At 61.3% G+C, this 55,437-nt stretch carries 55 protein-coding genes (2 of these 55 cut by a window edge); 29 read left to right on the top strand and 26 right to left on the bottom strand.

Translation table 11 applies throughout. The features are described 5' to 3' along the window. Together galU and HGP12_RS07965 are read left to right on the top strand one after the other, a co-directional pair. Nucleotides 1–12: the end of a UTP--glucose-1-phosphate uridylyltransferase GalU gene (gene galU, locus HGP12_RS07970; protein WP_168839446.1), read on the top strand. Its footprint begins 894 nt before the window's first position; 12 of the gene's 906 nt are visible here — the last part of the coding sequence; its start codon lies off the left edge, out of view; its stop codon occupies nucleotides 10–12. Between the two features lie 83 nt (nucleotides 13–95). Beyond that, a complete protein-coding gene (locus HGP12_RS07965) occupies nucleotides 96–2,438 on the top strand; it encodes a polysaccharide biosynthesis tyrosine autokinase (RefSeq protein ID WP_168839652.1) in 2,343 nt (780 codons plus the stop codon). 5 nt (nucleotides 2,439–2,443) lie between these two features. On the opposite strand, the gene HGP12_RS07960 is transcribed toward HGP12_RS07965, so the two are convergent. The 5 genes from HGP12_RS07960 to HGP12_RS07940 form a co-directional block, all read right to left on the bottom strand. Further along, nucleotides 2,444–3,331: a DMT family transporter gene (locus HGP12_RS07960; protein WP_168839447.1), complete on the bottom strand. Its 888-nt coding sequence runs from the start codon at nucleotides 3,329–3,331 to the stop codon at nucleotides 2,444–2,446. A gap of 126 nt (nucleotides 3,332–3,457) precedes the next feature. Then, on the bottom strand, nucleotides 3,458–4,018 hold the full coding sequence (locus HGP12_RS07955; protein ID WP_168839448.1) for an NADPH-dependent FMN reductase: 561 nt from the start codon (nucleotides 4,016–4,018) through the stop codon (nucleotides 3,458–3,460). A gap of 175 nt (nucleotides 4,019–4,193) precedes the next feature. Further along, nucleotides 4,194–5,420, bottom strand: coding sequence for an FAD-dependent oxidoreductase (locus tag HGP12_RS07950; protein WP_168839449.1), 1,227 nt, complete (start codon nucleotides 5,418–5,420; stop codon nucleotides 4,194–4,196). A 10-nt stretch (nucleotides 5,421–5,430) separates the two neighbouring features. Further along, the gene (locus tag HGP12_RS07945; RefSeq protein WP_075855758.1) at nucleotides 5,431–5,742 is read right to left on the bottom strand and encodes a MocE family 2Fe-2S type ferredoxin; all 312 of its coding nucleotides are present in this window, start codon (nucleotides 5,740–5,742) and stop codon (nucleotides 5,431–5,433) included. Nucleotides 5,743–5,768: 26 nt separating this feature from the next. Then, the gene (locus HGP12_RS07940; RefSeq protein WP_168878699.1) at nucleotides 5,769–6,854 is read right to left on the bottom strand and encodes a fatty acid desaturase family protein; all 1,086 of its coding nucleotides are present in this window, start codon (nucleotides 6,852–6,854) and stop codon (nucleotides 5,769–5,771) included. A gap of 150 nt (nucleotides 6,855–7,004) precedes the next feature. On the opposite strand from HGP12_RS07940, the gene HGP12_RS07935 reads away from it, so the two are divergent. Further along, entirely contained in the window at nucleotides 7,005–8,033 is a 1,029-nt protein-coding gene (locus HGP12_RS07935; RefSeq protein WP_168839451.1) for a LacI family DNA-binding transcriptional regulator, read from the top strand. 160 nt (nucleotides 8,034–8,193) lie between these two features. Then, on the top strand, nucleotides 8,194–9,006 hold the full coding sequence (locus HGP12_RS07930) for a TIM barrel protein (RefSeq protein WP_168839452.1): 813 nt from the start codon (nucleotides 8,194–8,196) through the stop codon (nucleotides 9,004–9,006). Nucleotides 9,007–9,059: 53 nt separating this feature from the next. Here HGP12_RS07930 and nikR read toward each other — a convergent pair whose 3' ends face one another. The 3 genes from nikR to cbiE form a co-directional block, all read right to left on the bottom strand. Further along, on the bottom strand, nucleotides 9,060–9,497 hold the full coding sequence (gene nikR / locus HGP12_RS07925; RefSeq protein ID WP_168839453.1) for a nickel-responsive transcriptional regulator NikR: 438 nt from the start codon (nucleotides 9,495–9,497) through the stop codon (nucleotides 9,060–9,062). A gap of 76 nt (nucleotides 9,498–9,573) precedes the next feature. Then, nucleotides 9,574–10,332, bottom strand: coding sequence for a precorrin-4 C(11)-methyltransferase (cobM, locus tag HGP12_RS07920; protein WP_168839454.1), 759 nt, complete (start codon nucleotides 10,330–10,332; stop codon nucleotides 9,574–9,576). A gap of 19 nt (nucleotides 10,333–10,351) precedes the next feature. Then, nucleotides 10,352–11,593: a precorrin-6y C5,15-methyltransferase (decarboxylating) subunit CbiE gene (cbiE, locus tag HGP12_RS07915; RefSeq protein ID WP_168839455.1), complete on the bottom strand. Its 1,242-nt coding sequence runs from the start codon at nucleotides 11,591–11,593 to the stop codon at nucleotides 10,352–10,354. Between cbiE and HGP12_RS07910 the strand changes: the two genes are divergently transcribed. After that, entirely contained in the window at nucleotides 11,577–12,347 is a 771-nt protein-coding gene (locus HGP12_RS07910; protein ID WP_168839456.1) for a cobalt-precorrin-6A reductase, read from the top strand. The genes cbiE and HGP12_RS07910 overlap by 17 nt on opposite strands. Here HGP12_RS07910 and HGP12_RS07905 read toward each other — a convergent pair. The 6 genes from HGP12_RS07905 to HGP12_RS07880 form a co-directional block, all read right to left on the bottom strand. Beyond that, a complete protein-coding gene (locus HGP12_RS07905; protein WP_168839457.1) occupies nucleotides 12,311–13,075 on the bottom strand; it encodes a precorrin-3B C(17)-methyltransferase in 765 nt (254 codons plus the stop codon). The two genes, HGP12_RS07910 and HGP12_RS07905, sit on opposite strands and share 37 nt — an antisense overlap. Next, the gene (locus HGP12_RS07900; RefSeq protein WP_168839458.1) at nucleotides 13,072–13,809 is read right to left on the bottom strand and encodes a precorrin-2 C(20)-methyltransferase; all 738 of its coding nucleotides are present in this window, start codon (nucleotides 13,807–13,809) and stop codon (nucleotides 13,072–13,074) included. Before HGP12_RS07900 ends, HGP12_RS07905 begins: the two co-directional genes overlap by 4 nt. Beyond that, nucleotides 13,806–14,438 (bottom strand): precorrin-8X methylmutase, encoded by a 633-nt coding sequence (locus tag HGP12_RS07895; protein ID WP_168839459.1) that lies wholly within the window; start codon nucleotides 14,436–14,438, stop codon nucleotides 13,806–13,808. The genes HGP12_RS07900 and HGP12_RS07895 overlap by 4 nt, the downstream gene beginning before the upstream one ends. Nucleotides 14,439–14,440: 2 nt before the next feature. Further along, nucleotides 14,441–15,865, bottom strand: coding sequence for a precorrin-3B synthase (cobG, locus tag HGP12_RS07890; protein ID WP_246703283.1), 1,425 nt, complete (start codon nucleotides 15,863–15,865; stop codon nucleotides 14,441–14,443). A gap of 69 nt (nucleotides 15,866–15,934) precedes the next feature. Continuing rightward, nucleotides 15,935–16,711, bottom strand: a complete 777-nt coding sequence (cobF, locus tag HGP12_RS07885; protein ID WP_168839461.1) for a precorrin-6A synthase (deacetylating) — start codon at nucleotides 16,709–16,711, stop codon at nucleotides 15,935–15,937. Between the two features lie 63 nt (nucleotides 16,712–16,774). Then, on the bottom strand, nucleotides 16,775–17,611 hold the full coding sequence (locus HGP12_RS07880; protein WP_168839462.1) for a helix-turn-helix domain-containing protein: 837 nt from the start codon (nucleotides 17,609–17,611) through the stop codon (nucleotides 16,775–16,777). Between the two features lie 120 nt (nucleotides 17,612–17,731). Here HGP12_RS07880 and HGP12_RS07875 point away from each other — a divergent pair, with 120 nt between their 5' ends. Next, nucleotides 17,732–18,928 carry an MFS transporter gene (locus HGP12_RS07875; RefSeq protein WP_168839463.1) on the top strand — a complete coding sequence of 399 codons (1,197 nt, stop codon included), beginning with the start codon at nucleotides 17,732–17,734 and terminating at the stop codon, nucleotides 18,926–18,928. A 65-nt stretch (nucleotides 18,929–18,993) separates the two neighbouring features. On the opposite strand, the gene HGP12_RS07870 is transcribed toward HGP12_RS07875, so the two are convergent. Together HGP12_RS07870 and alr are read right to left on the bottom strand one after the other, a co-directional pair. Next, nucleotides 18,994–20,244, bottom strand: coding sequence for a D-amino acid dehydrogenase (locus HGP12_RS07870; RefSeq protein ID WP_168839464.1), 1,251 nt, complete (start codon nucleotides 20,242–20,244; stop codon nucleotides 18,994–18,996). A gap of 33 nt (nucleotides 20,245–20,277) precedes the next feature. Then, nucleotides 20,278–21,411 (bottom strand): alanine racemase, encoded by a 1,134-nt coding sequence (alr, locus tag HGP12_RS07865; protein ID WP_168839465.1) that lies wholly within the window; start codon nucleotides 21,409–21,411, stop codon nucleotides 20,278–20,280. A gap of 124 nt (nucleotides 21,412–21,535) precedes the next feature. Here alr and HGP12_RS07860 point away from each other — a divergent pair, with 124 nt between their 5' ends. Continuing rightward, complete coding sequence (locus tag HGP12_RS07860; protein WP_168839466.1) at nucleotides 21,536–22,000, top strand: Lrp/AsnC family transcriptional regulator; 465 nt, start codon at nucleotides 21,536–21,538, stop codon at nucleotides 21,998–22,000. Nucleotides 22,001–22,039: 39 nt separating this feature from the next. On the opposite strand, the gene HGP12_RS07855 is transcribed toward HGP12_RS07860, so the two are convergent. Next, nucleotides 22,040–23,821 (bottom strand): PAS domain S-box protein, encoded by a 1,782-nt coding sequence (locus HGP12_RS07855; protein ID WP_168839653.1) that lies wholly within the window; start codon nucleotides 23,819–23,821, stop codon nucleotides 22,040–22,042. Nucleotides 23,822–24,091: 270 nt separating this feature from the next. Then, a complete protein-coding gene (locus HGP12_RS07850; protein WP_168839467.1) occupies nucleotides 24,092–24,976 on the bottom strand; it encodes a LysR substrate-binding domain-containing protein in 885 nt (294 codons plus the stop codon). Between the two features lie 238 nt (nucleotides 24,977–25,214). Here HGP12_RS07850 and HGP12_RS07845 point away from each other — a divergent pair, with 238 nt between their 5' ends. Continuing rightward, the gene (locus HGP12_RS07845) at nucleotides 25,215–26,534 is read left to right on the top strand and encodes an MFS transporter (RefSeq protein WP_168839654.1); all 1,320 of its coding nucleotides are present in this window, start codon (nucleotides 25,215–25,217) and stop codon (nucleotides 26,532–26,534) included. A gap of 64 nt (nucleotides 26,535–26,598) precedes the next feature. Here HGP12_RS07845 and HGP12_RS07840 read toward each other — a convergent pair whose 3' ends face one another. Further along, the gene (locus HGP12_RS07840; protein ID WP_168839468.1) at nucleotides 26,599–27,648 is read right to left on the bottom strand and encodes an ornithine cyclodeaminase; all 1,050 of its coding nucleotides are present in this window, start codon (nucleotides 27,646–27,648) and stop codon (nucleotides 26,599–26,601) included. Between the two features lie 141 nt (nucleotides 27,649–27,789). On the opposite strand from HGP12_RS07840, the gene HGP12_RS07835 reads away from it, so the two are divergent. Together HGP12_RS07835 and HGP12_RS07830 are read left to right on the top strand one after the other, a co-directional pair. Continuing rightward, complete coding sequence (locus HGP12_RS07835) at nucleotides 27,790–28,227, top strand: Lrp/AsnC family transcriptional regulator (RefSeq protein WP_168839469.1); 438 nt, start codon at nucleotides 27,790–27,792, stop codon at nucleotides 28,225–28,227. 175 nt (nucleotides 28,228–28,402) lie between these two features. After that, a complete protein-coding gene (locus tag HGP12_RS07830) occupies nucleotides 28,403–28,750 on the top strand; it encodes a hypothetical protein (RefSeq protein ID WP_168839470.1) in 348 nt (115 codons plus the stop codon). A gap of 81 nt (nucleotides 28,751–28,831) precedes the next feature. Here the strand turns inward: HGP12_RS07830 and hutC are convergent, their stop codons facing one another. Further along, nucleotides 28,832–29,587, bottom strand: coding sequence for a histidine utilization repressor (gene hutC / locus HGP12_RS07825; RefSeq protein WP_168839471.1), 756 nt, complete (start codon nucleotides 29,585–29,587; stop codon nucleotides 28,832–28,834). Between the two features lie 195 nt (nucleotides 29,588–29,782). Between hutC and HGP12_RS07820 the strand changes: the two genes are divergently transcribed. The 6 genes from HGP12_RS07820 (at nucleotide 29,783) to solA (ending at nucleotide 35,615) form a co-directional block, all read left to right on the top strand. Beyond that, nucleotides 29,783–30,622 (top strand): transporter substrate-binding domain-containing protein, encoded by an 840-nt coding sequence (locus HGP12_RS07820; RefSeq protein WP_168839472.1) that lies wholly within the window; start codon nucleotides 29,783–29,785, stop codon nucleotides 30,620–30,622. Between the two features lie 101 nt (nucleotides 30,623–30,723). Further along, nucleotides 30,724–31,449, top strand: a complete 726-nt coding sequence (locus HGP12_RS07815) for an ABC transporter permease (RefSeq protein WP_168839473.1) — start codon at nucleotides 30,724–30,726, stop codon at nucleotides 31,447–31,449. A 10-nt stretch (nucleotides 31,450–31,459) separates the two neighbouring features. Further along, entirely contained in the window at nucleotides 31,460–32,164 is a 705-nt protein-coding gene (locus HGP12_RS07810; protein WP_168839474.1) for an ABC transporter permease, read from the top strand. A 22-nt stretch (nucleotides 32,165–32,186) separates the two neighbouring features. Beyond that, nucleotides 32,187–32,978, top strand: coding sequence for an ABC transporter ATP-binding protein (locus HGP12_RS07805; RefSeq protein WP_168839475.1), 792 nt, complete (start codon nucleotides 32,187–32,189; stop codon nucleotides 32,976–32,978). Next, the gene (hutH, locus tag HGP12_RS07800) at nucleotides 32,959–34,452 is read left to right on the top strand and encodes a histidine ammonia-lyase (RefSeq protein WP_168839476.1); all 1,494 of its coding nucleotides are present in this window, start codon (nucleotides 32,959–32,961) and stop codon (nucleotides 34,450–34,452) included. The genes HGP12_RS07805 and hutH overlap by 20 nt, the downstream gene beginning before the upstream one ends. 14 nt (nucleotides 34,453–34,466) lie before the next feature. Further along, a complete protein-coding gene (solA, locus tag HGP12_RS07795; RefSeq protein WP_168839477.1) occupies nucleotides 34,467–35,615 on the top strand; it encodes an N-methyl-L-tryptophan oxidase in 1,149 nt (382 codons plus the stop codon). A 21-nt stretch (nucleotides 35,616–35,636) separates the two neighbouring features. On the opposite strand, the gene HGP12_RS07790 is transcribed toward solA, so the two are convergent. Beyond that, complete coding sequence (locus tag HGP12_RS07790; protein WP_168839478.1) at nucleotides 35,637–36,131, bottom strand: cytochrome b; 495 nt, start codon at nucleotides 36,129–36,131, stop codon at nucleotides 35,637–35,639. Nucleotides 36,132–36,304: 173 nt separating this feature from the next. Then, entirely contained in the window at nucleotides 36,305–37,720 is a 1,416-nt protein-coding gene (locus HGP12_RS07785) for an aldehyde dehydrogenase family protein (protein ID WP_168839479.1), read from the bottom strand. Between the two features lie 94 nt (nucleotides 37,721–37,814). Here HGP12_RS07785 and HGP12_RS07780 point away from each other — a divergent pair, with 94 nt between their 5' ends. Continuing rightward, complete coding sequence (locus tag HGP12_RS07780) at nucleotides 37,815–38,711, top strand: LysR family transcriptional regulator (protein ID WP_168878698.1); 897 nt, start codon at nucleotides 37,815–37,817, stop codon at nucleotides 38,709–38,711. A gap of 79 nt (nucleotides 38,712–38,790) precedes the next feature. Here HGP12_RS07780 and HGP12_RS07775 read toward each other — a convergent pair whose 3' ends face one another. Continuing rightward, nucleotides 38,791–39,549 carry an alpha/beta fold hydrolase gene (locus HGP12_RS07775; protein ID WP_168839481.1) on the bottom strand — a complete coding sequence of 253 codons (759 nt, stop codon included), beginning with the start codon at nucleotides 39,547–39,549 and terminating at the stop codon, nucleotides 38,791–38,793. Nucleotides 39,550–39,597: 48 nt separating this feature from the next. After that, nucleotides 39,598–41,370 (bottom strand): cytochrome c biogenesis protein DipZ, encoded by a 1,773-nt coding sequence (locus HGP12_RS07770; protein ID WP_168839482.1) that lies wholly within the window; start codon nucleotides 41,368–41,370, stop codon nucleotides 39,598–39,600. Between the two features lie 360 nt (nucleotides 41,371–41,730). Here HGP12_RS07770 and HGP12_RS07765 point away from each other — a divergent pair, with 360 nt between their 5' ends. The 8 genes from HGP12_RS07765 to HGP12_RS07730 all read left to right on the top strand — a co-directional run bounded on the left by HGP12_RS07765 (nucleotide 41,731) and on the right by HGP12_RS07730 (nucleotide 48,794). Then, on the top strand, nucleotides 41,731–42,780 hold the full coding sequence (locus HGP12_RS07765; protein WP_168839483.1) for an alpha/beta fold hydrolase: 1,050 nt from the start codon (nucleotides 41,731–41,733) through the stop codon (nucleotides 42,778–42,780). A gap of 112 nt (nucleotides 42,781–42,892) precedes the next feature. Then, complete coding sequence (locus tag HGP12_RS07760) at nucleotides 42,893–43,633, top strand: response regulator (protein ID WP_168839484.1); 741 nt, start codon at nucleotides 42,893–42,895, stop codon at nucleotides 43,631–43,633. After that, nucleotides 43,630–44,952 (top strand): HAMP domain-containing sensor histidine kinase, encoded by a 1,323-nt coding sequence (locus HGP12_RS07755; protein WP_168839485.1) that lies wholly within the window; start codon nucleotides 43,630–43,632, stop codon nucleotides 44,950–44,952. Before HGP12_RS07760 ends, HGP12_RS07755 begins: the two co-directional genes overlap by 4 nt. 185 nt (nucleotides 44,953–45,137) lie before the next feature. Beyond that, on the top strand, nucleotides 45,138–45,554 hold the full coding sequence (locus HGP12_RS07750) for an organic hydroperoxide resistance protein (protein WP_168839486.1): 417 nt from the start codon (nucleotides 45,138–45,140) through the stop codon (nucleotides 45,552–45,554). 313 nt (nucleotides 45,555–45,867) lie between these two features. After that, nucleotides 45,868–46,599 (top strand): septum site-determining protein MinC, encoded by a 732-nt coding sequence (minC, locus tag HGP12_RS07745; protein ID WP_168839487.1) that lies wholly within the window; start codon nucleotides 45,868–45,870, stop codon nucleotides 46,597–46,599. A gap of 29 nt (nucleotides 46,600–46,628) precedes the next feature. Further along, nucleotides 46,629–47,444, top strand: coding sequence for a septum site-determining protein MinD (minD, locus tag HGP12_RS07740; protein WP_168839488.1), 816 nt, complete (start codon nucleotides 46,629–46,631; stop codon nucleotides 47,442–47,444). Further along, a complete protein-coding gene (minE, locus tag HGP12_RS07735) occupies nucleotides 47,441–47,701 on the top strand; it encodes a cell division topological specificity factor MinE (protein ID WP_112344625.1) in 261 nt (86 codons plus the stop codon). Before minD ends, minE begins: the two co-directional genes overlap by 4 nt. A 313-nt stretch (nucleotides 47,702–48,014) precedes the next feature. Beyond that, complete coding sequence (locus tag HGP12_RS07730) at nucleotides 48,015–48,794, top strand: polysaccharide deacetylase family protein (protein WP_205926372.1); 780 nt, start codon at nucleotides 48,015–48,017, stop codon at nucleotides 48,792–48,794. 15 nt (nucleotides 48,795–48,809) lie between these two features. Here HGP12_RS07730 and HGP12_RS07725 read toward each other — a convergent pair whose 3' ends face one another. After that, nucleotides 48,810–49,418: a TetR/AcrR family transcriptional regulator gene (locus HGP12_RS07725; RefSeq protein ID WP_168839489.1), complete on the bottom strand. Its 609-nt coding sequence runs from the start codon at nucleotides 49,416–49,418 to the stop codon at nucleotides 48,810–48,812. Between the two features lie 111 nt (nucleotides 49,419–49,529). Between HGP12_RS07725 and HGP12_RS07720 the strand changes: the two genes are divergently transcribed. The 3 genes from HGP12_RS07720 to HGP12_RS07710 all read left to right on the top strand — a co-directional run bounded on the left by HGP12_RS07720 (nucleotide 49,530) and on the right by HGP12_RS07710 (nucleotide 54,027). Beyond that, nucleotides 49,530–50,219, top strand: coding sequence for a PspA/IM30 family protein (locus HGP12_RS07720; protein ID WP_168839490.1), 690 nt, complete (start codon nucleotides 49,530–49,532; stop codon nucleotides 50,217–50,219). Nucleotides 50,220–50,256: 37 nt separating this feature from the next. After that, on the top strand, nucleotides 50,257–50,538 hold the full coding sequence (locus HGP12_RS07715) for a YiaA/YiaB family inner membrane protein (protein ID WP_168839491.1): 282 nt from the start codon (nucleotides 50,257–50,259) through the stop codon (nucleotides 50,536–50,538). Between the two features lie 93 nt (nucleotides 50,539–50,631). After that, entirely contained in the window at nucleotides 50,632–54,027 is a 3,396-nt protein-coding gene (locus HGP12_RS07710) for an acyl-[ACP]--phospholipid O-acyltransferase (RefSeq protein ID WP_168839492.1), read from the top strand. 97 nt (nucleotides 54,028–54,124) lie between these two features. Here HGP12_RS07710 and HGP12_RS34755 read toward each other — a convergent pair whose 3' ends face one another. Beyond that, nucleotides 54,125–54,238: a hypothetical protein gene (locus HGP12_RS34755; protein WP_409526819.1), complete on the bottom strand. Its 114-nt coding sequence runs from the start codon at nucleotides 54,236–54,238 to the stop codon at nucleotides 54,125–54,127. A gap of 636 nt (nucleotides 54,239–54,874) precedes the next feature. Here HGP12_RS34755 and HGP12_RS07705 point away from each other — a divergent pair. After that, on the top strand, nucleotides 54,875–55,437 hold the 5' portion of the coding sequence (locus HGP12_RS07705) for a sensor domain-containing diguanylate cyclase (protein ID WP_168839493.1). 1,246 nt of this gene lie beyond the right edge of the window; the window shows 563 of its 1,809 coding nt (coding positions 1–563); its start codon is at nucleotides 54,875–54,877; its stop codon lies off the right edge, out of view.

Genomic DNA, 55,437 nt, shown 5'->3' with positions numbered 1-55,437 from the left:
ACCGCCGCTTAAGCCTGTTTACATCATGGCCTGCGGCCGAGAAGGCCGCAGGCTTGGCTTATTTTCATTCAGGCTTCTCCGACAAGGTGGTCGCCATGCATCAGAAGAACTTCACTTTCCACAGCGCTCTTCCGCAAGCGGAATCGCAGGATGGCTTCATCGATCTCGATCGGTTGATGGCTGTCATTGGCCGCCGCATCCGCACCATCATTTTTACTGTGGCCGCTTTCGTCATTCTGGCTGTCGCCTACCTGCTGACCGCCACCTCGAGCTACACCTCGATGACGCAGATATTGCTCGACGAGAACATGACGAAATATGCCGAGGATCAGCCGCCGGCGGCCAGCAGCCAGCAGGCGGACATGGAAATCGCGAGCGCGGTCGAAATCCTGAAATCGAATGAGATGGCGCTGCGTGTCGTCGATACGGCCGGTCTTGCCGACAATAATACGCTGCTCAATCCGCCGATGTCGCCAGCCGCGCTGCTCAAATCCGGCGTCAGCCTGATCGTCAGCGTCTTTACGCCGGCCCGTCCGCCGATGACGCCCGAACAGCAACGCGAGGCCCAGCGCCAGAAAGTCGCGGCTGTCCTGCAGGAGAGTCTTAAGGTCGAGCGCGTGACGCGAAGCTCGGTCGTCGCCGTCTCCTTCAGCTCGACCGACAAGCGGCTCGCCGCCAGCGTCACGAGCGCCTATGCGAACGCCTATCTGACCGATCAATTGAACGCCAATTTCGATGCGACCGAACGCGCATCCGTCTGGCTGCAGGAACGTCTGAACGACCTGCGCCAGCGCGCGCAGGAGGCTTCGCTCGAAGTCGAGAAATACAAGGCCGACAATGGCCTGACCTCGACCGGCGGCGAACTGATGTCGGAACAGCAGATCTCCGATTTAAACAAGCAGCTGATCATCGCCCAGGCCGACACGGCCAGCGCAGCCGCGCGTTATAATCAATATAAGTCGATCATCGACCAGGGTCCCGACAACGCCGTCAAGAATGCCACCATCTCGTCGAGTTCGACAGACAATTCGGTGTTGCAGGATCTAAAGACGCGCTACCTCGCTGTCGAAAAACGCGAGCAGGACGTCACGCAGAATTTCGGCGCCGACCATCCGCAGGCCGTTGCGCTTCACACCGAACGGAAGGACATCACGCGGCAGATCTACCAGGAACTTCAGCAGCTCACGGCCAGCTACAAGAACGAGTATGATGTAGCGCAATCGCGGGCGGCATCGCTGCGCGAAAGCATCGAAAATGTCGTCGGCAAGAATTCCGAAGCCAACAAGTCGCTAGTTCATCTGAACGAGCTGAACCAGAAGGCGACGGCGCTGAAAGGCCTTTATGAATCCTACCTTGGCCGTTTCGAGCAGGCGAGCCAGCAGCGATCCTTCCCGATCGCCAAGGCGCGCGTCATCTCGGTTGCCGGCGTGCCGACAGCGCCGTCGAGCCCGAAGAAGACGCTTGTGATGGCGCTTTCCGTAATCCTCGGCCTGATGGTTGGCTGCGGCGTGGCCGCATTCCAGGAGTTCCGTGATCGGTTCTTCCGCGTCGAAGCCGACGTGCGCTCCGCGCTTGGATTGAAGTTCCTTGGCTATCTGCCATTGCTCGGCCAACAGGTGAGCGGCAAGAAGAAGCGGCGCAAGGGGAATATCGGTCAGGAGCCTGCGGCCGCCGAGGAGACGGAACAGGGCGTTACCTTCGAGCGGATGATGCGCATCTCGGTCGAGGCGCCGCGCTCGATCTTCGCTGAGACGTTGAGGAACGCCAAGCTTGCCAGTGATGTCATGCTGCAAGGTCGAGCCGATCGCGTGATCGGCGTCGTCTCGGCGCTGCCGGGCGAAGGCAAGTCGACGACGGCTGCCAATTTCGCCGCACTGCTCGCCAGCAGCGGCAAGCGTACGCTGCTGATCGACGCCGACTTGCGCAATCCTGGCCTCAGCCGCACGCTGAAATCGCCGCCGCAAGCCGGGCTCATCGAAGCCGTGCTCGGCGAAGTTCCCTGGACGAATGCCGTGAAGGTCGATCCACGCACCAAGCTTGCCATCCTGCCGGTGGTGGTGCGCGATCAGCTGTTGCACACCAGCGAGTTGCTCTCGTCGCAGGGCATGCAGCAGCTTATGGAAAACGCGCGCAAGATGTTCGACTATATCGTCGTCGATCTGGCGCCGCTCGGTCCGATCATCGATGCGAAGGCCTTCGCACCGCAGGTCGATGCGTTCCTGCTCGTCACCGAGTGGGGGGCGACGCCAACCAATCTGGTCCGCGACGTTCTTGAGCAGGAGCCGCAGATCAACTCACGTATTCTCGGCGTCATCCTGAACAAGACCGACATGTCGGAACTGCCGCGCTACAGCGATTTCGGCGGAACGGAGCGCTATCGGCAGAAATATGTGAGCTACTACACGGAACCGCAACCGCGAGCCCAGGTGGATGCGTAATTCACTTATACCTTGCCGGCCTTGAGCCGTGCCCTTGCCAGGGCATGTTCGCGCCAGATCGTGAATATGCCTGCCGCCACGACGATGAGTGCGCCCAGGATCATGGGCGCGCTCAATTTTTCGCCGAATATGGCGACGCCGATAATGGCGGAGAAGACGAGCTGCAGATAGGTCAGCGGTTGGATCACCACGGCGTCGAGCAGGTCGTAGGCGCGAATGAGGAAATAGTGGCTCGACACGCCCGTCAGGCAGAGTATGCCCATGAAGATCCAGTCATGCGGTGCCAGCGTCGTCCAGAAGAATGGCCCGATGCAGCTCATCGCGACGGCCCCGACGACACCCGTATAGAAAAAGCTGGTCATGGCGCCGTCCTCGCGGCTGACATAGCGGGTGAGGACGACATAGAGCGAAAACAAAAGCGCGCCGAATAGCGGCACCAGGAAATGCGTGTCGAAGACGCCGCTTTCCGGCTTCAGGATCAAGAGGACGCCGACGAAGCCGAAGCAGATTGCCAGCCAGCGCCGCCAGCCGACCTTCTCGCCGAGGATCGGTATGGAGAGCAGGGCCACCATCAGCGGGCCGGATGAAAAGATTGCCTGAGAGTGAGCCAGTCCGACGATGACGAAGGATGAGATGGCGACGACGATCTGTGCCGCGAGCAGCAGGCCGCGGGCGATCTGCAGCACGGGCCGCTTGGTCCTGACGTTGCGTCGCAAGCCGCCCGGTGCGCGGGAAGCCATCGCAATGGCGAAAAGCATGAAAGCCCAATAGCGGATCATCGCCACCAGAAGCGGCGGATAGGCGCTGACGAGGTGCTTGGATATGCCGTCCTGTATGGCGAAGATGCTGATGGCCAACAGCGTGAAGACGTAACCGGCTCTATTGGATTTCATGATTTTCGAAGGAAGAAGATGTGCAGGCCCCGGAGGCGCCGGGACCCGGCGCCGCAGTCACATTAGGCTATTCGCCGTTTCAATCATAGGATCATATTGCCTTCCAGTCCTGCCGGATAGCAGCCATCACCCCTTTTTGCGATCCGCGACAAAGGCGCTGAAACCTTCGATGAAAGCCGTAAGATTGTGTTTCACCTTCTCGTCGACGATTCGACCCTCTTCGTCAAAGACGCCGCCGGCGCGCGACACCATCAAACGGCCGCCGAACCATGCATCGGCACCGAGCGTGCGCAGGACCGTTAGCCAGGCGTTCTGGCTGAGGATGGTGCCGAAATTGCCGGGCGAGGCTCCTAGAACTGCGACCGGCTTGCCGCCGAAAACCTGGGCAATGTCGGTGGAGGGGCGGCTCATCCAGTCGATGGCGTTCTTGAACACGCCGGGAAGCGAGTTGTTGTATTCCGGCGTGAACAGGATCAGCCCATCGGCCGATATGGCCAGCTCCTTGAGCTCCTGCACTTTTTCCGGAATGCCGTCCGCAGCCTCAAGATCGGCGTTATAGAGCGGCACGCCATGGATGGTGCGGGCGATCAGTTCAACGCCGCTTGGCGTCAGTTCGACGGCTGCGTGGAGCAGGGCCGTGTTGAAAGAGCCTTTGCGCAGGCTGCCCGATATGCCGAGTATCTTCATCGCTTTCCCCATTTGGCGTGATGGGACGACATTTATGGTTCGCCGCCATTCGTCAATAGTCTACCACATAATTCCTTGAATCGGATTCGATATAAGGGAGAAATTATGCAGCATTTCAAAGCGTTACGGCGCCATTGCCGCGTCTTGAAAGACGCGCGCCGCTGTAAGGGCGATCTTATGCCGCAAGCAATGACTTCAGCTTGACGCAGCTTGCCGCCAGGGCATCATGATCCGGATGCGTGCGGGCGGCGATCAGCATTTCGGCGAGACGGATATCGCGCGCGATGGCATTGCCGCGTCCGATCCCACTTGCGGCGAGCAGCCGTCCGTCTGCGCCGAGATGGAAGAGAATGAACGCCCCGTCATCGAGGTCGCGCCGCACATGGATGACCGCCTCATCCGCCAGTCCGGCGATCTGCAACGTCAGATCATACTGGTCGGACCAGAACCAGGGCACCGCGGATATTTCCGCGCCTTCTCCCATCATGTTGGCAGCGGCGAGATTGGCCTGCTCCTGCGCATTGCGCCAGGATTCGAGGCGAACACGTCGTCCGCCGTATAGCGCCAACGGAAACGAGCAGCAGTCGCCTGCCGCATAGATGTCGGTAACGGAGGTCTCCAGCCGCTCGTTGACGGCAATACCATTGTCGATCGCAAGGCCCGCTTCGGCTGCAAGCGTGACGTTCGGTAAGGCGCCGATACCGACGAGCAGCAGATCGGCGGAGATTATTTCGCCGTTGCCGAGCCTGACGATCGCCTTGTCAGCCTGTTCCTGCACGGCTTCGATGACCTGGCCGCAGCGAATATCCGCGCCTTCCTGGCAATGTCGTTCGGTAAGCGCCTTAGCGATCGCCTCCGGCACGCCCCGCTTCAATACGCGCGGCAGGCCTTCGATGACGGTGACGCCGGCACCGCGCATGCGCGCCGTTGCCGCCAGCTCAAGGCCGATAAAGCCGCCGCCGATGACGGCAATGTGCCGGCCGGGGTGAAGAGCGGCATGCAAGGCTATCGCATCGGCATGGGTGCGCAACACGCGGATGCGTTGCGACGCGCCGTCGACACCGGGGAAGCTGCGCGCGGAGGCTCCGGTTGCGAGCAGCAGCTTGTCGTAGCCGAGCGTTTCTCCATCCGCGAGCCTGATCGTCTTTGTGGCGGGATCGATCGCTATAACCGTCGTATCGAGCCTCAGGTCGATCGATTGCTCACGATAACGCTCCGAAGCGGCGACGAACTTGGGCTCGGGCGCCTCATCCGATCCGCCTTTCGAAAGGGGCGGGCGTTCATATGGCGCAAGCGGCTCTGTGCCGATCAGGGTGATGTTGCCGTCAAATCCCTTTTCACGAAACGCGAAGGCGGCACGCGCACCGCATTCTCCGGCCCCGACGATGACGAAATGCGCCACGATAGCCTCCTCAGAGCCCGATGAAGACGGTGCCGTTTTCGACCTTGACCGGATAGGTCTGCAAGTTGACGCAGACCGGTGCACCCTTGGCTTCGCCGGTGCGATAGTCGAAGCGGCCATTGTGCTTGGGACATTCGATGATGTTGTCCATCACCAGGCCATCCGCGAGATGGATCTTCTCATGCGTGCACAGGCCGTCGGTGGCGAAATAATCGTCTTCGGGGCTGCGATAGACGGCGAAGGTTCGCCCGTCATGGTCGAAGCGGATGACGTCCTCTTCGTCGATCGCGTCAGCGGCGCAGACTTCGATCCAGTTGCTCATGTTGTCCTCCCTTTGCATGTCCGGTTTTATTGAGCGGCGGCGGCCGGCAGCTCGCCGTGGAACTCTTCGCGATAAGGCCGCGCCGTCGGCGGCAGCTCGCGCCTCAGGAAATAATCCTCGTTGCGCAATTGCCGCAGGAATGCCGGTATCATCTCGCGATAGCCGGACCATATGGATGGGTTGGCGGCCGGCAGGTCGTGCTTGATCATGGCATGCAGCTTCGGCAGCGAGTGGTAGGGGACCATCGGGAACATGTGATGTTCGACGTGGTAGTTCATGTTCCAGTAGATGAAGCGGCTGACCGGGTTCATCATCACAGTACGGCTGTTCAGCCTGTGGTCGATGACGTTGTCGGCAAGGCCGCCATGCTGCAGCAGGCCGGTCAGGACATGGTGCCAGGCGCCGTAGAGCCGGGGAAGGCCGATCAGCATCAGCGGCAGGATCGAGCCCATGGCGATCGCCATTGCAATGGCCGCGACATAAATGGCAAGCCAGATGCGGGCGATACGAATGGCCTTCGGCTGCTCCATCTCGGGAATGAAGGTCTTTTCCGCAGCGCTGACGACGCCAGCGGCGTTGCGCAGCATGTCGACCATCGCGTACCAGGCATCGAGAATGCCGAAGAAATTCAGCACGAGACGGAAGAGATCCGGCGGCCGCATGACGGCAATCTCCGGGTCGCGGCCGACGATGACGGTATCGGTGTGGTGGCGCGCATGGCTCCAGCGCCAGGTCACTGGGTTGCGCATGATCATGAAGCAGGCGATCTGATAGACCGCATCGTTCATCCAGCGTGTCTTGAAGGCAGTGCCGTGGCCGCATTCGTGCCAGCGGCTGTCGGAGGCCGAGCCGTAGAGCACGCCATAGGCCAGGAAGAAGGGGATGCAGATCCAGGATCCCCAGAAATAGATGCCCAACCCGGCGAAGACAACCATGCTGGCGAGCCAGATGATGGTGTCGCGGATACCAGGCGCATCCGAGCGCTGCATCAGCGCCTTCATGTCCTTGCGCGTGATATCCGTATGATACCATTCGGCGGCAGCAAGCCCCGTTTCCACCGCCAGCCTGCCGCTTGCGCCGAGCAGATCGTAATCCCGCTTGATTGTCGTCATTCCTGCCTCCCGCGATGCGCAACGGCGCCTCGCCTTCCATGCCGGAAACGATAGATCGACTTTTCGCTTGCCTCAATGCGGGAATGATGGAATCTATCAAAACACATCAAACTCTGATGTCATGAATGATGACATATCTCAGGAGCAGCCATGCGTCGCCCCACCATATCGGATATTGCCAAGGCGTCCGGCGTCAGCGTCGCGACGATCGATCGCGTGCTGAACGGCCGCCATCGCGTGCGGGAGGAGACGGCAAGGCGGGTCTACGAGGCGGCGCAGGAAATCGGCTATCATGCTGTCGGCCTCCTGCGGCAGCGCGTCTCCGAGGACCTGCCGCAATATCGATTGGGCTTCGTCCTGCAGAAGCCGGTACAAGCCTTCTATCAGGCCTTCGCCAAGGAGATCGTCGTGGCCGCGCAGGCGGTCACATCGGCCCGGATCAACGCTCAGGTCGACTTCGTGACGGCATCGACGCCGACGGCGATCGTCGAGAAGTTGAAGGCAATGGCTGCCCGCAGCCAGGCCGTTGCACTGGTCGCGCCGGACTATCCCGCCGTCACGACGGCTATCGAAGAGCTCAAGGAAAAAGGCGTTCCGGTCTTTTCCCTGCTGTCCGATTTCTCCACCACGGCACGCCAGGGCTATATCGGCGTCGACAACCGCAAAGTCGGGCGTACGGCCGCCTGGGTGATAGCCCGCTCGGCGCGCCGTCCCGGCAAGGTCGCCTGCTTCGTCGGCAGCCATCGGTTCCTCGGGCACGAGCTGCGCGAAATCGGCTTTCGGTCTTACTTCCGCGAAAACGCGCCGGAATGCGAGGTGCTGGACACGCTCATCAATCTCGACACGCCGGAGATCACCCATGAGGCGACGCTCGATCTCCTGCAAAAGCATCCCGACCTCATCGGCTTCTACGTTTGCGGTGGCGGCATGGAGGGTGCTATTTCAGCCATTCGCGAAGAGCGATTGTCCGGCAAGTTGATCGCCGTCGTCAACGAGTTGACGCCGGAATCGAAGGCGGCACTGGCCGACGACGTCGTCGCCATGGCGATCGGCACGCCGCTGGCCGCGCTCTGCAAGGAACTGATGAGCCTGATGATCAAGTCCGTCGAGAGCGATGAGGCAGCTGTAGCCGGGCACAGCATTTTGCCCTTTGATATATTCGTCTCGGAAAACATCTAGCATTCATGATGGAATTCCATCATTTCGCCAAGAATTCTATCAGGAATGATGGCTAGGAACGATGGAAGAAAGACATGAATGTCGCTAGTCGTTCGAGAAGCAGGCGCGGCGGATTTGGAATGTCTCTTGCAGCCGGACGCCTTGAGGAGGAGTGCCCATCATGAGTTCCATTCGCTTCGCGCTCAATCATATGTGCGTGCCGTCCCTGAAGCTGGAGGCGTTCTTCGCCGCTGCGAAGGAGCTCGGCATCGATAATGTGGAGATCCGCAACGATCTTGCCGGCAACGCGATCCTGGACGGCACGCCGGCCACGGCCGTGAAGGAGCTTGCCGCGCGCCAGGGAGTGACGATCATCTCCATCAATGCGCTGCAGCGGTTCAACGAATGGAACGACGAGCGCGCCCGGGAGGCGGCGGAGCTGATCGATTATGCGCATGCTTGCGGCGCCAGGGCGCTCGTACTCGTTCCGGTCAATGACGGCAGCGGCCGCGAGCCGGAGGTGCGCCGCGCCAATCTTCGCAAGTCGCTGTCGGCCTTGAAGCCGATGCTGGAAGCGGCCGGCATTATCGGCCTCGTCGAACCGCTCGGCTTCGAGATCTGCTCGCTACGCCTGAAGAGCGAAGCGGCAGCCGCGATCGAGGAGCTCGGCGCGAACGCCACCTTCTGCCTGGTTCACGATACCTTCCACCATCATCTCGCCGGCGAGGCAGCAATTTTTCCGGAGCTGACGGGTCTCGTGCATATTTCCGGCGTCACCGATCCCAACGTTTCGGTTGCCGACATGCGCGATCCGCATCGCGTGCTGGTCGGCGCTCAAGATCGTCTCGACAATATCGGCCAACTGCGGGCGTTGATCGCTGCCGGCTATGTCGGTCCGGCATCCTTTGAGCCTTTTGCCCCGGCAGTCCACGCCCTGAAGGAGCCGGTTGCCGCTCTCAAGGAGAGCATGGCCTATATTGCGGGTCAGCTTTGATCGACGCGGTAGTCCGCGGGCAACTCATGTCCGCGGACAACTGGGCCCACCGCTCAATCATGCGACTGCGTTTCGGGGTGATCCGTGCTGTGCTCCGATGGTATGATGTGCAGGTTGCCGAAGCGTACGCCGCGCTGCGTCACCACGCTGTCGGCAAAGGCCATTATCTCGTCCGCATTGCCCTTCAGCACGGAAACTTCGAGGCAATCATGCGCGTCGATATGGACATGAAGCGTCGAGACTGAAAGATCGTGGTGGTGATGTTGCGCCGTCGTCAGCCGGCGCGACAGGTCGCGGGTTTCGTGTTCATAGACATAGGTCAGCGCCGCATAGCAGCTGGCTTCACGATCAACCGTCGGCTGCGCGCGTGTAACGGCGTCGCGAACGAGATCGCGCAAGGTTTCCGAGCGGCTGGCATAGCCCCGCTGCACGCTGATCTTGTCGATCGTCTCCAGAAGATCGTCATCGATGGTGATGGTAATGCGTTGCATATCCTGATCCTCATTCCCCGCAGCGGTTGGTATCAACTAGAGGAAATTTCGAGGTGCTTTGCAACGGTGTCCGGCTTTATTGCCGGCCGCGGAAACGACGCTGGTAGGTGGGATCGTAAAGCGAGCTTTCGCGAAAATCGCTGGTGCCGAGCGATGGGCCGACGAAGATCAACGCGGTGCGCTCGATCGGTTCGGCCGCGACCTTTGCCTCGATCGTGGCAAGCGTGCCCCGAACGATCCGTTCGTCCGGCCAGGATGCCTTGACGACGATCGCCACCGGACAATCGGCGCCATAAAGGGGCGTCAGCTCCTCGACGACCTGTTGAAGCGCATGGATCGCCAGGTGGATGGCGAGCGTCGCACCGGTCGCGCCGAATTTCTCCAGCGTCTCGTTGTTCGGCATGGGCGACGCCCGGCCGGAGACGCGAGTGAGAACAAGGCTCTGGGCAATGGCCGGGATGGTCAATTCGCGGCCGAGTGCAGAGGCCGCGGCTGCGAAAGCGGGGACGCCAGGGGTCAGCGTATAATCGATGCCATGCTGCTCAAGCCTGCGAATTTGCTCGGCAACCGCGCTCCAGACAGAGAGGTCGCCGGAATGCAGGCGTGCGACATCTTTGCCGGCGGCTGCGGCTTTGAGATATTCCGCCTCGATCTCATCGAGCGACATCGGCGCTGTATCGATGATGCGGGCGCCGGGCGGGCAATATTGCAGCAGTTCCGGCGAAACGATCGAGCCGGCATAGAGGCAGACCGGGCATTTTCCGATCAGATCCCGGCCGCGCACGGTGATCAGGTCCGCCGCTCCGGGGCCTGCGCCAATGAAATGCACTGTCATCGCTCTACCTCATTTTCACTTATGGCTTGATCCAGCACCATTGCGTCACCGGCATGGCCGGCCGCCAGCCGGTCATGCGGCCGACGGGTGCGGCGCGCGCAACGTCGATGCGGATCAGCGAGCCGCCCCTGCGTGCTTGTTCGGCCAGCAGAAGCGCTTCCATCTCGGTTGTAACGGCATTGGCAACCAGCCGGCCACTGCTTTTCAATTGGCCGATGGCGGCATCGAGCACGCCGGCGTCGCTGCCGCCGCCGCCGATGAAGATCGCATCCGGTGCCGGCAGGCTAGAAAGAGCGCTCGGCGCTTCTCCCTCGACGACGGTCAGGCCCGGCACGCCGAAATTTGCGGCATTACGACGGATACGTGCCGCACGCTCAGCCGAAGCCTCGATGGCAATTGCACGCAGCGACGGGTCGGCCAGCATCCATTCGATGCCGATCGAACCCGAGCCGGCGCCGATATCCCAGAGCAGCTCGCCGTGGCGCGGCGCGAGCGCCGATAGCGTGATTGCGCGTATCTCCCGCTTGGTGATCTGGCCGTCATGTTCGAAAAGCTCGTCGGCCAGGCCTGCGCTCAGTGACAAAATCCGTGCGCCGGCTTCCGCCTTGACCTCAACGCCGCAGATATTGAGATCGTTGATGCCGGAAAGAGTGAAATCGGCCGCGCTTTGCCGCGTGAGCTTCTCATGCGGGCCGCCAAGTGCTTCCAGAACAGTAAGCTCCGACTGACCGAAGCCCGACGCTTTCAGCAAAGCGGCCAGTTCGGCCGGACCCCTACTGTCGGATGTCAGCGCCAGGATCTTGCGGCGGGGATGCAGATGCGGCCGAATGAGGTCGATGGGCCGGCCATGGAGCGAGAGAACCGTCGTTTCCTGCAGCGCCCAACCGAGACGCGATGCGGCAAGGCTGAAGGAGGAGGGTGCCGGAATGACGGTCATTTCAGAAGCCGGAATGCGTCGTGAAAGCGTTACCCCCACCCCGTAGAAGAAGGGATCGCCGGAGGCGAGAACTACTGTCGGCTCACTGCGCCGGGCAAGCACCATCTCGACGGATTTTTCGAATGGCGAAAGCCATTGATGGGTTTTGCCTGTTATCAGTGCCCTCGTCAATTCGAGATGGCGTACGCCGCCAAAGACCATTGGCGCTTCAGCGATCAGCCGCTTGGCTTCGTCGCCGAGGCCGGCTGGACCGTCTTCGCCGATGCCGATAAGAATGAGCCAGCGTTGAATCGAAGGTGTCTCAGCCATGGGTAAGGCCCGCATTCTGATCCTGGGCGGTACGACGGAGGCTCGCGCGCTGGCGGCAGCGCTTGCCTCCCGCGCTGATCTCGACCCTGTCCTGTCGCTTGCCGGCAGAACCGCCGATCCGGCGCCGCAACCCGTTCCCGTGCGCAGCGGCGGTTTCGGTGGCGCAGAAGGGCTTGCGCGCTATCTTCGCGATGAAGCGATCGAGCTGGTGGTCGATGCCACCCATCCCTTCGCGGCCCGCATCTCCGCCAATGCCGCGCAAGCGGCTGCTCAATGCGCTGTGACGGCTTTCGCGCTGCGCCGTCCGGCCTGGTTGCCGGTCGAAGGCGATGACTGGCTTTCGGTGCATAGCGTTTCGCAGGCCGTGGCCGCGCTCGGGAATGTGCCCTTGCGCGTTTTCCTGGCGACCGGCCGGCAGGAGGCGCATCAGGCGAACGCGGCGCCGCAACACCATTACTGGGTCCGCAGCGTCGATCCCGTCGAGCCGCCGCTGACCGCGCCGCATGTCAGCTATATCCATAGTCGGGGTCCGTTCCGCCTGGAGGATGAGTTGGAGGTGCTGCGACGGCACGCAATCGAGGTGGTCGTCGCCAAGAACAGCGGTGGTGACGCGACCTACGGGAAGATCGAGGCGGCAAGGCAGCTCGGCATCAAGGTGATCATGGTCGAGCGCGCGGAGACCGCCGGCCTGCCGGTGGTCGAAACAGTGGACGCTGCGCTCGATCGGATCGATCATTTCGTCTCTTCCCTGATGAAGCGCGGCGTATAGACCAAATCCGGACGTCCTTCTCGGGCAATGACGCGCGTCTCGGCCGAGCCGATGATGACGCAGGTTGCCATATCGGCCTGGGAGGCTTCGGCATCCACAAGCCGCGCAACCGTCATGCGCTCGTCGGGCCGGCCAGCGGCGCGACCGAAAATGACCGGGATATCAGCTGGCAGTATGTCACGGATGATTTCGAAGGCCTTGCCGAGCTGCCAGGGCCTCGCCTTGCTGATCGGATTGTAAAGCGCAATCACGAAACCGGCCTCGGCGACGGCGCGAAGCCGGCTCTCGATGAGCGGCCAGGGTTTCAAATTGTCCGACAGAGAAATCGCGCAGAAATCGTGGCCGAGAGGGGCGCCGATGCGGGCTGCGACGGCAAGCATGGCCGTAATACCGGGCACGACGACGAGGTCCACCATGCGCCATTCCACTGGTCCGTGATCGATCGCCTCGCAGACGGCCGCCGCCATGGCAAAAACACCGGGATCACCGCCGGAGACGACGCAGACATTGACGCCGGCTGCGGCGCGCTGCAGCGCTACCTTGGCGCGGTCCAGTTCCTCGCGGTTGTCGGATGCCTGGCGGATCTGATCGCTGCGAAGGGTCAGGCGGTCGAGATAAGGGCCATACCCGTAAAATTCATGGGCATCGGCAACCGCCGCCAATGCCTCCGGCGTCGTCTGCGCGGGGTTGCCGGGGCCGGTTCCGATCACATAGAGACGCCCGCTCATGGCCTGTTTTCCCAGCCGGGAACCAGCACCAGCGAAAAATACGGCGCTTCGGCGTCGTCGCGGCTGGCAAGCGGCGTCATGGCGCCGTTCGTCATCGTGCCGCGCTCGACATAGATGGCCTCGTTCAGGCGGCCGGCGGCATCCAGTGCGCGGCGGATTTTTGGCAGGTTGCGGCCGACCTTCATGATCACGGCAGCCTGCGTGTCGCCCAAGCGCCGGGTAAGCTCGGCCTCCGCCATCGTTCCCGGCAGCACGGAGAGAACGTCGTCTCCCTGCACCATCGGCAATCCGGCCAGAGACCAGCAGCCGGACATGGCCGTCACGCCGGGAATGACTTCGGTCGGGAAGCGATCGGCAAGGCGCACATGCAGGTGCATGTAGGAGCCGTAGAAGAGCGGATCGCCTTCGCTGAGCACGGCAACCGTCTTACCTTCGCGCAGATGCGCCGCCACCATCTCGGCCGAGACGTCATAGAAGGCGGTGATCTGACCGATATAGTCAGGCGCGTCCTTATCGATCTCTGTGGTGACGGGATAGTAGAGCGGCAGGAGCGTCACGTCCGCTCTCAGCAGGTCGCCGACGATGGCCTTGCCGTTGCCGTTTCTGCCCTGTTTGGCAAAGTAGGCGACGACATCGGCGCGCTCCAAAGCCTTGACAGCCTTGACTGTCAGCAGCTCCGGATCGCCGGGGCCGGTGCCGACACCGATCAGGCTTCCATTGGATGGCGCGCTCACAGGCCTGGCCTCGCCAAAGCGTTGATTGCAGCCGCTGTCATGGCGCTGCCGCCGAGCCGGCCGCGCACGATGGCAAAGGGAATGCCGTAGGAGGTTTCTGCAAGCGCGTCCTTCGATTCCGCCGCACCGACGAAGCCGACGGGCATGCCGATGATGGCGGCTGGTTTCGGCGCGCCATCGCGCAGCATTTCCAGAAGGTGGAAGAGGGCGGTCGGCGCGTTGCCGATGGCAACGACTGAGCCGGCAAGCCGTTCGGTCCACAGATGCATGGCGGCGGCCGAGCGCGTGTTGCCGATGGTCTTTGCGATGTCCGCCGTGCGCATATCCTGCAATGTGCAGATCACCTCGTTTGCCGCCGGCAGGCGGGCGCGGGTCACGCCGCGCGCGACCATCTCGGCATCGCAAAAGATCGGCGCACCGGCAGACAGCGCCTGACGCGCCGATGCGACGAAATCGGGGGAGAACATGAAATGCTCTGCCGCTCCCACCAGTCCGCAGGCATGGATCATGCGAACCGCGATATCGGCCTCGGCTTCGGGAAAACGCGTGAGATCGGCTTCGCTGCGGATGATCGCGAAGGAGCGCTCATAGATCGCATCGCCCTTGCGGATATAATCATAGTCAGGCATTTCTATCCCTGTCGTAAAGCCGTCGCGATTGCGTCCCGGCCGAGCCGTTTAAGACACTGCTGTGCCGATTCGCCAGCAGCTTTGTTGTTTCGTACCAGTTCCCCGAGCGTTGCCAGCGCCGATTTCAGGTCTTCCTTGCCGATGTAAGCTACGGGCTCAGCTGATGATGACCCATTTACGACAATAGCATAGCCCGTTGCAGTCCCGACGATGGTGAGCATTGCCGGAGAGGGATGGGCACAGCCTTTTGTGCAGCCGGACAGATGTACCTTGAGCGAGCCGTCAAGCAGATCTGCCCCCACTTCGACCAGATCGGCGGCAGCTTGTCTCGTGGCATAATGGGCGGAAGCGCATGCGCCGGCGCCGGCGCAGGGAATGGCATAATTTGCCAGATCACCTGCTCGCGTTTGAAAGTTGCAATCCGCTGCGGCGGCCAAAACATCTTCGATCCGATCAAGCGGAAGGCCGAGCAGCAAAAGGCTGTGTTCCGGTCCCGTGCGAATTTCACGCACACCCGCCGTCTCCGCGAGGCCAAGAAAGTGGATGAGATCTTGAGCATGAATTTGACCGAAGGCAGGGCGCAGGCCAATTGCGGACTGTACCTTGTCCAGCGGGATGATCCCGACAGGAGAGGTCGGTGGAATGGTCTCGCCGCGCATAAGATCCGGCAGGGCGGGAAATTGCGCGCGCAAGGATGCGATGTCCAGATCCCTGCCGCGGGCACGAAGTCCGATTGCGGCCAATGCGTTGAGCAGTGAGATGACGCTGGTGATCGCGTCTTCGTTGGACAGGATGGCAAGCGGCGTGGCCGTTGCCTGTGTTCCTGCGATGGCGAGCGTCCATAGTTGCCGGCCATCAACGACTTTTAAGGCCTTCAGCCGGATATCCGCCGAGAGCTCGTCGAGGACGAGCCGGCCGCCGCCGTCGACGATAATGGAAAGTTTGGCAGCGAGCAGCGGCTTGGGATGAAGTGCATCGATGGCGCTCCGCAGGCGCTCGGCGAGCCCACGCGCGTCAGCGATCTCCGATGGATCGAGGCCGCTGAGCGGCGGGACTTCGATGGCAACGCCGCTCTCCGGCACGATGCCGGCGCGGTCGATATCGGCGGCCAATCCGGCCATGCTCTCCGGCATCATGCCACGAAGCTGAAGATTGCCGCGCGCGGTGATCTCGATCAGGCCGTTGCCATGCTTCTGCGTGGCTTCGGCCAGGGCGCGAAACTGCTCGACAGTCAAACCCGGTGCCGATGGCCGCAGGCGCACGAGCAGTCCGTCACCCGTCTGCATCGGCGTGCTCAAAGAGGGGCAGGCGCCGCGAACCATGGAGTGCAGGGGCGATGCGACAGGGTGACGATCGGCCTCCTGCGAGAGGCACGCTTGTCCCTTCATCGTCTCTGTATCGGCCGGAACCATAAGGCTGCCCTTCATGAGGGACGTTTCCTTGCACAATCCGGATCGGCGGGCAAACATTTTGGCGCCTGGCATTTGGCCGCGCGCCTAGTCGCGATCGTCGAAATCCTGTCCCTTGCGCATGAGATAAATATCCATGATCCATCCATGCTTGGCGCGGGCCTCGGCGCGAATTGTCAGAATCCGCTCTGAAACATCGGCCAGCCTGCCGGCGATGATAATCTCGTCCTTGGTGCCGAGATAGGCTCCCCAATAGATATAGGCATCGGGATCATCGATCTTGCTGAAGGCCTGCTCGCCATCGAGCATCACGACGGCCGTTTCGGCACGTCCCGGAAAGCTTTCGGCCAGCCGCCGGCCGGTGGTGATCTGCACCGGCTTGCCGACGAGGTTCAGGGGAATGCGATGGCTCGCCGTCAGCGCCTGGATGCTGGTGATGCCGGGAATGATGCTGTAGTCGATGGCGACCTTGCCGCGCGCGACGACGCGCTCGAGGATGCGCAAGGTGCTATCGTAAAGGCCCGGATCGCCCCAGACGAGAAAGGCCGCACTTTGGTTTTCCGTCAGATGCTCCAGGAACAGCCGCTCATAGGTCGAGGAAATCGCGTCATGCCACTCGTCGACGCTCTGCACATAGCTGCGCTCCGCCGTCTGGCGTGAAGGCACGTCGTAATCGACAAAACGCGTGGCTTTATTGGTGACATAGCGCTGGCAGATTTCCCGCCGGATGTCGGCAAGCTCAGTCTTGGCGGCCCCCTTGCTGGGGATGAATATGACATCGGCCGCATTCAGCGCATTGATCGCCTGCACGGTCAGATGTTCGGGATTTCCCGTGCCGATACCGACGATTTGAATATGCCGCATAGACTTGCCCTCGATCTCAAGCGCTGTTTGCCGGAAGCGCCCGATCATTTCAAGGGCAAGCGTTCAGGCGGATTGCCGGTCAAAGGTCCAGCGGCTGGCCATATAGCTGCGCGGCGAGGTGCCGAGCATGCGCCGGAACATGGTGGTAAACGCCGCCACGCTCTCATAGCCGGCTTCAAGCGCGACATTGGTGACCGGCTGGCCTTCGGCAAGCTGCGGCAGGCAGGCAAAGACGCTGGCCTGCTGGCGCCAGGTGGTGAAGCTGATGCCGGTTTCCTTGCGAAACTGCCGTGTGAACGTCCGGCGACTCACCGAAAGCTTCTCGGCCCAATCGTCCAGTCTGGCGTTGGGCGACGGGTTGGACAAATAGTCGCGGCAGAGCGCGGCCATCCGACGGTCGGACGGGAAGGGGAGGCCGAGGGGACGCTCCGGCAGTGTCGCGATTTCCTCGACGAGCAGAGACAGGACCAGCCTCGCTTTTCGGTGACTGACCGGTGCTTCCCGCAGCCGAATGGCCTCCAACAGCAGGCTGCGGGCGAGATCCGTGACTTCGACGACGCGCGGAGCTTCATCCTTCGGCGGCTGGCCGCGCGGTGTCACGTAGACGGATTTCATGCTGACATCGCTCAGGATTTCGATCGAGTGCTCCAGCCCGACCGGGATGAAGAGAGCGTGACCGGGCGGCACCATCCAGCGACCGCGCGCCGTCATGATCAGGGCGACGCCGGCGAAGATGCAAAGCAATTGGGTGCGGCGATGACGGTGCCACGGAACGGTATAGCCCTGCGGCGGTTCGGCACTATGGACGAGCACATCCGCAGGCGAATCCTCCATCCAGCGCATGTTCTGCACATGATCGTTGTCGAGGGTTGCCAGCAACTGTTTCGATAGCTTTTCCATTTTCGCCCAATCGAGAAACTATTGGACCAGAACACGAAAGAAGGACACACGCAAGCCGTGTTAAAGGCGGAAGAAACAATATGGTCGGCTAGGCAGTCGACATAGGCAAGGAATCCTCCCATGGTTGCGGCATTTTCGGGTACGCAGGCCCGATATGAAAAGACGACGATGTCGATCGTCATGGCGGTCAGTACCTGCCATCTGTTGAACGATACGATGCAGTCGCTTTTGACATCGCTCTATCCGATGTTCAGAGAGAATTATGCGCTCGATTTCGTGCAGATCGGGTTGCTGACGATGATGTTCCAGATCACCGCGTCACTGCTTCAGCCGGTGGTCGGCATCGTCACCGACAAATGGCCGATGCCTTATTCGTTGCCTATGGGCATGGTTAGCACGTTTTCAGGTCTCGTGCTGCTCGGCTATGCCGGCAGTTTCAGCGTGCTCCTGATCGCCGCAAGCCTGATCGGCTTCGGCTCGGCCGTCTTCCATCCGGAGGCGTCGCGCGTTGCGCGTCTGGCCTCCGGCGGGCGCCATGGCCTGGCGCAATCGCTCTTCCAGCTTGGCGGCAATGCCGGCTCGGCAATCGGGCCGCTGATTGCCGCATTCTTTGTCCTGCAGCACGGCCAGAAGAGCGTGGCGTGGCTTTCGGTGCTGGCCGTCATCGGCTTCATCGTTCTCAGCTGGGTCGGCAACTGGTTCGTCAATCATCGCCGCCGGCAATCGGCGCGTCCCGCGCCGAGCCGCACTTTGCCGATCGCGCGCAACAAGGCGATGTGGGCGCTTGCCATCCTCATCCTGCTGACGGCGACGAAGAACGTCTACATGGCGAGCATCTCCAGCTATTTCACCTTCTACGTCATCGACAAGTTCCATCTCGATGTCCGCGATGCGCAGCTGATGCTGTTCCTCTTCCTCGGCTCCGTCGCCGTCGGAACGATCATGGGCGGTCCGGTGGGCGACCGCCTGGGCGCACGCTTCGTCATCTGGTTCTCGATCCTCGGCGTCATCCCGTTTGCGCTGATGATGCCCTATGCGAACCTGTTCTGGACCTGTGTCCTGACCGTGATCATCGGCCTCGTGCTGGCCTCGGCTTTCCCGGCGATCGTCGTCTTTGCGCAGGAGCTGATTCCCGGCCGCGTCGGGCTGATCGGCGGCATCTTCTTCGGCTTCGCCTTCGGCGCGGGCGGACTTGGTGCGGCCTGGCTCGGCGATTTCGCCGATGAGCGCGGCATCTCCTTCGTCTACACCCTCTGCTCGTATCTGCCGCTGCTCGGCCTATTCACGATCTTCCTGCCACGAATCTCGCGGCATTGATCGATGTCGGCGAGCGTATCGCTCGCCGATTTTCTGCATGAAAACCTATATGCCGAGTGTTGCCGTCAGGCGTAGCGGCTGATGGCGAGATCGGTTGCGTCGATATCAGGCTTGCGGCCACTGACGAGATCGCTGACGACGCGCGCCGAACCGGAGCTCATCGTCCACCCAAGCGTGCCGTGGCCGGTATTGAGGTACAGGCCCTTGATCTTCGTTGGCCCGATGACTGGCGTGCCGTCCGGCGTCATCGGCCGCAGCCCCGACCAGAAGGAAGCCTTGGCGACATCGCCGCCGGGGAATAGGTCGGTAACGGAATGCTCGAGCGTCTGGCGCCGGGCGAGGCCGAGATCGTTGGTATAGCCGGAGATTTCGGCCATGCCGCCGACGCGGATACGATCGCCAAGCCGGGTGATGGCGATCTTATAGGTCTCGTCCATGACGGTCGATTCCGGCGCCCGTGATGTGTCGGTAATCGGAATCGTCAGCGAATAGCCCTTGACCGGATAGACGGACAGGCTGATGCCGAGCGGCTTCAGCAATAGCGGCGAATAGCTGCCGAGCGCGACGACGATCGCATCGGCGTCCAACCGCCCGCGGTCGGTCATGACGGCGCGCACCTGCCCGCCCTCGACGTCGAGCCCGTTGATCGTCGTGCCGTATTGGAACTTCACGCCGAGCTCGACCGCCTTCGCGCCGAGCGCATTGGTGAACTTGAAGCAGTCGCCGGTCTCGTCCTTCGGCGTCAGCAGGCCGCCGACGATCTTCTCGCGGACATGCCTGAGCGCCGGTTCGACACGGACGCAGCCGTCGCGATCCAGTACCTCATAGGGAATGCCGTCGGCTGCCAGAGCCTTGACGTCCTTGGCTGATGCATCCAGCTGCTGCTGCGTGCGGAACAACTGCAGCGTGCCCTGCATACGTTCGTCATAGGCGATGCCGGTTTCCTGGCGAAGCTGGGCAAGCGAAATGCGGCTGTAATCGGCAAGACGCAGCATCCGGCTTTTGTTGATCGCATAGCGTTCCGAGGTGCAGTTCGACAGCATCTTGACGAGCCATGAGAGCATGGCGCGATCGACCTTCGGACGCAGGATGAGCGGGGCGTGGTGCATGAAGAGCCACTTGATCGCCTTCATGGGAATACCGGGTGCGGCCCAGGGCGAGCAATAGCCGAAGGAGACTTCGCCGGCATTGGCAAAACTCGTTTCCAGCGCCGGACCCTGCTGCCGGTCGACGACCGTAACTTCGTGGCCCGCCTTGGCAAGCTGATAGGCGGATGTCACGCCGATAATGCCGGCACCCAGAACGACGACTTTCATGATGTCCTCAGAGAGAAATGAGAGATAGGAAGGTCAGCGGTATTGACGGTGGAAGCGATGGCCGAGACTGGTCAGGATCTCATAGGAAATCAAGCCGGCATCCCGCGCAAGATCCTCCAGGGTCTGGTGATCTCCGAGAACCTCCACCATGTTTCCGATAGGCAGGGCGCCTTCGGGCAGAGCGCTGATATCGATTGTCGCGCTGTCCATCGACACGCGGCCGACGATCGGCAGGCGGATACCGTCGTAAAAAACCGCGCCGCGATCGCTGAGGCTGCGCGGAAGGCCATCGGCATAGCCGGCGGCGATCGTCGCAAGCCGGGTTTGGGTCTTCGTCACGTGCACGCCGCCATAGCCGACGCGCGCGCCTTCCGAAACCGTTCGGGTCTGCACCACGGCGACATCGAGCCGGACGACGGCTTCCATAGGGTTGGCTGCGCCGCTCGTGGGGGCGCCGCCATAAAGGGCAATGCCCGGCCGCGCCAGCACGCCGTGAAAATCGGCGCTGAGGAAGATGCCGCCGGAATTCGCGAACGAAACGTCGTAGCTCGGGAATTCCGCTGCGACGCGACGCATTTCCGCCAGCTGATCGGCATTTTGGCCGTTGTCGACTTCGTCGGCGGAGGCGAGGTGGCTCATGACGAACAGGATGTCGAGATCGTCCGATGTTTGCAGATGAGCCAAGACGGCGCCTCTGTCTTCCGGCGGGATGCCAAGCCGTGACATGCCGGTATCGAATTGCAGAACCGCCGGCAGCCTACACCGGAGGGCGTGTGCGGTCTCCGCCCATTGCTGCAGCTGATCGAGCGAGTTGACGACCGGCACGATGCCGCCATCGGCGCAGGCTGCCTCGTTACCGGGCAGCAGGCCGTTCAGCACGAAGATTGCCGCATCGTCGGGCAATTGCGGACGCAGTCGCAGTGCCTCTATGAAGTGGGCGACGAAGAAGTGGCGGCAACCGCGTGCATAGAGAGCCTTGGAGATCTGGTTTGCGCCGAGTCCATAGGAATCGGCCTTCACCACCGCGGCTGCGCGCGCCGGTGCAACGATTGCAGATAGTTTGTCGTAGTTCCGGCAGAGGGCTGCCAGATCGATCGTTAGATAACCACAAGCTGTGCCGTCGATCGCCAATTTTGGCGCCCGCAAATCCACTGTGCCGCCGTTCATGTCCGCCCTCGTTTCTCAAGTGCAGATTATTGAAATGATCGTGAAATTGCCTATCAAAGAGCGATTGATTATTGTGTAATTGCGCTGATATTGAAACGAACTGCGAATTTTTGAAAGAATTGATATGTCTGCCCTCGATGCCATCGACCGCAATATTCTCCGCCTGCTTCGGCTCGATGCCCGCCTCAGCAATGCGAGGCTGGCGGGAGAGGTGGGATTGTCGCCGTCGGCCTGCCTCAGACGCATCAAACTGATGGAGCAGGCCGGTGTCATCAGGGGCTATACGGCCCTGGTGGATACCTCCCAGGCGGAAGCCACGATCGCCGTCATCATCAACATTACGCTCGAGCGGCAGACGGAGGATCACCTCGATCGTTTCGAGGCCGCGGTGCGCAAGCATCCTGAGATCAAGGAGTGCTTCCTGATGACGGGTGGGTCCGATTATCTCCTGCGTGTCGAGGTTGCCACAGCAGGCGATTTCGAGCGCATCCACAAGGATATTCTTTCGACCATGCCAGGGGTGCTGCGGATCCATTCGAGCTTCTCGATCCGCAATGTGCTTGCGACGCGGCCGAAAAATCCGCGCTGAACAAGCGGTCTGCTCTGCGCATATTCAGGTCGTTCTCTATCAGGCCTGATCCTGGCCGATGCCTGTCGCGGCATGTACCTCGCAGATCACGCCGCTCGGCTCGTAACTGACATTGACCTGGCCGTTCAGTTCGGCCGCCAACAGGCTTTCGATCAACCTGGAGCCAAACCCCTTGCGCGTGGGCGGTTTGACGGTCGGCCCTCCCGTTTCCTGCCAGCGCAGGCTCAGCCGGTCGGTCTTGCCCGGTTCCAGAGACCAGTGGATGGCGACACGGCCATCAGGCACCGACAGCGCGCCGTATTTGGCGGCATTCGTTGCAAGCTCGTGCATCGCAAGCGATATGGAGACAATGGTTCGCGGCGGCAGTTTGATCGCCGGACCGGAAATTTCGAACCTCTCCTTAGGATAGAGCGACAGTGCCTGGCCGATGACGGTCAAGAGGTCTGCTTCTTCCCATTTGCCATGGATCAGCAGGTCATGCGCGCGTGCCATCGAAGCCAGCCGCGCCTCGAATGTCTCGACGGCCGCCTTGTCGACCTCGTCGCGTCCCAATGTCTGACGTGATATGGCCATGACGGTTGCAAGCACGTTCTTGACGCGATGATTGAGTTCGCCGACTAGCAGCGTCTTAAGGCGTTCGGCTTTCTTCTTCGCGCTGATATCATGGGCCGTCTTCGAAGCCCCCACGATCCGGCCATAGGCGTCATAGATCGGGGAGACGCTGAGCAGGACGTCGACAAGTTCGCCGTTCTTGCAGCGCCGCTTCGTCTCATAGGGCTCGACCTTCTGACCCGCGCGGATCTGGGCGAGGATCGTGGATTCCTCTTCACTGCGGTCGTCCGGAAGGAGCATCGTGACCGATCTGCCGACGGCCTCTTCGGCGGAGTGGCCGTAAAGCCTTTCCGCCCCCGTGTTCCAGCTTGTGATCACCATATTGAGATCGATGCTGAGGATCGCGTCGTCCGACGAGGCGATGATGGCCGCCAGACGCCGTTCCACTTGCTGCACCCGTTTGCGTTCGGTGATATCAGTGACGACCCCGGCGACCCGCTGGATGTGTCCCGAACTGTCCCGCAGGCCGGAGATGGCGTTTGCGACCCATACAAGGCTGCCATCCTTGCGGATATAGCGCTTTTCGATCTCAAAGTTTTCACCGGTCGCCATCATCGTCTCGAACAGGCGCGTGTTCTCAGGTAGGTCGTCCGGATAGGTGATCTCGTCCATCCGCATGCCGAGAAGTTCCGTCTCGGAGTAGCCGACGATCTCGCAGAAGCGCGCGTTCACCTGAACGAAGCGGCCGTCGAGCTCGCATTGCGCCATTCCCGTCGCGGATTGGGAAATGACGGCGCGGATCCGTTCCTCGCTTTCGCGCAATGCCTGTTCGGAGCGAACGCGTTCCGTCGTCTCATTGACGATGCAGAAGACACCCAGCACCCCGCCATCCGCATCGCGAACGGGCGAATAGGAAATGTCGAAATAGACCGTTTCGGGATAGCCGTGACGCTCGATATAGAACAGCCGGTCCTTGGCGGCGACCGTATTGCCATCCTGCAGGACGGAGCGCAGAAGTGGCTCCAGATCGCTCCAAAGCTCCGCCCAGTTTTCCCGCGCGGGACGCCCCAAGGCCCGCGGATGCTTATCGCCTATCGTGGCGGCATAGGCATCGTTGTAAAGGGCAACGAAGTCGCTGCTCCAGAACATGACGATCTGGGCCTGTGACGACAGCATGATATCGACCGCGACTGTGAGGCAGGAAGGCCATGTCGATCGAGGGCCGAGACTGGTCGCTGCCCAATCGAGGCCAGAGATGAGTGCTGCCATTTCGCCGGTATGACTTGCCTCGATGTTCAGGATGGACCCTCCCTTGAGCGATGGCCGGGCCTGCGAGAATTGTCCGGTTCGCTCATGCTTGCAAAGATTCATAGCATACTCCCCATGGCGAAGTGCAGAGAGAAAATTCGGCGATTTCAATGTATTTCAAGTAACATAGGCGGAATCCGCCACGAATGTTTCGCGTCGATATGAAGCGGCGGCAAATTGCCGATCGTGACCCTGGCGACCGTCAATTCGGCGCCGGTTCCGATCGGGACGTCAGGTGTCCGGCCTTGCGTGCATTTCGGCCGTCAGCCATCGCTCGAGCGCCAATGCATCCGGCCTGCCCGCAATATGCGGGGCGATCCAGAGCACCATGCGCCTAGGCCCGGGCAGGAAGCCGAATGGTGCCACCAGCCGCCCCGAGGCCAGCTGATCGAGCACCAGCATCTGCGGAACAACGGCAATACCGAGACCGCAGGCGGCAGCCTGGATCAGCAGGTAGAAATGGTCGAATGCGGACTGGGACCCTAGCTGCAGATCCGACTTACCCGCGATCGCCTGCCAGTCGCTCCAGGCCTGCGGGCGCGTGCGTGTGGACAGGAGCGCCGCATGCTCCATGTCGCTTGGGCAAAGAATGCCGGAGCGGCTCAGATATTCCGGCGAGCAGACCGGACCGATCGCCTCGCCGCCCAATTCGCGGATGATCGCATCCTTCGGCGGTTCGATGATGCTCGAGCGGATCGCGAGGCTGATCTTGTCCCGGACGAAATCGACCTGATCGTAGTTCATGTTGAATTGCAGGGCGATGTGCGGATGGCGTTCGTGGAATTGGCCGATGCGGGGAATGATCCATCCCATCATGATCGATGAGGAGCAGGAAAGCGTCAGCGGGCCGGGGCGAACACGCTCGACGCTCGCCTGCATCAGGCCGAAGGCGCTTGCCAGCCCCTCGGCCAGCCGCAGCCCTTCCGGCGTCGGCTCGGTGGAATGCGCCCGGCGGTTGACGAGAATGACGCCCAAGGTCTGTTCGAGACCACGAATGTGCCGGCTGATTGCGCCATGCGTGACGCAAAGCTCGTCGGCAGCCAGCGTCATCGACCTGTGCCGTGCGGTCGCTTCGAAAGCCTTCAGGGCATTCAACGATGGAAGAGGGCCGCTCATTTTCCAGTCCTGCGATAATATGATGTGACTTTTCCTCACATGATGGGGAGATTAAATCGTTTGCCTGCGGCTTGTCCATACCGCTAGAGATCGAGGTCATTCGAAGGCGCATGCGATCAAAGGCAGGGACTGGAAGGGAAGTCGGAGTTTCCGTTCTGTCAGCGACGCAAGCGGATCGCTGCGGCGCTGGAGTTTCAGGACTGGGGGAGGATTTCTATTGCAGCCTGCTAATCAGGAAATGTCACAGGTCGAGCGTTCGGCCATCGCCAAGGTGTCGAAGCGGCTGGTGCCGTTTATCGCCTTGATGTTCTTCATCAACTTCCTTGACCGTACCGCGATCTCGTTTGCCGGCCCGAACGGCATGACGACGGATCTGGCGCTGACGGCGGCGCAGTTCGGCTTCGCCGCGGGCATCTTCTTCTTCGGTTATATCGTGCTCGAAATCCCGAGCAATCTGGCACTTCACAAATATGGCGCCCGTCGCTGGCTTGCCCGCATCATGGTGAGCTGGGGCATTGTGGCGCTGTTGTTCACCTGGGTGTCGAGCGCGACGGAGCTCTACGCGCTGCGTTTCCTCCTCGGGGTTGCCGAAGCCGGCTTCTTTCCGGGCGCGATCCTTTTCTTAAGCATGTGGGTGCCCGCCAAGCATCGCAACAAGATCCTGGCATTGTTCTATCTCGCCCAGCCGCTGACGACAGTCGTCGGTGCACCTTTTGCGGCGATGCTAATACAGATGCACGGCCTCTTCGGCTTGGAAGGCTGGCGCGTCATGTTCTTCGGCGTTGCGGTTCCCGCCATCGTCATCGGCATCGTTGCATGGTTCTATCTCGCGGATCGACCCGACGATGCCAAATGGCTGACGCAGACGGAGAAGGATTGGCTGAACCGGGAGCTTGCCGGCGAGGAAAAGGCAAAGGCGGCCGCTCATGGCAAGATGACCGGTCTCGCCCTGACGGATGGCCGCGTATGGCTGCTGTCGGTGATCTATTTCGGCCTGATCTATGGCCTCTATGCGCTGGCCTTCTTCCTGCCGACCATCATTGCCGGTTTCGAGACGAAGTTCGGCACCAAGTTCGACGTTTTCGACAAGGGCCTGATCACGGCCATTCCCTATCTGCCGGCAGCCGTTGCCCTGTTGTTCTGGAGCCGCGATGCATCCAGGCGCGGCGTGCGGCCGTGGCATATCGGCATTCCGGCCTTGGTCGGCGCATTCAGCATTCCGGCCGCGCTCTTTATGGGCTCGCCCGAAGCGACGATCGTCATGATCACGCTGACAGCCTGCGCGATTTTTTCCGCCCTGCCGAACTTCTGGGCCATTCCGTCCCGCTTCCTGGCCGGGCCGGCGGCTGCGGCCGGCATCGCCCTGATCAATACGATCGGCAATATTGCCGGCTTTGCGGCGCCCTATATCACTGGCGTCGTCAAGGATGCGACCGGCCTTTACGAACTGCCGATGTTCATCGTCGGGGCGCTGATGCTGTTGTCAGCACTGCTCGCCTTCTCGCTGAACGGCAGGGTCGGGGAGCCGGAACTGGTTGCGTCGGGCAGCAAGGGCTGAAAACATCCGAGACAAGGAATGGATGAATGGATGGCGGTCGCGAATGTGATCGCCATCGAATTTTTCAGGCCGCCCGCAGCAGCATGCCGAACAGGTCGCGCGGGTCGTCCGGATCGGCAATAATATCGAGCTTCTGGAAGTAGTCCGTGCCGGCCAGCTTCTCGCGCACATAGCGCAAGGCGGAGAAATCCTCGATCGCGAAGCCGACGCTGTCGAACAGGGTGATCTGTCGCTCGCTGCTGCGGCCTTGCGCCCGGCCGCTGACAACCTGCCAGAGTTCGGTGATCGGATAATCCCGATCCATCTGCTGGATCTCGCCTTCGATGCGTGTCTGCGGCGGATATTCGACGAAGGTGTCGGCGCGCAGCAGGATGTCGCGGTGAAGCTCGGTCTTGCCAGGGCAGTCGCCGCCGATGGCGTTGATATGCACGCCGGCGCCGACCATATTATCGGTCAAAATGGTCGCGAACTGTTTGTCGGCCGTGCAGGTGGTGATGACGTCGGCGCCTTCGATGGCGGCCTGGGCCGAGGCGCAGGGCACGAGGCGCAGGCCCGTCTCGGCAAGATTGCGTACGGTCTTTTCCGTCGCCTTCGGATCGATGTCGTAGAGGCGGACTTCCTCGATGCCGAGAACCGCCTTCATCGCCAGCGCCTGGAATTCGGCCTGTGCGCCATTGCCGATCAAGGTGAGGCGGCGCGAATTGGCCGGTGCCAAATGGCGGGCCGCCATTGCCGAGGTCGCCGCCGTGCGCAGGGCCGTCAGGAGCGTCATTTCGGTCAATAGCACCGGGTAGCCGGTTGAGACTTCCGCCAATAGACCGAGGGCGGTGACGGTCTGCAATCCCCTTGCCATGTTCTTCGGATGGCCGTTCACATATTTGAAGCTGTAGACCGCCCCGTCGGAGGTCGGCATCAGCTCGATGACGCCGTCATGCGAATGGGAGGCGACACGGGGCGTCTTGTCGAAAAGGTCCCAGCGGCGGAAATCCGCCTCGATGGCGTCGGTGAGTTCGACCAGCATGGTTTCAATGCCGACATGATGGACAAGCCGCATCATATTCTCGACGCTGACGAAGGGAATGAAGGCTTTTTCCGAAGGGAGCGGTGCGGGCATTGTCATGTCCTCAATGCAGTGATTTTCTACAGGGTAACAAGCAGATCGATTGACTGAAATCGCAAAACTGTGTCAGTTCTGGTATTGCTTTGTACGAATTGCCTAGTATTTTTGACGGAAAAGACAAAAGTGGATTACGCAATGGCGCTTGCCAAATATATTCCGGACGATCTCGATCGACGCATCATAGCGCATTTGCGCGCCGATGGCCGCGCTTCGCTCTCCAAGCTGTCGGATGCCTTGGGTGTCGCGCGCGGTACCGTGCAGAACCGGTTGGAGCGGCTGATCGAGACCGGTACGCTTCTCGGCTTCACCGTGCGGGTGCGCGAAGATTATGAGGAGCAGACCGTCCATGCCGTCATGATGATCGAAGTCGTTGGGAAATCGACGACCCAGGTCATCCGCAAGCTGCGCGGTCTGCCGGAGATCTATTCGCTGCATACGACCAACGGAAATTGGGACCTGGTCGCCAATATCCGGGTAAGCAGCCTCTCGGACTTCGATCGGGTCCTGCGCGAGGTGCGCATGATCGACGGCGTTGCCAATAGCGAAACCAGCCTGCTGCTCAGCAGCTTGTGAAGGTGCTGCTGTCGTCAAGGTGCAGCGCGAGGGGTTGAATTCTCTTTTGCCGAAGATCCTGAGCGGTCAGCCGCCGACATGTCGTGACATGGCGTTCGCATGGATGATCCACCCGTGGATGGCGGGATGCGGCGCCGCGCTTGAAAACTCGCTGCATGTGTTGTTATGATTTCGCATGGACCTCGGTTTGCTCGCCTACGCCGTTGCTTGGACCGTCCTCGGTCTGATCGTCGCGACCACGGTCGTCCCGGTCCGGACGAAGTATCCGTTCATGACGCTCGCAAATGTCGACGGCATCGTCCCGTTTGGTCTTCTGGGCTTCCTGTTCGTCATGGCTTACCCTGATGACCGTCGCATCGTCGCCCTGGTGTGCCTATCGATCGCAGCGGCGAGTGAAACGCTTGCATTGGTCCTGCCGAAAAAGTGCCTGCGGGTCGAGCGTGCGATCCTGAAAGTGCTTGCCACGGTTTCAGGCTTGATTTTAGGTGCTCTGTCCGTGGAGCTTATGCACCAGATCTCCTAGGTCCGCTCCTCAAGTCAAAGCGCGGCAATCGATGGCACCGCTCCTTTCGATAGGAAGAAGGACCTATCTTCCATATACAACCTAGCGATCCGAAGACCTGCTGCTTTGGCTTTCCAGCCGATAGCGATTCCCCGGATACACCAGCCGCGCCGTGGAAACGACGCCGCGCGCAGACCATGTGCGCCGGCGGATCGTCAGGCAGGGCTCGGTCTTCAGGATGGTCAGCAGCTTGCATTCCCAGGCTTGCGGCATCACCGCTTCGACCACATGCTCCGAACCGCTCAAGGGTGCGACCGCCGAAAGATAGGCGTTCGGCGTCATGTCGATGAAGTCCTGCTCCAGGTAGTCAGGGGCGGCATCAGGATGGACATGCCGGTCCTCGATCTGGACCGGCACCCCGTTCTCGCTATGCACGATCAGCGAATGAAAAACCGGCGATCCGATGTCGAGTTCCAGCGCATCGGCCACGTCCGGCGATGCCGCTTCCCGGGCCAGCACGATCACCGTTGCCTGATGGAAATGGCCGCGTTCGGCGATTTCCTCGGCGATGTTGCGCACCTCGAACAAGGCGGATGCGCCCTTGCGTTCGGCAACGAAGGAGCCGACGCCCTGGATGCGGACCAGTTCGCCCTCGTTGGCGAGTTCGCGCAGCGCCCGATTGGCCGTCATCTTGCTGACGCCGAGTTCGGTAACGAGTTCGTTCTCTGAGGGGACGCGATATTTGGGTGGCCACTCGCCGCTATGGATGCGATCGAGTATCATCTGCTTGACCCCGGCATAGAGAGGCGCGGCGTCGTTTTCCGCCAGTTCGCGTTTCATCTCGCCGGAGCGCTTCATTGCCTATTCCCTTTGCACCGAGTGAATCTGCCTCGAAAAACAACTTTCCCACTTGCATATCATAAATTATCTCATATGGTACCCTATACAACCTCGCAATCAATCCTAAAAATAAATTGGGAAAGCGGGCAAGCCGGCGAAGATCGGTAGGAAGTGCTGCAAGGCCTGTTTTCAACCTCAGAGGAGCTCTACACGATGAAATTCAGTGCAATTCTCTTGTCAGGCGTCATGGCTGTCGCCGCTTTGGCGGCTCCGGCCGTCGCCAAGGACTGGAAGACGGCGACGATCACCCTGGAAGGTGCCTACGCCCCGTGGAACATGACGAATGCCGACGGTACGCTCGGCGGCTTCGAGCCGGAGCTTGCCAAAGTTCTCTGCGAACGCGCCAAGATCGACTGCAAGCTCGTTGCCTCCGATTGGGACGGCATGATCCCGGCATTGAATGCCGGCAAGTTCGACGTGATCATGGATGCGCTGTCGATCACCGACGAGCGCAAGCAGGTCATCGGCTTCACCGTTCCTTATGCCGCAACGCCCGCCGCTTTTGCGACCGCCAAGGATAGCCCGCTTGCCAATGCCGCAGGTACCGGCGTCACGATCAAGATGACCCCCGGCCAGACCGGCGTCAAGGAAATCGACGTCCTGAAGGAAGCCTTCAAGGGCAAGACGATCGGCATCCAGGCCGCCACGGTCTATGCCAAGTTCGTCTACGACAATTTCGGCTCGATCGCCACGATCCGCGAATACAAGACCGGCGCCGACCGCGATCTCGATTTGCAGAACGGCCGTATCGATCTCGGCTTCGATGATGCCGTCTACTTCGCCAATGCTTTTGCCAGCGCCAACGACTCGCTTGCCTTTACCGGTCCGGAAATCGCCGGCTCCATTTGGGGCGAAGGCGAAGGTCTCGGCATCCGCAAGGCCGATACCGATCTGCGCGACAAGTTCAACGAGGCGATCAAGTCGGCGCTTGCCGACGGCACCATCAAGACCCTGTCGATGAAGTGGTTCAAGGTCGACGTCAGCCCGCAATGACGAATGCGGCCTTCGGGCCGCTATCACCGGTCTCCGGCTTTGCGGCCGGAGACCGTATGATATCCTGACGCATGAAACTGCCACGGACAGGGATTGGATCTATGGCAACCTTGCAATTGTTGGGCTTCGGCTCGAACGGGTGGGGCGCGCTGCTGCTCGTCGCCACTTTGGTGACGCTCGCCGTCACGGCGACGGCCCTCGTCATCGGAGCCGTGCTGGGCGCGATCGTCGCTTTCGCCAAGCTCTCCGGAAGTCTGACGCTGAAGACGCTTGGCAACATCTACACCACTGTTTTTCGCGGCGTTCCGGAACTCCTGATCATCTATCTGATCTATTTCGGCGGCTCGTCGGCGATGACATCGATCGGCAAGTGGCTCGGCTACGAAGGCTTTCTCGGCTTGCCGTCCTTTGCCGCGGGCGCACTTGCCGTCGGCATTATTTCCGGCGCCTATCAGGCGGAGGTTTTCCGCGGTGCCTATCTTGCCATTTCCAAGGGCGAGCTTGAGGCGGCGTCTGCGATCGGCATGCATCGCGGCCTGCGCCTGCGGCGCATCATCATGCCGCAGGTCCTGCGCTTCGCCATTCCGGGTCTCGGCAATGTCTGGCAGCTCAGCCTCAAGGATTCCGCCTTGATCTCCGTGACCGGCCTTGCCGAACTGATGCGCACCAGCCAGGTCGCTGCCGGCTCCACCCGCCAGTATTTCCTCTTCTTCATTGCCGGCGGCATTCTCTACCTGGTCCTGACCAGCCTGTCGGACCGCATCTTCAACGGGGCCGAACGACGCGCCAATCGCAGCATGCCGGCTGCGACTATCGGCCAGGCTTGAGGAGGAAGACATGGACTTCGATTTTCTCTCGAGCACAATGGTCACCCTGCTGAAGGCAGTGCCGATGACGCTGCTGCTCTTCTCCCTGTCGATCCTCTGCGGCGGCCTTCTCGCTCTCGTCATCGTCGCCATGCGCGTTAGCGGCAACCCGATCCTGTCGGGTTTCGCCAAGGGCTATATTTTCGTGTTCCGCGGCTCGCCGCTGCTGATCCAGATGTTCCTGATCTTCTACGGATTGGCGCAATTTTCCATCATCCGCTACTCGTTCCTCTGGCCGTTCCTGCGCGAACCCGTCGTCTGCGCCATCCTGTCGCTGGCGCTCTGCACCGCCGGTTATTCGGCCGAGATCTTCCGTGGCGGCATCCGTGCCGTTTCGCCGAAGGAAATCGAGGCGGCGCGTTCGATCGGCATGTCCGGCTTCCTGCTCGTTCGCCGCATCATCGCGCCGATCGCCTTCCGGCACGCGCTGCCGGCCTATTCGACCGAGATCGTGCTGATGATGAAGTCGACGGCGCTTGCGAGCCTGGTCACCGTCTGGGAGGTCACCGGCGTTGCCCAGCGGCTGATCTCGCAGACCTATCGCACAATGGAAGTCTTCATCTGCGCCGCGATCATCTACCTTGCGCTGAATTTCATCATTCTGCAGGCCATGGCCCTGCTGGAATATTCATTGTCCCGCCATCGCCGCGCGATCCCGCCGGCGCTGAAGGCCTAAAGCTTACTGGAGCAGGCAAATCATGCCAGATGTCACCCGACTTTCCGTCCGCAACATCCGCAAGAGCTTCGGTACCCATGAGGTCTTGCGCGGTATATCGCTCGATGCCCAGGACGGCGATGTGATTTCGCTGCTGGGAGCCTCCGGCTCAGGCAAATCGACATTCCTTCGCTGCATCAATCTCCTCGAGATCGCTACGGACGGCGAGATCTGGGTGGATGGCGAGCAGATCCGCATGATCCACAAGAACGGCAAAAGCTACCCGGCAAGCCACAAGCAGGTGGATCATATCCGCTCCGAGCTCGGCATGGTGTTCCAGAGCTTCAATCTCTGGTCCCACATGACCATCCTGCAGAATGTCATCGAGGGGCCGGTGCATGTGTTGAAGCGCCCGCGTGCCGAGTGCATCGCCGAGGCCGAGGTGCTGCTGGAAAAGGTCGGCATCGCCGACAAGCGCCATGCTTATCCCGCGCATCTGTCCGGCGGCCAGCAGCAGCGCGCGGCGATTGCCCGCGCGCTCGCCATGAAACCGAAGCTGATGCTGTTCGATGAGCCGACTTCAGCACTCGACCCGGAGCTCGTCGGCGAAGTGCTGCGCGTCATGCGCTCGCTCGCCGAAGAGGGTACGACGATGCTTGTTGTCACCCACGAGATGAGCTTTGCCCGCAATGTCTCCAATCGCGTCGTCTTCATGAAGGAAGGGCTCGTCGAAAGCAGCGGTACGCCGGACGAGATGTTCGGCGGTGGCGCGTCGCCGGCCTTCCGCCAGTTCATCGGCCATTTCGGAACCGGCAATGACCATCACCATCGATAAGCCGATTTCCTGGCGCGACGTCGCGCGGGTCGGTGCCGGCGAGCCCTTGTCTCTCTCCGATGCTGCCTGGGAACGGGTTGCCGAGGCAAGCCGCATCGTCGAGCGTATCGTCGAAGCGGGCGTGCGCGCCTATGGCATCAATACCGGCGTCGGCGCCTTGTCCGATACGGTGGTCGATCGCGATTCCCAGAGCCGGCTTTCGCGCAACATCATTCTGAGCCATGCCTGCGGCGTCGGCCCGCTCCTGCCGGCGCGCGAGGTGCGCGCCATCATCGCGGCGCAGATCGCCAATTTCGCCCATGGTCATTCCGGCGTGCGGCCCGAGGTCGTCAGGCATCTGGCCGCGTTTCTCGACCGTGACTGCATTCCGGAGGTCCCATCCAAGGGCTCTGCCGGCTACCTCACGCATAATGCCCACACCGCTCTCGTCCTGATCGGTGAGGGCCGGGCTGTCGTGAAGGGTAAATCCATTGAAGGCGGCGAGGCGCTTGCGGCAATCGGTTTGAGCCCTTTGGTGCTCGGCGCCAAGGAAGGTCTGAGCCTCGTCAACGGCACCGCTTGCGCCACCGGCTTGTCGGCGCTTGCCGTCTCTCGCGCCGAACGCCTTTTGGACTGGGCCGATGCCATTGCCGCCCTGACGCTGGAGGCCGTGGGCTGCCAGATGGCGGCTTTCGATGAAAACGTGCTGGCGCTGCGTCCGTCGGCTGGCATTGCCAAAGTCGGACGCAGATTGCGCAGCCGCCTGCAGGGCAGCGGCCTCGTTGCCGCCGCCCTCGGTCGGCGTACGCAGGATGCCTTGAGCCTGAGATCGGTCCCCCACGCCCATGGCGCGGCCTGGGATGTCTTTGCGCAGACGGCCCGTATCGTCGATCAGGAACTCGCCTCGGTCACGGACAATCCGGCCGTCTCGGGCACGCCCGAGCGGCCGATCGTCTCCTCCGAGGCGCATGCGGTGGCACCCGCTCTCGGGCAGGCAGCCGATGGTCTGGCGATCGCGATCGCGCAGATGTCAGCCATCAGCGAGCGGCGGATGGATCGCCTCGTCAATCCGCTGGTCAGCGGCCTGCCGCCGTTCCTCGCGAGCGACGCCGGCAGCCATTCCGGCTTCATGATCGCGCAGTACACCGCTGCGGCGCTGAGCAACGACAACAGGCGCCTTGCCGCGCCCGCATCGCTGGATGGCGGCCTGACCTCCGGCCTTCAGGAGGATTTTCTCGCCCATCCGACGGCTGCAGCCAGCAAGCTGCTGGCGATCCTCGACAATGCCGAATATATCCTGGCGATCGAGCTGATGGCAGCGGCGCAGGCGCATGATTTCCTCTCTTCCAAGGGAGCGCGAGCACCGGGAACGGAGCGCATCTATGCCGCCGTCCGTTCGCGTGTTCCCCTTTACGATGACAATCGGCCGCTGAACGCGGATATCGAAATCCTGCGCGCCATGGTCTGCGAGGTCGCGCCACCCTCCGAAACGTGAAACTGGAGCATAACATGTCCGCGCAATTCGACGTTGCCGTCGTCGGTCTCGGGGCGATGGGAAGTGCTGGATTGTCCTTTGCCGCCGCTCGCGGCGCAAAGGCGATCGGGATCGAGGCGCATTTCCCCGCCCATGCGACTAGCTCCTCGCATGGCGACAGCCGGCTGATCCGCCTCGGCTACTTCGAGGACCCGTCCTATGTTCCGCTGCTGCAGCGGGCCTATCACAATTGGCGTTCGCTGGAGGCAAGGCTGCGCGCCGAGATCTTGACGGTGACCGGCGTGCTGCAAATCGGCGCACCGGACAGCAAGATCGTCAGCGGCACGCGCGCCTCCTGCGACATGCATGGACTGCCGCATGAAATACTGGACCGGGACGCCATGAAGCGCCGGTTTCCGGCTTTTGCGCTGGAGGAGGGCGAGGTCGGCCTGCTCGATCCCCAGGGCGGCTATATCAGGCCGGAAGCGGCGATCATGGGCTATCTGAAGTTGGCGGCGGAAGATGGTGCGGTTCTGCATTTCGGCGAACGTGTCGTTTCCATCGAGCCAGACGATACGGGCGTCACGGTCGTTTCCTCGACGGGACGATATCGCGCCCGCAAGGCGATCGTCGCCACCGGCGCATGGATTGCCGAGCTGGTGCCGCAATTAAAGAGGCATGCCCAGCCCATCCGGCAGGTGGTCGCCTGGTATCAGCCGAGGGACGGCTTCGTTGCCGAGCCGCGGCGCATGCCCTGCTTCCTTCGGGACGAGGGTGCCGAGGGTTCTTATTTCGGTTTCCCGGCAATCGGCGTCGATGGCGTCAAAATCGGCCGCCACGCACATTTCCGGGAACCGATCGACCCGACCGTGCCCAATCCGCCGGTCAATGACGCCGACACCGATCTGCTCGACAATTTCGCCCGCAAGCGCCTGCCGGAGGCAGCGTCGTTTCGCGTGCGGGCGACGACCTGCCGCTATACCATGCTGCCGAGCGAGGATTTTCTCATCGATCGAGTGCCGGGACAGCCTGACATCGTCGTGTCTTCGGCCTGCTCCGGCCATGGCTTCAAGTTTACGAGCGTGGTGGGCGAAATCCTTGCGGATTTGGCGCTGGAAGGCGGAAGCACATTGCCGACTGGCCTGTTCTCTTTCCAGAAGCACTTTGGCGGCCCAGGAGCATAGGCCGCCAATCTTGCCGGCAATTTAGCCGATCGTCATGCGTCGCAGCACGTCCGACCGGAAATAGAAGTGCTGGAGGAGTGCGCCGAGGATGTGAAGGACGACGACGATCCAGAGCAGGGACTTGATCGGTCCGCCATGGACGAAGGCCGCGGTATCGATCCCCAGATAATAGGCCGCCATTCCCGACAGCGGCATCGCAAAGATCAGCACGTAGAGCAGGACATGTGTCAGCTGCGCAAGATAGTGCAGGAAGGCAGGCTGATCATCCGGTGTGGCGGGGACGTTGGACGAAAATCTGACCGCAAGGCGCACGATGGCCAGCAACAGGACAGCAATGCCGGCATAGGCGTGGATATTGGCGCTGGCAATGTCGGCCGATGAGGGCGTCTGGCCATTGCGGACCAGATGCCGCCACGCATTCATCCCATCCGGAAACAGGAGATTGAAAAAGATAAGCAAGGCCATGAGCCAGTGAAGGATGCGTTGCGGGATGGAATAGGCAGATCTGGCAGGCATTGGATCTCCTTAGATTGAAACTGTTCTAAAGATAGAACGTGATTCTAACGAGAACCTGAACGCCACGGGCGGCTTGTTGGGTTGTCAGGTGGTGGTGGGGCTGGGGAGCCCTTCACCGGTAGTTCAAGGGAATGCCCGGACGACCTATAAAGGTCCCCGGGGGCTCCGTCTTATCAGCTGAGCACCGCACGTGGTTCGAGGAACGATTCCAGGCCATAAATGCCGAATTCACGGCCGATACCCGATTGCTTGAAGCCGCCAAAGGGGGCAAGCGGCTCATGCGGCGCTCCGTTAATGACGACGCGGCCGGCTTCGATGCGCTCGGCGATCCGCTTTGCCCTAACAATATCGGATGAGAAGACATAAGCCTGCAGGCCATAGACCGTATCGTTGGCGATTTCGAGCGCATGTGTTTCATCGCGATAGGGGATGACACAAAGCACAGGCCCGAAAATCTCTTCGCGAGCGATCCGCATATCGTTGTCGACGCCCGAGAAGATCGTCGGACGGACGAACCAGCCGCGATCGAGCCCTTCGGGACGTCCTTCGCCACCGATGATTAGCCGAGCGCCTTCTTCCTGGCCGAGGCGGATATAGGATTGGACGCGATCCCACTGCCTCTGGCTGACCATCGGGCCGATGCTGACTTTCGGATCGCTGGCATCGCCCACCTTGAGCGTCGCAACCGCCCGGGTCAGACGATCATGGATTTCCGCCAGCCGGCTCTCGGGCGCGAGAATGCGGGTGCCGGCGATGCAGGCCTGGCCGCTATTGGCAAAACCGGCGGCCAATATCTGCGGGATGACGGTATTAAGATCGGCATCGTCCAGAACGATGTTCGGGCTCTTGCCGCCAAGCTCAAGCGTCACGCGCTTCAAGGTCGTAGATGCCGCTTGGAGGATCGCCCGTCCCGTCACCGTCGAGCCGGTGAAGCTGATCTTGGCGATATCGCGATGGGCGCTAAGAGCGGCACCCACCACATGGCCGTAACCATTGACGATGTTGAATACACCACCCGGCAAGCCGGCCGCGTGCAGGCATTCGGTGATGAGCTGCGTCTGGATCGCGCTCATCTCGGAGGGCTTGATCACCATGGTCGTCCCAGCCGCGATGGCGGTGGCAAGCTTGCTGCAGATAAAGCCGTAATTGCTGTTCCACGGCGTGATCGCGGCTGCCACGCCGGCGGGTCGCATCTCGATTTCCGCATGGCCGACGCGACGGCGAAACTCATAATTTTCGAGCGTCTTGGCCATGTGGAGAAACGCCGTGGCGGCGTGCGGCACCGAAAAGCCGATAAAGGATGCCGGTGCGCCATATTCCTCGCGCATGGCGTCGGCGAGGTCGGAGGCTCTAGCCGCGACGGCATCGTGCAGGCTTTGCAGCATGGCAATACGCTCGGCCTTCGAGCTTTGCGACATTGCCGGAAATGCCGATTTGGCGGCGTGGACGGCATCGTCGACGTCCTGTCCGTTTCCAAGACGTACCGTACCGATCTGCTCTTCCGTGGCCGGATTGAAAAGAGGGGCCTCCTCCGTGCCGTGGGGCTGAACGAAGCTGCCGTTGATGTAGATGGTGTCGATGGTGCGCATGAGCGTCTCCTTTATCTTCACCAGAGAGGTAAGATGCGCTATCTGATCGGTCTAGCAGGACAAAGCGGAACAGGCTGATGAGGAAAATCGCGCAATGAAGGCTAGCCTGGCGGAGCTCGAAGCGATCGCGGCGGTTGCCCGCCATGGCGGCTTTCGCGCCGCCGCCCGCGAACTCGGCATGTCCTCGTCGGCGCTCAGCCATGCGGTTGCTGCGCTGGAAGAGCGCCTGTCGCTGCGGATTTTCAACAGGACGACGCGCAGCGTAACCTTATCGGAAGCTGGCGAGCGCTTTGTGGCGGATATCGCGCCGGCGCTAGCAGTGATCGACCAGGCGATCGAAAATGCCGGCATGGCTTCCAGTTCGGTATCGGGCACACTGCGGCTCAACATGGCGGCCGGCGCGGCGCGGATGCTGCTGGTTCCTCTCATCCTCGAATATGGGCGGCGCTATCCAAGCGTGGACATCGAGATCGTCACCGACAATGCCTTGGTCGATGTCATCGGCAAGGGCTTCGATGCCGGCATTCGGCTTGTCGAGGCCGTTCCGACGGATATGGTCGCAATACCCATTGTTCCGACGCTGCGCTCCCTCGTCGTCGGCTCCCCTGCCTATTTCGGCAGCAGGCCGCGCCCCCTTGTTCCCGGCGATCTTCTCAAGCATCGCTGCATCCGCGCTCGCATGGCAAGTGGTCGGCTGTATCGCTGGGAATTCGAGCGGCACGGTCAGGCCGCGTTGATCGACGCGCCGGGAAGCCTCACTCTCGATGCTTCCGATCTGATGTTGAGTGCCGCACTCGATGGGGCGGGGCTGGCCTATATCAGTGAAGCGTCCATTGCCGACCACCTAGCGGCGGGCAATCTGATCTCCGTGCTGGAGGATTGGAGCCCGCCTTATCCGGGTCTCAGCCTCTATTTTGCCCGGCGACGCCAGATGCCGGCGCGGCTGCGGGCCTTGATCGATCTGATCCGCGAACAAAACGCTTCCCGCTGATCGTGGGCGAAAGATGCGTGCGTGAAGCCTATAGGAAGCAAGCAGCGGCCCCGTTGACGAGGCCGCCGCCGGTTTGACCTTACTTGCCGGCGTCCTTGGCCGCCTTCTCAATCACGGCGGCAACCTTTTCAGGCTGCGAGGCGAAGACGGCGTGGCTCGCCTTGATTTCGGTCACGTCGCTGCCGGCGCGCTTTGCCATGTCGCGCTCAAGCTCGGGATTGATGGAGCGGTCGTTGGTTGCGACGATGGCCCAGCTCCTCTTCGCCCGCCAGGCAGGATCGCCGACCTTGGCGGTAAAGGCGGCCTTCGAGGCAAAGACCTGCGATTTCGCCATGAAATCGGCCTCGTCCTTCGGGAGGTCGGCTGCAAAGTCCGCGGCGAAGGCTACTGGATCGAGATAAAGATATTGGCCGTCCTTGGTTTCGCGGATGTTCATGCCGCCGGCGGGCTTGGAGCTCGCGAGGCTGATCAGGCTCTCGCCCTTGTCGGGCTGGAACGCGGCGACATAGACGAGGCCTGCGACATCCGGGCGATTGCCCGCTTCGGTGATGACCATGCCGCCATAGCTGTGGCCGACGAGCAGGCTCGGCCCGTTCTGAAGGTCGAGCACCCGGTTAGTGGCGGCGACATCGTCGGCGAGCGAGGTGATCGGCTCCTGCACGACCGTGACCTTGAAGCCATCCTTTTCGAGGATCTCGGCGGTCTTGCGCCATCCCGAACCGTCGGCAAGGGCGCCGTGGACGATGACGATGTTCTTGATCTCGGCTGCCTGCGCCGCAAAGGCAAAGGTGCTTGCAGCGAGGCTGAGGGCGGCGATGGCGAGAAAACGGGTCTTCATGGGGTAACTCCTGTCAGTTAAGGTTCATGCTTGGGGTAAGAGGGAATTTCAGCCGAAGGTGAAGGCGTAGGCCTGGACTCCCGGATCAAGGAAACGGATCTCGAAGTTGTGCGCGGTCACGTCACCGGACTGGCGGACGAGCTGGTAGAGCTTGGTTTCAGTCACGGTGCCGTTTCCGGCGGCATCGGTATCGGAGCCGTGGTCAGCGCCGGGTGCCTTTCCGTCCACGGTCACCTGGAAGCGGATCGGTTTTCCGTCGGCCGCCGGTCCGAGGACGAGATGCAGGTCGCGGGCGCTGAAGCGATAGCTGATGCCGCCGCCTGCCCTGTCGAGCGTTGCCTCTTCCGGGCCGATCGTCCAGGTGCCTACCAGTCCCCATTGGTTGAGGCCGGGATTGGCGATCGAATAGTCGGCCTCGGTATCTGCCTTCATGCCTTCCGGGGAAGCAAAGCCGGTTGCTTGCCTGTAGCCGACATAGGTCTCACCAGAGCGCATATGGCTGAGATCCGGGCTTGCTTCCGCGCCCCTTGCATCCGGAACGACCGGGCCGCTTTGGACCATGTTGCTGCCCGCGTCGCGCAGAAGATCCTGGATCGCCTGTTCGGTCTGGCGATAGTTGCCTTCGCCGAAGTGCTGGTAGCGGACCTGTCCCTTGGCATCGATCAGGTAAAGGGCAGGCCAGTAATTGTTCTCGAAGGCGCGCCAGATGCGGTAGTCGTTGTCGATCGCGACCGGATAGCCGATCTGGAAGTCGGCAATCGCCTTCTTGACGTTGTCGACATTCTTCTCGAAGGCGAATTCGGGAGAATGGACGCCGATGACGACGAGGCCCTGATCCTTGTATTTTTCCGCCCAGGCGCGAACATAGGGGATGGTGCGGATGCAGTTGATGCAGGAATAGGTCCAGAAATCGACGATCACGACCTTGCCGCGAAGCTGGGCTGTGGTCAGCGGCTCCGAGTTCAGCCAGGTGACGGCGCCGTCGAGCGAAGGGGCGGGACCCTCGATGGGCAGGTCGCTATGGAAGGGACGCGTCGCGTCGCTGGCAATCTTCATTGGGTTGTTGCTGCCAACTTCGGTCCCTGGGTTTGCGCTCTTGCTATGCAGCTTCTCCAGCAGGGCTTGCTCGAAGAAGCCGGTGCTTGCATAGGAAAGGCGCGCGAGCAGGCCGGTGTCGAGGCCAAGGGCGATGGCAGTCACGCCGGCCAGGACGGCGACGCCTGCAAGCTGGCGGATACGTTCGCTGACGCCGAGTGACCTCTTCATGCCGGCAAAGATCCTGCCGCCGGCAACGAGTGCAACGGCAAGCGAAGTGGCGGCGCCCGCACCATAAGCAAGCAGCAGGAAAGTCGTCTGCAGATTGGCACCCTTCAAGGCGGCACCTGTCAGCACGAGCCCGAGGATCGGGCCGGCGCAGGGCGCCCAGAGCAGGCCGGTCGCAATGCCGAGCACGAAGGAACTTCTGACGCTCGATGTCGCACGGCCGTTGCCCGCGGCGTTCAGGAGATTATTGCCGAGATCGACGGCCGGCCGGGACAGGACGCTCGCGATGCGCGGCGAGATCAGGCTTAGGCCGAAGAGGCCGAGCAGGACGATTGCCGCAAGGCGTCCATATTCATTGGCGCGGATCGCCCAGGCGCCGCCGATCGCGGCAAGAGTTGCGACAAGGGCAAAGGTGAGCGCCATGCCTGCCAGCATGGGCAGCGTGCTCCTGACGAAAGGCTGTCCCGCACGGGCGAAGACGAAGGGAAGGATGGGCAGGATGCACGGACTTAAGATCGTCAGCGCGCCGCCGAGATAGGCTATGATGAGAAGCGTCATCGTCTTGTTCCTTCAGAAGCGATTGACCGGCTGCTAGCGGCGACGGGCCGCGCCCGGCAGTGACGCCATCTATCGTTCGCGACGTATCTCGAATGTGTCTGGCCAGATGGAGGAATGTACCGAAACGTCGATGTCTTCGGTTTCGATACACTGCGATACAAACTGAAGGGTGCCGATGTGATTTTTATCCGCGCTTCAGAGGCTTCCAGACATTGCTCGATCAAAAGGAGTGGATTGTATCAGACTGTATCTCCGCCTTCGGAAGCTACATAGTCATTCAAAACCATGCGACTGGCGACACATCGGCGATACATGCCGCTGGTTTTCTCAGTCTCACGATCCAATCGACAGGAGAGACAGATGTCTGAGGAAATCAATCACAACCGCCGCCGCTTCTTTGGTATTGCCGCCGTCGCCGTTGCAGCCGCCGAATTCGGCCTGCCGGCGATCGCTGGTGCCGAGGAAAAGGCTTCCGCTTCGACCCTGCCGGCGATCAAGGCCGGAAGCCATACTTCCTTCGACGCGCTGAAGCAGATCAATGCCGGCGTGCTCAATGTCGGTTACGCCGAAGCCGGCCCGGCCAATGGTCCGGTCGTGCTTCTGCTGCACGGCTGGCCCTACGATATCTACAGCTTCGTCGATGTCGCGCCGCTTCTGGCCGGAGCCGGCTACCGGGTCATCATTCCCTATCTTCGTGGCTATGGAACCACCCGCTTCCTGTCGAAGAAGACCCTGCGCAACGGCCAGCAGGCAGCGCTTGCCGCCGACATGATCGCGCTTCTCGATGCGCTGAAGATCGAAAAGGTCGTCGTTGCCGGCTACGACTGGGGCGGCCGCACCGCCGACATCATGGCGGCGCTTTGGCCCGAGCGTTGCAAGGCATTGGTCTCGGTCAGCGGCTATCTCATCGGCAGCCAGGAGGTCAACCGCAAGCCGCTTCCGCCGAAGGCAGAGCTTGCATGGTGGTACCAGTTCTATTTCGCCACCGAGCGCGGCCGCCTCGGCTACCAGGAAAACCGCCATGATTTCGCAAAGCTGATCTGGCACACCGCCTCGCCGCAATGGGCCTTCGACGACGCCACTTTCGATCGCTCAGCTGCCGCTTTCGACAACCCGGACCATGTCGATATCGTCATCCATAATTACCGGTGGCGCCTGGGTCTCGCCAAAGGCGAGGCGAAGTTCGATGCCGATGAAAAGAAGCTTGCCGCAGGCCCGGTCATTTCGATCCCGACCATCACCATGGAGGGCGATGCCAACGGCGCGCCTCATCCGGAGCCATCGGCCTATCGCAGCAAGTTCTCGGGCAAGTATGAACATCGCACCATTACCGGCGGCATCGGCCACAATCTTCCCCAGGAAGCGCCGCAAGCCTTCGCCCAGGCTGTGATAGATGTTGATCGTTTCTAGTTCAGCGGTAGTGTGCGGGAGGGCGCCGGTTTAAGCTGGCGCCTGTTGCCGTTGGCACGACGAAAATGACTATTCGTAGGCTGATGCTTACGATGATGAATGGGAAGTCAAAATGGATCATGTCGACCATGTCCTGGTTGTGGATGACGATCGGGAAATCCGCGAACTGGTGTCGAGCTATCTGAAGAAGAACGGCTTGAGGGCGACGACAGCTGCCGATGGCCGGCAGATGCGCAGCTTTCTCGAGGCCAATTCGGTCGACTTGATTGTGCTCGACGTCATGATGCCGGGCGACGATGGCCTCGTACTGTGTCGCGAGCTTCGCGCCGGAAAGCACAAGGCGACGCCCATTCTGATGCTGACGGCGCGTAGTGACGAAATGGACCGGATCCTCGGCCTGGAGATGGGTGCCGACGATTATCTGGCGAAGCCTTTTGCGGCCCGCGAGCTTCTTGCCCGCATCAAGGCGGTTCTGCGCCGCACCCGCATGCTGCCGCCCAACCTGCAGATCAGTGAAGCCGGCCAGATGCTGGTCTTCGGGGACTGGCGGCTCGATACGGTCGGGCGCCATCTTCTCGACCGGGACGGCACTGAGATCACGCTCAGCGGCGCCGAATACCGCCTGCTGCGCGTCTTCATCGACCACCCGCAACGCGTGCTCAATCGCGATCAGTTGCTGAACCTGACACAAGGCCGCGACGCCGATCTCTTCGACAGATCGATCGACCTGCTCGTCAGCCGTCTTCGCCAGCGATTGGGGGACGATGCGCGTGAGCCGATCTACATCAAGACGGTCCGCAGCGAAGGCTATGTCTTCTCCGTGCCGGTGGAAATAACGGAGCTTCGCCAATGACCATGGTTGACCTCTCAGGTCACCGGCCGTGGTGGCCGAGCACCCTGCGTGCACGTATTTCGCTGATCCTGCTTGCCGGGCTGGCGATCGCCTACGGCCTGTCCTTCAGCGTGCTCTATATCGAGCGTTACATGTCGGCAAAGGCCGTCATGCTTGGCACGCTGGAGAGCGACGTCGCGACCTCGATCGCGGTGCTCGATCGCCTGCCGGCGGATGAGAGGGCAAATTTCGTCGATTGGCTCAGCCGCGGCAATTATAATTTCGAGCTGGGCAATGGTCTGCCAGGCGTGCCCGATACCTCGACCCATGGCGCCGAAATCGCCGCCAAGATAGAGGAGGCGGTCGGTCATCGTTTTCCCATCCGCATGGAATCGATACCCGGGCCAGTCATGCGCCTGCAGGCGCATCTCAATTTGAGCGATGGCAGTCCGCTGACGATCGATGTCACGCCGAAGGGCGTCATGCCGATCGCGGCCTGGCTGCCCTACGTCTTCATCGTCCAGATGCTGCTGATCGTCTTTTGTACCTGGTTTGCCGTCCGCCAGGCGATCAGGCCGCTTGCCGAGTTTGCCGCTGCCGCCGATGCGCTGGATCCCAACAAGAAGAGCCAGGCATTGAGCGATCGGGGACCAAGCGAAGTGGCTCATGCCGCCAAGGCCTTCAACGCCATGCGGGACCGAATTGCGCATTATCTCGAAGAGCGCGTGCAGATTCTCGCCGCCATCTCGCACGACCTGCAGACGCCGATCACGCGCATGCGCCTGCGCGCCGATATTGCTGATGATTCGCCCGAGAAGACCAAGCTGCTGCAGGATCTCGGCGAGATCGAGCGTCTGGTGCAGGATGGGATCGCCTATGCGCGCAGCGCTCATGGCAATGGCGAGAAGAGCACGCGCATCGATCTTGCCTCCTTCATCGAAAGCATCTGCTACGACTATCAGGACACCGGCAAGTCCGTCGAGATTCTCGGCCTTATCCAGGGAACGGCGGCGACGAAGCCGCATGCCCTTCGCCGTATCCTCACAAACTTCATCGACAACGCCATAAAGTTTGCAGGCGCGGCGGAAATCGCCGTGGAACGCAGGGATACCGGCGGGATTGCCATAACCGTGCTCGATCGTGGTCCCGGCATTCCGAACGACCAGATCGAGGCGGCAATGCGGCCCTTCTTCCGGCTGGAACAGTCGCGTAACCGCAACACCGGCGGCACAGGACTTGGGCTTGCGATTGCCCAGCAGCTAGCCCAGACACTCGGCGGTTCCGTCAGGCTCTATAACCGCGAGGGTGGCGGCCTAGCGGCCGAAGTCATCATTTCCTGATGCTCCTTGCGACGATTTTCAGGGCATTTGTAAGCCATTGTATCCGGCCTTTTAGGCCCTACGTTTTGTGACACTTCCGGCGATTCCGGAAACATGCCGGATACGTCGATCCATCAAAAACAACTCCGTCAACAGACGTTGCCCCACGCCACAACAAACCGGGCGACGCAACAAAGGAGTGTTCCATGACCAAGATCGACAAGGTGCTCTACACCGGCAGAACGCACACCATCGGCGGCCGCGATGGTTTCGCGCGCAGCGATGACCATCAGCTTGATGTCAAGCTTTCCCCTCCCGGCAGCGCGCATGCCGGCACCAATCCCGAGCAGCTCTTCGCAGCCGGCTGGTCGGCCTGCTTCATCGGCGCAATGGGCCTTGCTGCGGCCAAGCGCAAGATCAAGCTTCCGGCCGATCTCGCCGTCGATGCTGAAGTGGATCTCGGCACCACGGAAGGCGCCTACTTCCTGCAGGCTCGCCTGACCGTCAGCATACCCGGCATCGAGCCTGAGCTGGCACGCACGCTGGTCGAGGAAGCCCACCAGACCTGCCCCTATTCGAAGGCGACCCGCGGCAACATCAATGTCGAACTGAAGCTCGCCTGAGAATCGCCCGCGCCTTGATATTGCGCGCCGTGCCTGAAGGTGCGGCGCGCCGAATCGTTAATTTTTATTGCATCGGATATCAGCAAGGCAGCTTCAGCTTTGCGACTGGAGGATCACATGCGTCCCATCATTCTTCTCCTTGCAGGAGCTGCGATTTTCGCCGCTCCATGCGTCTACGACCCCAGTTCCAGCGAGCCTTCGGCGCTTGCGAGCATCGCCGTTTTGTGGGGCGGTTCGGGCTCGAATGGGAGCCCACGTTAACCACTTGTTAACCATATCAACGGTACACAAGGTCAACGATTTATTCACATAGATGACCAAAGTGCTAACAGACGCTCGTTCGATCCGTATCAAGGGCCGCTCCTTTCTTGCGGTCATGCTTTCGCCGGATCTTCCGCTGGATCAGTGGTTGATCAGGCTTGACGACCTTGCAGCCCGTTCGGCCGGCTTCTTTCTGGGGCGGCCGGTCGTGCTCGACATCACCGATCTGCCGATCGACAAGGCGCAGCTCAAGGAGCTGATAGCAGAGCTTTCGGCCCGCAATGTCAGCATCATGGGCATCGAGGGCGGTCGTCCGTCGATCGCCGGACCTGGCATGCCGCCGATCCTGAAGGGTGGGCGTCCGGCTGCCGATTTCGAAGTCTCCGAGGCCGAGCCGGTCGTGGAACGGCGCAACAGCGAGCCTAAGGCGCCGCCGCCGGAAATTAGGCCGGTCACGCAGTCGCTGATCATCCGCGAGCCGGTGCGTTCGGGCCAGTCGGTGATCTTTCCCGAGGGCGATGTCACCGTCATCGGTTCGGTGGCGTCGGGAGCTGAGGTCATCGCGGGCGGATCGGTCCACATCTATGGCGCCCTTCGCGGCCGCGCCATGGCGGGTTCGATCGGCAATGCCTCGGCGCGAATCTTTTGCCGCAAGCTCGAGGCCGAGCTTTTGGCGATCGATGGCATCTACAAGATGGCGGAAGACATATCACCCGGCCTCAGGGGGCAGGCCGTTCAGCTTTGGCTGGATGGCGAAACGATCGTGGCCGAAAAACTAATCTGAGCCGAAGCCGGCCAAAACAGGAGAGCGAGATGGGCAAGGTAATCGTCGTCACATCAGGCAAGGGCGGAGTTGGAAAGACAACTTCGACGGCTGCATTGGGGGCGGCTTTGGCACAGAGAGGCGAAAAGGTCGTCGTGGTCGATTTCGATGTCGGCCTGCGCAATCTCGATCTCGTCATGGGTGCGGAACGCCGCGTCGTCTACGACCTCGTCAACGTCATTCATGGCGATGCCAAGCTGCCGCAGGCCCTGATCCGCGACAAGCGGCTGGAGACGCTCTTCCTCCTGCCGGCTTCGCAGACCCGCGACAAGGATAATCTGACGCCCGAGGGTGTCGAGCGCGTCATCAACGAACTCAGGAACTATTTTGACTGGGTCATCTGCGACAGCCCAGCCGGGATCGAGCGCGGCGCAACTCTTGCCATGCGCCATGCCGACGTCGCCGTCGTCGTCACCAATCCGGAAGTTTCCTCGGTGCGCGATTCCGATCGCATCATCGGCCTGCTGGACTCCAAGACGCTAAAGGCGGAGCGCGGCGAGCGCATGGAAAAGCACCTGCTGCTGACCCGCTTCGACCCCGCCCGCGCCGAACGCGGTGACATGCTGAAGGTCGACGACGTGCTGGAGATCCTCTCCATCCCGCTGCTCGGCATCATCCCGGAAAGCACGGACGTCCTGCGCGCTTCCAACCTCGGCTCGCCGGTCACGCTTGCCGATGCACGCTGCGCGCCGTCGCTTGCCTATTTCGACGCCGCGCGCCGTCTTGCCGGCGAGCAGGTGCCGATCACCATCCCTGGCGAAAAGCGGGGTATCTTCGGCAAAATCTTCGCAAGGAGGGCCGCATGAGCATTTTCGGACTGTTCCGCAAGCAGAGATCTGCACCCATGGCGCGCGAGCGCCTGCAGATCCTCCTTGCCCATGAGCGCGCTTCCGTGGGCTCGGATCTCGTATCCGTGCTGCGGGAGGAAATCCTCGCCGTCATCGCCAAGCATGTGCAGGTCGATCGTGACAAGGTGCAGGTGAAGATGGATCGCGACAAGGACGTTTCCATGCTGGAGATCGATGTCGAGATCCCCCGTGATGCGGCCTTGAAGGCGGCCTGACGGAAGCATCGACGCCGCATATGTGTGCGAATGATGGCACATGGTTTTCCCTTGTGGCGGATCTTCGAAATATTTCGAAGTTCGCCCTTGCAAAGGGTGCGATTCGCGACTATTTGCACGCTATCACCTGTATCGATGGCCTGCCGCTGACATTTCCGTGTCGAGACGGTGTTCGCTGTCCGGGTTAAAGAAGCAAGGGCGCTCCCCAGAAATGGGTAGAGCGCCCTTTGCTTTTGTCGTGTTCGCGGCACGGCACTTTTCTTGGCCGATGCGATATGCCAGTTTGCGCCTATCATGCGGGGAGGCGGTTGGCTTGGGCGGATTGGACAATCAACGGAATGCCGTGTTCTCATGGCTGCTTGCCGGCATCTTCCTCGCTGTATGTGCCATCGGTGCCCAGGCGGCCGACAAGACGATTTATCTCACATTCGACGACGGCCCCTTGCCGGGAACGAAGAACATTCTCGCCGTGCTGAGCGAAGAGAAGGTTCCGGCGGCCATGTTCATGGTCGGTCTGCATGTCGAAACCATTCCATCCGGGCGCGATCTGCTTGCCGAGGCCAAGGCCATGTCGCTCGTGACGGTCGGCAACCACAGCTACAGCCACGCCAACAATCGCTACAGGAAATATTACTCGGATACCCAGGCGGTGGTCGCGGATATGCGCCATGCCAATCAGGTCCTCGGCCTGACGCCGATCGTGAATGCGCGGCTGCCGGGCAGGGACGTCTTTCGGCTCCCGACCGTATCGAGAGAGGATCTATCCATCAACGTCGCTCAGTGGGAGCGCGAATGGCTGGACTATGAACTCGTCGCCGAAGCCGGCTTTTATCTCTACGGCTGGGATTTCGAATGGGTCCACAGCGACGACGGCAAGCCGGTGCAATCGGTGGATCATCTCGTCAACGAGATCGATCACCTTTTCCAATACGGCCGCTTCACGCAGCGGGGAAAGATGATCCTGCTGATGCACGACGAAATGTTCCAGGATCAGTTCAATGGGCAGGATAATCTGAGAACGTTGATCCACAAGCTTCGCGAACGCGGCTATGCCTTCGGCGATATCAGAAACTACGCGCCGCCGAATCCCTGAACCACCTGAATTTGCTCAGGCCTGTCTTGCCGCGGCTCCTGTCGCAACCGTCAGGATGAAGTCGTCGAGTTCCTGCTCTAGGCTCTCGACCGGCAGGCCGACGAAACGGCCTTCGAGGCTGATGCTGACGACACCGTGGACGGCGCCGAACAGCGTTCTGGCGCGGATGGCGCGCGCCGTCTCCGGCATGGTCGGCTGCAATTCCGCAAGCGGCTCGGCAATGACGCCCATCAGGAACATATGTTCTTCCAGATGCCATTCGGGGCTTGCCCGATCATCCGGCGGCCGGTGATCGAAGAGCGCCTTCCATAGATTGCGGTGGGCGACCGCGAACCGCAGATAGCCGCGCGCCAGGTTTCGCAGCCGGTCCGTCGGCGTGTGATCCTTGACTTCGGCCAGGGTCAGGGACGCCTCGAGCGCCTTCAGCGTCGCGGAATTGACGTGGATCACCAGGTCGTCAAGGTCGGCAAAGACCGTATAGAGACCTCCAAGGGCGCAGCCGACATCCTGGGTGACGTCGCGTGCCCGCAGGTTGGAAAGGCCGCCGGCCGCGATGCGATTACGCGCCGCCTCGATCAGCCGCAGCTTCAGATCCTCGCGCTTTTCCAGGGTTTTTCTCGCCATTATCAATTCCAATCCGATTTTCTGAACATTGTTCAAAATTATTCTTGAACGATGTTCATGATTCTGGCATACATCATTCCGTGAACATCGTTCATAAACAGGAGGCGACAAATGTTCAATTCAATTCTGACGCTTATTCGCGGTCGGGCCTACGATGCGGAACAGGCGTTCATCGATCGAAATGCCGTGCCTCTGTTGGCCCAGCAGATCCGCGACGCAGCCGGTGCCATTCAGTCGGCGCGGCGGGCAGCGGCCATCGCCATCGCGCAGAATGAGCAGGAAAAGAACCGGTACGCAGCAATTGCCGGCCGCATTGCGGATCTGGAAACGCGCGCCGTTGCCGCCCTGCTAAAGGGCAGCGACGAACTTGCCAGGGAAGCGGCCGAGGCGATTGCCCAGCTCGAAGCCGAGCGCGATGCTTCCGAGAAGGCGCAGGCGCAATTCACCCAGACCATCGGCAGGCTCAAGGCAATTGTTCGCACATCGGAAGCGCGCCTGCAGGAATTGCAGCGTGGCGAGCGCCTGGCGCGTGCCACCGAGCAGACACAGAAGCTGAATGCCGTCTGCCACGACAATTCCGGTCCAGCGACGCTTGATGACGCCGAGGAAACGCTTGCCCGTCTCCAGGCCTACCAGAGCCGCTGCGAGATCGCAGCCTCGGCCATGAAGGAAATGAATGCGGCAAGCCGGCAGGCGCACATCATCGAAAAGCTTGCCAATGCGGGTTGCGGCGCACCGCTCGGCCCATCGGCCGACGACGTGCTCGCCCGCCTGCGTGAGCGCATGAATTCAGCAGCCTGAAACCGAACACATCGAACATATTTGAGAGGATACGATCATGAACGACAGCTTCCAGAAACATTCCCAGGCTTGGGTCAGCTTCTCCTACATCTCCTTCGCAGCCGCCGCCTTCATGCTGTTCGTCGGTCTCTACATGATGCCGATCGATCTTTGGGGTAAAGGTTATCTCGCCATGGGCATCCTGATGCTGGTGCAGACGGCGGTCAACGTCACCAAGACGATCCGCGATAACAGCGAGGCTGACAAGCTGATCCGCAAGGTAGAGGATGCCCGCACGGAAAAGCTGCTCGTTAAGTTCAATCGTGACGGTCAGGCCTAGTCTTTGTTAACGGTGCCGCAGAGTTGTATCCGCGCTCAATCTTTGCGTAACAACTCTGTGGCGTCCTGTTGTTGGCTGAATGAGGGATACGTCATGCAAAAGCACCTGATGAGATCGAGGAAGTTCGCGCCGCTGTTCTGGACGCAGTTCCTCACCGCCTTTAACGATAATTTTCTCAAGCAGACTCTGGTCTTCGTCATCCTCGCGCAGATGGCGACAGAGGGTGCGGCGCTGGTGACGCTTGCCGGCGGCATCTTCATCGTGCCGTTTCTGCTCCTGTCGGCGATTGCCGGTGAGCTGGCGGACAAATACGACAAGGCCAAGATGGCGGAGCTTTTGAAGCGCTGCGAGCTTGGCGTGGCGGCGATCTCGGTCGTCGGCATCGCCTTTTCGTCCATCTGGATCCTGATGCTTGCCCTCTTCGGCTTCGGTGTGATTTCCTCGCTCTTCGGACCGATCAAATACGGCATCCTGCCCGATCACCTGCAAAGCCGGGATCTGCCCAAGGCGAATGCCTGGATCGAGGGCGGCACCTTCATCGCCATTCTCACCGGCACCATGATCGCAGCGGTCGCCTTCCGCGAGGGTGAGAATGTCTGGATCTTCGGCCCGATGATGATGGGGCTTTCCATCCTTTGCTGGTTCGCCGCGCGCATGATCCCGTCCACCGGTTCCAAGGCGCCGGATCTGGTCGTCGACACCAATGTCGTGCGTTCCAGCTACAGGCTGGTCAACGAACTTCGCGCCGATAGCCGCATCTGGCGAGCCTCGCTGATGAACTGCTGGTTCTGGTTCGTCGGCGCCTTCATCATGTCGATGCTGCCGGTCATGGTGACCGACATTCTCGGCGGTTCGGAAATCGTCGTTCCCGCCTATCTGGCGATCTTCGCCGTGTCCGTCGCCATCGGCTCGGCCATTGCCGGATGGATGGCCGCGGGCCGCATCGTGCTGCTTCCCGCACCGATCGGCATGCTGATCGTCGCGCTCTTCGGCCTCGATCTCGCCTGGAACCTGTGGGGTCTGCAGTCGACGTCGCATGCCGAAACCATTCTCGCCTTCTTCGCCGGGCCGAAGACCATTCGCGTCGCCATCGATCTCGCCGGCATGGCGATCGGCGGTGCCTTCCTGGCCGTCCCGACCTTCTCGGCGATGCAGAGCTGGGCGCATGAGGATCGTCGCGCCCGCGTCATCGGCGCAGCCAACGTGCTGTCGGCCCTCTTCATTGCCGTCGGCCTGGCGCTCGTGGCCGTCCTGCAGGCCGTCGGCCTGTCGGTTCCGGTGGTCATTCTCAGCATCTCCGTGCTCAACGTCGCGATCGCCTGGCTCATGCTGAAGATGCTGCCGACCAATGCCTTCCGCGATCTCATCTCCATCATCTTCCGCGCCTTCATGCGGCTGGAAGTCGAGGGCCTTGAAAATATCCGCAAGGCCGGGCCTGCGCCGATCATCGCGCTCAACCATGTGAGCCTGCTCGACGGCGCCCTGGCACTTGCCATCACCGAGGAAGAGCCCGTCTTTGCGATCGACTATGCCTTCGCCAAGAAATGGTGGGTGCGGCCGCTTCTCACGAAGTGCAAGTTCCTGCCGCTCGACCCCACGAAGCCGATGGCGACGCGCTCGCTGATCAAGGTGATCCAGGACGGCAGCCCCGTCGGCATCTTTCCCGAGGGTCGCCTGACCGTCACGGGCACGCTGATGAAGGTCTATGACGGGGCCGCCATGGTCGCCGACAAGACCGGCGCGATGATCGTGCCGGTTCGCATCGACGGTCTCGAAAAGAGTTACGCCTCCTATCTGACGTCGAGCCATGTTCGCCGCCGTCTCTTCCCCAAGGTCAAGGTGACAATCCTCGAGCCGGTCAAGCTCGACGTTCCTGCCGAACTCAAGGGCAGGAAGCGGCGCATCGCCGCCGGTGCCGCCCTCTATCAGATCATGTCGACGCTGATGTTCCGCACCGCCGACACCGACAACACCGTGCTTGGCCGCGTCATCGAAAGCGCCCACGAATATGGCGGCAAGAAGCTCGCCGTCGAGGATCCGATTGCCGGCAAGCTATCCTATGCCAAGCTCCTGACCGGTGCTGCGGTGCTGGGCGCGAAGTTCCGGAAGATGTTCCCGAACGAGAAGACGCTGGGCGTCATGCTGCCGAACGCCAACGGCACCGCCGCGACCGTGCTTGGCGTCATGTCGGCGGGCAAGGTTCCGGCCATGCTGAACTTCACGGCGGGTGCCGCCAATATCCTATCCGCCTGCCGGACGGCAGAGGTCGAGCATGTGCTCTGCTCGCGCGCCTTCATCACCCAGGCAAAGCTCGGCCCCGTGGTCGAGGAGCTGGAAAAGCACGTGACGTTCGTCTGGCTGGATGAGCTGCGCACGCAGGTCACCTTCCTCGACAAGATCGTCGGCCTTATCCGCAAGTACCGGCCGCTGGTGAAGCGCAGTGCCGACGATCCGGCCGTCATCCTCTTCACCTCCGGTTCCGAAGGTGCGCCGAAGGGCGTGGTGCTGAGCCACCGCAATATTCTATCGAACGCAGCCCAGGCCGCCTCGCGCATCGATTTCCACCCCGGCGACAAAGTGTTCAACATCCTGCCGATGTTCCACTCTTTCGGCCTGACGGCGGGCACCATCCTGCCGCTGGTCTCGGGCGTGCCGGTGTTCTTCTATCCGTCGCCGCTGCACTATCGCATCGTGCCGGAGCTGATCTACGTCTCGAATGCGACCATCGTCTTCGGCACGGATACGTTCCTGAACGGCTATGCGCGCAGCGCTCATCCCTATGACCTGAGATCGATCCGCTATATCTTCTCTGGCGCCGAGCCGGTGAAGGCATCGACCCGCGAGGCCTATATGGAGAAATTCGGCCTGCGCATCCTCGAAGGCTATGGCGTGACCGAGGCCGCTCCGGTGATCTCGCTGAATACGCCGATGTACAACCGCTCCGGAACGGTCGGCAAGATCATGCCAGGCATGGAATGGAAGCTTGAGCCGGTTCCCGGCATCGACGAGGGCGGCCGTCTGCTCATCCGCGGCGCCAACGTCATGGCCGGCTACCTGCGCGCCGATAATCCCGGCGTCCTCGAGCCGCTGCCGGAGGGCTGGCACGACACCGGCGATATCGTCACCATCGACGAGGATGGTTTCGTCAAGATCCGCGGCCGTGCCAAGCGCTTTGCCAAGATCGGCGGCGAGATGATTTCGCTTGCCGCGGTGGAGACCCTTGCCGCGCAGCTCTGGCCCGGTGCATTGAGCGTCGTCTCGGCCGTGCCCGATGCCAAGAAGGGGGAGCGTTTGGTGCTTCTGACCGATGCACCGGGTGCGACCCGAAGCGATTTCCTGGCATTCGCGAAATCGAAGGGCGCCACGGAAATGATGGTTCCCGCCGACGTGACCGTCGGCAAGGTGCCGGTCCTCGGCTCCGGCAAGATCGATTTCGTAACGGCCCGCGCCATGGCCTTGGAAGCTCAGTCGCAATCACAGGCGGCGTAAGCTTCTGCTCCTGAACAAGAAAGCGGTCGGCGGTTGGAGCCATCGACCGCTTTCTCTTGTCGACATTAGATCCTCTACAGACTGCTTCATCTCCGTTTCAGGAGATATGCGGCAGAATGATCTGAAAGATCGTGCCACCCTTGCTGCTCTCCAGCAGCTCGATGCCGCCGCCATGCGAGGCGAGCATCGCCCGCACGATACCGAGGCCCATGCCCGTGCCATTGTCGCGAACTTAGATCGTCATCCGTCGCCCATTGCCGCCCGTCCTGATCGCAAGGGTCATGGCGCCATTCTGAAAGGCGTTCTCCGCCAGATTGGCGAGTTAAGTTCGAAAGTCGAATTCATCGGCACTGTGCGGGTGCCGAACAACAATTGCTTCGGGTGCGCTAATCTTGGCCAGGATTAATTCGAGCTTTTTGCGATGGATGTCCCAAAACGGGGCAGTTACTTGTGGAATTTAACCTTCTGTTTTCCAGCTTCCGGTCCCCCTATGGATTGCCGGTTTGAAAATCGATTTGTTGTCGGCGCTGTCGTATTCACCCCTGACGACAGCCGGGAGTCTCGGAGGCGGCCCCTCGGCTGCGGCCGAGATTCCCGTCAGAGGATACCAATACCGGTCAGCCGGCGCCCAAAAGGGTGAGAGGGCGGCTTGGAAATATTGGGGCGTATCGGAATCCAGCCATTCGCCATAGTCGTGGATTGGATTGCCGGGGATGGCATCATAGAGGTCCGCAATAGGCTTTCCTCGCCGCTTATTCACGCTTTATCATAGAGGCTGATGTCATAACCGAAGGCTCGACGAGAGGAATACTTCAGGAATGCATGAGCGAGGCGCAGGAAACGGCAGATGAGAATTACGACGATTACGAATTGGGCCTACGGCATTACCGTCGTCCTGACCGTGCTGTCTGCCGTGGCCTTCATTCTGTCGGCCCGAAGCGCCGTGCAGGAAAGGCAGGCAGTGGAGCAGCATCTGCTGTTGACCAGCATGGGCGAGGAGCTTGCGCTCGCGGCGGAAGAGACGACGGACGAGGCTCGTCTCTACGTCATGCGTGGGGAGGCGAGGCATCTTGATGCTTTCACGGTCGACGAAGGCGAAGAGCGGCGGCGCGATGCCGCGATCAACGCCCTGCGCGGCTCCGGGATTCCCGACGCCGAACTGCAGGTCGTCGGGCAGGTGGCAGCCAACGCGGAAGCGCTCGCTAAGATCGAGGAAGCGGCGGTTGCTGCCTATACCGGTGGAAATCAGACAGGTGCACGCGACACCCTGTTCGGCGCGGAGCATGAACGCATCCAGATGGCGCTCCTCAGCGGTGTGAGCCAATTTCGCGCCATGGCAACAGCCCGCACCGAAGCGGCTGTCCGCGGCACGCAGGCACGCAGCGATCTCTGGGCCGATGTCGCCAAGGT

The sequence above is a fragment of the Rhizobium sp. P28RR-XV genome, from assembly GCF_012641385.1.
In the GTDB taxonomy this organism is placed as follows: domain Bacteria; phylum Pseudomonadota; class Alphaproteobacteria; order Rhizobiales; family Rhizobiaceae; genus Rhizobium.
This window is presented reverse-complemented; position numbering and strand designations above follow the sequence as displayed.

What these genes read in the sequence shown, in the direction of transcription:
- HGP12_RS07905 (WP_168839457.1), bottom strand. Translation starts at nt 13,075, where the DNA reads ATGAGCGGGCGTCTCTATGTGATCGGAACCGGCCCCGGCAACCCCGCG.
- HGP12_RS07965 (WP_168839652.1), top strand. Translation starts at nt 96, where the DNA reads ATGCATCAGAAGAACTTCACTTTCCACAGCGCTCTTCCGCAAGCGGAA.
- HGP12_RS07820 (WP_168839472.1), top strand. Translation starts at nt 29,783, where the DNA reads ATGAAATTCAGTGCAATTCTCTTGTCAGGCGTCATGGCTGTCGCCGCT.
- HGP12_RS07910 (WP_168839456.1), top strand. Translation starts at nt 11,577, where the DNA reads ATGGGTAAGGCCCGCATTCTGATCCTGGGCGGTACGACGGAGGCTCGC.
- HGP12_RS07835 (WP_168839469.1), top strand. Translation starts at nt 27,790, where the DNA reads ATGGCGCTTGCCAAATATATTCCGGACGATCTCGATCGACGCATCATA.
- HGP12_RS07850 (WP_168839467.1), bottom strand. Translation starts at nt 24,976, where the DNA reads ATGAGCGGCCCTCTTCCATCGTTGAATGCCCTGAAGGCTTTCGAAGCG.
- HGP12_RS07940 (WP_168878699.1), bottom strand. Translation starts at nt 6,854, where the DNA reads ATGACGACAATCAAGCGGGATTACGATCTGCTCGGCGCAAGCGGCAGG.
- HGP12_RS07855 (WP_168839653.1), bottom strand. Translation starts at nt 23,821, where the DNA reads ATGGCAGCACTCATCTCTGGCCTCGATTGGGCAGCGACCAGTCTCGGC.
- HGP12_RS07960 (WP_168839447.1), bottom strand. Translation starts at nt 3,331, where the DNA reads ATGAAATCCAATAGAGCCGGTTACGTCTTCACGCTGTTGGCCATCAGC.
- cbiE (WP_168839455.1), bottom strand. Translation starts at nt 11,593, where the DNA reads ATGCGGGCCTTACCCATGGCTGAGACACCTTCGATTCAACGCTGGCTC.
- HGP12_RS07810 (WP_168839474.1), top strand. Translation starts at nt 31,460, where the DNA reads ATGGACTTCGATTTTCTCTCGAGCACAATGGTCACCCTGCTGAAGGCA.
- minE (WP_112344625.1), top strand. Translation starts at nt 47,441, where the DNA reads ATGAGCATTTTCGGACTGTTCCGCAAGCAGAGATCTGCACCCATGGCG.
- HGP12_RS07875 (WP_168839463.1), top strand. Translation starts at nt 17,732, where the DNA reads ATGGTTGCGGCATTTTCGGGTACGCAGGCCCGATATGAAAAGACGACG.
- HGP12_RS07715 (WP_168839491.1), top strand. Translation starts at nt 50,257, where the DNA reads ATGAACGACAGCTTCCAGAAACATTCCCAGGCTTGGGTCAGCTTCTCC.
- HGP12_RS07710 (WP_168839492.1), top strand. Translation starts at nt 50,632, where the DNA reads ATGCAAAAGCACCTGATGAGATCGAGGAAGTTCGCGCCGCTGTTCTGG.
- nikR (WP_168839453.1), bottom strand. Translation starts at nt 9,497, where the DNA reads ATGCAACGCATTACCATCACCATCGATGACGATCTTCTGGAGACGATC.
- minC (WP_168839487.1), top strand. Translation starts at nt 45,868, where the DNA reads ATGACCAAAGTGCTAACAGACGCTCGTTCGATCCGTATCAAGGGCCGC.
- HGP12_RS07760 (WP_168839484.1), top strand. Translation starts at nt 42,893, where the DNA reads ATGGATCATGTCGACCATGTCCTGGTTGTGGATGACGATCGGGAAATC.
- HGP12_RS07930 (WP_168839452.1), top strand. Translation starts at nt 8,194, where the DNA reads ATGAGTTCCATTCGCTTCGCGCTCAATCATATGTGCGTGCCGTCCCTG.
- HGP12_RS07815 (WP_168839473.1), top strand. Translation starts at nt 30,724, where the DNA reads ATGGCAACCTTGCAATTGTTGGGCTTCGGCTCGAACGGGTGGGGCGCG.
- cobG (WP_246703283.1), bottom strand. Translation starts at nt 15,865, where the DNA reads ATGAAGGGCAGCCTTATGGTTCCGGCCGATACAGAGACGATGAAGGGA.
- HGP12_RS07830 (WP_168839470.1), top strand. Translation starts at nt 28,403, where the DNA reads ATGGACCTCGGTTTGCTCGCCTACGCCGTTGCTTGGACCGTCCTCGGT.
- HGP12_RS07935 (WP_168839451.1), top strand. Translation starts at nt 7,005, where the DNA reads ATGCGTCGCCCCACCATATCGGATATTGCCAAGGCGTCCGGCGTCAGC.
- hutC (WP_168839471.1), bottom strand. Translation starts at nt 29,587, where the DNA reads ATGAAGCGCTCCGGCGAGATGAAACGCGAACTGGCGGAAAACGACGCC.
- HGP12_RS07765 (WP_168839483.1), top strand. Translation starts at nt 41,731, where the DNA reads ATGTCTGAGGAAATCAATCACAACCGCCGCCGCTTCTTTGGTATTGCC.
- HGP12_RS34755 (WP_409526819.1), bottom strand. Translation starts at nt 54,238, where the DNA reads ATGGGCCTCGGTATCGTGCGGGCGATGCTCGCCTCGCATGGCGGCGGC.
- HGP12_RS07805 (WP_168839475.1), top strand. Translation starts at nt 32,187, where the DNA reads ATGCCAGATGTCACCCGACTTTCCGTCCGCAACATCCGCAAGAGCTTC.
- HGP12_RS07945 (WP_075855758.1), bottom strand. Translation starts at nt 5,742, where the DNA reads ATGAGCAACTGGATCGAAGTCTGCGCCGCTGACGCGATCGACGAAGAG.
- HGP12_RS07770 (WP_168839482.1), bottom strand. Translation starts at nt 41,370, where the DNA reads ATGACGCTTCTCATCATAGCCTATCTCGGCGGCGCGCTGACGATCTTA.
- HGP12_RS07755 (WP_168839485.1), top strand. Translation starts at nt 43,630, where the DNA reads ATGACCATGGTTGACCTCTCAGGTCACCGGCCGTGGTGGCCGAGCACC.
- HGP12_RS07870 (WP_168839464.1), bottom strand. Translation starts at nt 20,244, where the DNA reads ATGAAAGTCGTCGTTCTGGGTGCCGGCATTATCGGCGTGACATCCGCC.
- HGP12_RS07725 (WP_168839489.1), bottom strand. Translation starts at nt 49,418, where the DNA reads ATGGCGAGAAAAACCCTGGAAAAGCGCGAGGATCTGAAGCTGCGGCTG.
- HGP12_RS07780 (WP_168878698.1), top strand. Translation starts at nt 37,815, where the DNA reads ATGAAGGCTAGCCTGGCGGAGCTCGAAGCGATCGCGGCGGTTGCCCGC.
- minD (WP_168839488.1), top strand. Translation starts at nt 46,629, where the DNA reads ATGGGCAAGGTAATCGTCGTCACATCAGGCAAGGGCGGAGTTGGAAAG.
- HGP12_RS07775 (WP_168839481.1), bottom strand. Translation starts at nt 39,549, where the DNA reads ATGAAGACCCGTTTTCTCGCCATCGCCGCCCTCAGCCTCGCTGCAAGC.
- HGP12_RS07840 (WP_168839468.1), bottom strand. Translation starts at nt 27,648, where the DNA reads ATGCCCGCACCGCTCCCTTCGGAAAAAGCCTTCATTCCCTTCGTCAGC.
- hutH (WP_168839476.1), top strand. Translation starts at nt 32,959, where the DNA reads ATGACCATCACCATCGATAAGCCGATTTCCTGGCGCGACGTCGCGCGG.
- HGP12_RS07880 (WP_168839462.1), bottom strand. Translation starts at nt 17,611, where the DNA reads ATGGAAAAGCTATCGAAACAGTTGCTGGCAACCCTCGACAACGATCAT.
- HGP12_RS07845 (WP_168839654.1), top strand. Translation starts at nt 25,215, where the DNA reads ATGTCACAGGTCGAGCGTTCGGCCATCGCCAAGGTGTCGAAGCGGCTG.
- HGP12_RS07785 (WP_168839479.1), bottom strand. Translation starts at nt 37,720, where the DNA reads ATGCGCACCATCGACACCATCTACATCAACGGCAGCTTCGTTCAGCCC.
- HGP12_RS07895 (WP_168839459.1), bottom strand. Translation starts at nt 14,438, where the DNA reads ATGCCTGACTATGATTATATCCGCAAGGGCGATGCGATCTATGAGCGC.
- HGP12_RS07750 (WP_168839486.1), top strand. Translation starts at nt 45,138, where the DNA reads ATGACCAAGATCGACAAGGTGCTCTACACCGGCAGAACGCACACCATC.
- HGP12_RS07955 (WP_168839448.1), bottom strand. Translation starts at nt 4,018, where the DNA reads ATGAAGATACTCGGCATATCGGGCAGCCTGCGCAAAGGCTCTTTCAAC.
- cobF (WP_168839461.1), bottom strand. Translation starts at nt 16,711, where the DNA reads ATGCGGCATATTCAAATCGTCGGTATCGGCACGGGAAATCCCGAACAT.
- cobM (WP_168839454.1), bottom strand. Translation starts at nt 10,332, where the DNA reads ATGACAGTGCATTTCATTGGCGCAGGCCCCGGAGCGGCGGACCTGATC.
- HGP12_RS07790 (WP_168839478.1), bottom strand. Translation starts at nt 36,131, where the DNA reads ATGCCTGCCAGATCTGCCTATTCCATCCCGCAACGCATCCTTCACTGG.
- alr (WP_168839465.1), bottom strand. Translation starts at nt 21,411, where the DNA reads ATGAACGGCGGCACAGTGGATTTGCGGGCGCCAAAATTGGCGATCGAC.
- HGP12_RS07860 (WP_168839466.1), top strand. Translation starts at nt 21,536, where the DNA reads ATGTCTGCCCTCGATGCCATCGACCGCAATATTCTCCGCCTGCTTCGG.
- solA (WP_168839477.1), top strand. Translation starts at nt 34,467, where the DNA reads ATGTCCGCGCAATTCGACGTTGCCGTCGTCGGTCTCGGGGCGATGGGA.
- HGP12_RS07720 (WP_168839490.1), top strand. Translation starts at nt 49,530, where the DNA reads ATGTTCAATTCAATTCTGACGCTTATTCGCGGTCGGGCCTACGATGCG.